This window comes from Dactylosporangium sp. McL0621 (assembly GCF_049995355.1).
Taxonomy (GTDB): Bacteria; Actinomycetota; Actinomycetes; order Mycobacteriales; family Micromonosporaceae; genus Dactylosporangium.
Genome location: NZ_CP188259.1, coordinates 1038089 through 1095198, shown reverse-complemented (window position 1 = coordinate 1095198; position 57110 = coordinate 1038089). Strand labels below are relative to the sequence as shown.

Here is a 57110-nt window from a genome sequence, read left to right as displayed (position 1 = left end):
TCTCCAGGTGGGCCATGCGGGCGGCGATCTGCTCCGCCCCGCGGGGCTCGCGCAGCTCGTCGACGATGCGCCCGTCGGCGAGGAAGAGCACCCGGTCGGCGTGCGCGGCCGCGAGCGGGTCGTGGGTGACCATCACGACGGTCTGCGCGTGCCGGTCGACGGCGGTGCGCAGCAGCCGCAGCACCTCGCGCGACGACGTGTTGTCCAGCGCGCCGGTCGGCTCGTCGGCGAAGAGCACGGCGGGCGCGGTGACCAGCGCGCGGGCGATCGCCACCCGCTGCTGCTGGCCGCCGGAGAGCTCGCCCGGGCGGTGCCGGGCCCGATCGGCCAGGCCGACCTCGGCGAGCACCGCGGCGACCTGTCCGGCGGCGGCCCGGCGGCCGGCCAGGCGCAGCGGGAGCTCCACGTTCTGCTCGGCGCTGAGCGCGGCGACGAGGTTGAACGCCTGGAACACGAAGCCGACCCGGTCGCGCCGGAGCCGGGTGAGCGCCTTCTCCGACAGCGGGCCGAGGTCCACGCCGTCGATGAGCACCCGGCCCGCGGTGGCCCGGTCGAGCCCGGCCGCGCAGTGCAGCAGCGTCGACTTGCCGGAGCCGGACGGGCCCATGACCGCGGTGAAGCTGGCCGGGGCGAACCCGGCGGACACGTCGTCGAGGGCGGTCACCGCGTGCTCCCCCGCGCCGTAGCGCCGGGTCACGGACCACAGCTCGACCGCCTGATGGGTCTGCAGTGTCGTCGTCACGCCATTGATCGAAGCCGTTCGAGGCCGCCGGCACAGTCGCGCGGCGGTGAGATCTCCCGGTAACGCCAGCACTACCGCGACGGGGGCGCGCCGCCGGTACGGTCGGCAGCATGCAGCCCCGATCGGTCATGGATGCGCTGCGGCTGCCCCCGATGCGGTTCATCACGTCCTGGTGGCCGTGGCGGTCGCTGCTGTACCTCACCACCGGCGGCGCCGTCGGCCTGGCCGCGGGCGCGGTGCTGCTCGGGCTGCTGCTGGCCGGCGCGGCGCTGAGCCTGCTGGTCATCGGGCTGGCCGGCTTCCTGGCCGCGGCCCTGTCCGGCATCGTGGTCGCCCGCGTCGAGCGCCGGCGCCTGCGCATGGTCGACGACATCCGCCTGACCGACCCGCACCGCCGCCCCGACCGGCCCGGCCTGCGCCGCTGGGTCGCGACGCGGCTCGCCGAGCCGGCGACGTGGCGGGAGCTCGGCTACACGATGCTCATGGTCACGGCACTGTGCTGGCTCGACGGGATGGTCGTGGCGCTGTGGTTCTGGATCGTGACCGCGCTCGTGGGCGGCCCGCTCTACATCCACGACGAGACCCCGCTGTCGCTGACCCTCGCCGGCGCCGTCTTCGGCGTCATTCTCGGGATCGTCCTGCTGTACCCGCTGAGCGCCTGGGCCGCCGCCCGCGCCGCGATCACGCAGGCCGTGCTCGGCCCCCGGATGGAGACCAGCGCCGAGCTCACCGAGGTGGCCCGCTCCCGGGCCCGGCTCGTCGACGCCTTCGAGGTCGAGCGCCGGCGCATCGAGCGCGACCTGCACGACGGGGCGCAGCAGCGGCTCCTCGCGCTGAGCATGCAGCTCGGCCTGGCCCGGCTCGAGCTGCCGCCGGGCGCGCCGGGCGCGGAGCCGGTGGCCCGCGCGCACGAGCTCGCCAAGGAGGCGCTGACCGAGCTGCGCGAGCTCATTCGCGGGGTACACCCGAAGATCCTTTCCGACCGGGGACTGCACGCGGCCCTGCTGGAGGTGGCCGACCGCGCGCCGCTGCCGGTCGACGTCGAGGTCGCGCTGCCGGAGCGGCTGCCGGGGGCGGTGGAGGCGTGCGCGTACTTCGTCGTCGTCGAGGCCCTCGCCAACGTGGCCAAGCACAGCGCGGCGACGCGGGCGCGGGTGGTCGCCTCGGTCTCCGGCGGCCGCCTCACGGTGCAGGTGCGCGACGACGGGCGGGGCGGGGCCGACCCGGCGCGCGGGAGCGGCCTGTCGGGGCTCGCCGACCGGGTCGCGGCCGGGGAGGGCACCGTGGCGCTGGCGAGTCCGGTGGGTGGGCCTACGGTGGTACACGTGGAGCTTCCTTGCGGTTCGTGACCGCCTCCGGAGGACCGTCTTGCGGGTCGTGATCGCCGAGGACGGCGTGCTCATCCGCGAGGGCATCGCCGGCCTGCTGCGCCGCTTCGGCCACGAGGTCGTCGCCGCCGTCGGTGACGCGGACGCGCTGGTCGAGGCCGTGCGCGAGCACAAGCCCGGCCTCGTCGTCACCGACGTGCGAATGCCGCCCGGGTTCGGCGACGAGGGCCTGCAGGCCGCGATCCGGCTGCGCGCCGAGGACCCCGGGCTGCCGGTGCTGGTCCTCAGCCAGTACATCGAGCAGACCTACGCCGCCGAGCTGCTCGAGTCGGGCCGCCGGGCGGGCGTCGGCTACCTGCTCAAGGACCGCATCGGTGACGTGGCCGAGTTCGCCGACGCCGTCGCCCGCGTCGCCGCCGGCCACACCGTCGTCGACCCGGAGGTGGTCGGGCAGCTGCTCGGCCGCCGCCGCGACCCGCTCGCCCGGCTCACCCCCCGCGAGCGCGAGGTGCTGGCGCTCATGGCCGAGGGCCGCTCGAACGCGGCGATCGCCCGGGCCCTGGTCGTGTCGGAGGCGGCCGTCGCCAAGCACATCAACGGCCTGCTCGCCAAGCTGGACCTGCCGCCCGACGACGACGTGCACCGCCGCGTCCGCGCGGTGCTGGCGTACCTGCGTGGTTAGGGTGTTGCGGTGACCGATGAGGCGTCGAGCAGTGAGAAGCCCTGGCCGGTCCGGGTCGTCAGCAACAAGATCGCGCAGTGGATCGGCCGGCTCGGCTGGATCTGGGTCGACGGGCAGGTCGCGCAGGTCACTCGGCGGCCCGGGACCAACACGGTCTTCCTCACGCTGCGCGACCCGTCGGCCGACCTCAGCCTGACCGTCACCACCAACCGCGACGTCGTCGACCTCGGCGCGCCCAACCTGACCGACGGCGCCCGGATCGTGGTCCACGCGAAGCCCGAGTTCTACGCCGCGCGCGGCTCGCTGAGCCTGCGCGCCGACGAGATCCGCCAGGTCGGCGTCGGTGAGCTGCTGGCCCGCCTGGAGCAGCTCAAGAAGCTGCTCGCCGCCGAGGGGCTCTTCGCCCGCGAGCGCAAGCGCCGGCTGCCGTTCCTGCCCCACCGCGTCGGCCTGATCACCGGCCGGGCCGGCGCGGCCGAGCGCGACGTGCTCACCAACGCACGGCGCCGCTGGCCGACCGTGGACTTCCGGGTGATAAACGTCGCGGTGCAGGGGCCGTCGGCGGTACCGCAGATCCTCGACGCCCTCGCCGTGCTGGACCGCGACGAGACGATCGACGTGATCGTGCTGGCCCGCGGCGGCGGCTCGATCGAGGACCTGCTGCCCTTCTCCGACGAGGCCCTGTGCCGCGCGGTGTTCGCCTGCCGCACGCCGGTCGTCTCGGCGATCGGCCACGAGACCGACGTGCCGCTGGTGGACTTCGTCGCCGACCTGCGCGCCTCGACCCCGACCGACGCGGCCAAGCGCATCGTGCCCGACCTCGCCGACGAGGTACGCCTCATCGGCCAGGCCAAGCAGCGCCTCGACCGCGCCCTGCGGGGCCGGCTGGACCGTGAGCAGCACCGCCTCGACGCGCTGCGCTCGCGGCCGTCGGTCGCGCGCCCGCTGACCATCGTCGAGACCCGCGCCGCCGACGTGTCCGCCCTGCGGGCCCGCGCGACCCGCAACCTCGTGCACCGCCTCGACCGGGCCGGCAGCGAGCTCGAGCACACCCTGGCCCGGCTGCGGACGCTGTCCCCGTCGGCGACGCTCCAGCGCGGGTACGCGATCGTCCAGCGCGCCGACGGCGCCGTCGTGCGCGCCCCGGCCGACGTGGCCGAGGGTGAGCGGCTGCGCATCCGGCTGGCCGAGGGCGAACTGGGCGCGAACGCCGCCTCTTGACGTTTGTCATTTATGCGGGATGATGTCGTTCCGGCCAGTTTAGGACCGATTTCTCCGGAAGGATCGCTGTGTCCCGACGACTCCAGGACTACATGCTGGCCAGCGCCAAGAGCGGCCGCGAGGTGGTGCAGGCCGGCCCGTTCACGGTGACGATCACCGAGCACGACCCGAACGTGTACCTCAACTACGCCGTCCCGGCCCCCGGCGCCGACCCGGCCCCGGCCGACGTGGAGGCGCTGATCTCCGCGTTCACGAGCCGCGGCCGCACGCCCCGCCTGGAGTACCTGCCCGGCCTGGCCCCGGCGGTCGAGCCGGTCCTGCTCGCCGCGGGCTTCACGGTCGCCGACCGCCTGCCGCTCATGGAGTGCGGGCCGGACACCGCCACCGAGCAGCCCGTACCGGCCGGCTTCGAGCTGGTGACCCCGACCACCGACGAGGAGATCGAGGCGATGCTCGCGGCCCAGCACGAGGCCTTCGGCGAGGCGCCCCCGACCGCGGCCCACGTCACCGCCACGCGCGCCAAGGCCGCGTCGGGCCAGATCCAGCTCCTGGCCCGCGAGACCGCGACGGGCGAGACGGCGGGCGGCGGGATCGCGGTGGCCGTGCGCGACGGGATCAGCGAGGTCGCCGGGATCGCGGTGCGGCCGCGGTACGAGCGCCGGGGCCTCGGCGCCACGCTCACCTCGCACCTGACCGGCGCCGCCTTCGCCGCGGGCGCGACCCTGGCCTTCCTCACGCCGGCCGGCGAGCCCCAGGAGCGCGTGTACGGGCGCGTCGGCTACCGGCGCGCGGGCGAGGTGCTGTTCCTGTCGTACTCCGCCGCGAGAGGCGTCGCACTCCGCCGCGAGAGGCGTCGTACTCCGCCGCGAGAGGCGTCGCACTCCGCCGCGTGAGGCGTCGTGCTCTGTCACGTGAGGCGTCGTACTCCGCCGCGTGAGGCGTCGTGCTCTGTCACGTGAGGCGTCGTACTCCGCCGCGTGAGGCGCGCGCTACCAGCTCAGCGCTCCTGACTCGTCGGTAAGGGTGCCGGTCGGACCGTCCGCGCCGAGGGTGGCCAGGCGCACGACGGTCCGGGCGCTCTCCGCCACCGGCCGCCCGACCCCGAAGGCGGCCGTCATGTCGGTGGCGGTGGTGCCGGGTTCGAGGGCGTTGAACTTGATGCCCGGGTGGGCCTTGGCGTACTGGACGGTGAGCATCGTGGCCGCCGCCTTGGACGCCGAGTAGAGCGCCAGCGGCATGCCGAACTCCGGCCGGTCGGGGTTGTTCACCGCCCAGAACGAGCCGAGGCTGCTCGAGAGCGTGACCACCGTCGGGTTCGCCGACCGCCGCAGCAGGGGCAGCGCCGCCTCGGTGACGCGCACGATCCCCACCGCGTTGGTGTCGAACACGCGCAGCGCCGTCGGCCCGTCGATGACCCCGGCCCCGAGGATGCCCGCGTTGTTCACCAGGACGTCGAGCCGGCCCTCGGCCGCGTCGACGACCGCCAGCGCGGCGCGCACCGAGTCGTCGTCGGTCACGTCGAGCGGCACGAAGCGCGCCCCGAGCTCCGCGGCGGCCTTCTCGCCCCGCTCGGCGTCGCGGGCGCCGATGTACACGTCGTGGCCCAGCTCGAGCAGCTGCCGGGCGGTCTCGAAGCCGATGCCCTTGTTCGCGCCGGTGATCAGTGTGACGGTCATGCGTCGCCTCCATTTTGTACCGATCGGTTAGAAACTCACCGTAGCAATTTTTGTACCGAACGGTTGGTGAGCCGGGTCACGATCTGTACCGAGCGGTAGGCTGGACTACATGAGCACCGAGACGCCCACCGTCGGACGACCGCGGGCCTTCGACGAGGAGACCGTCCTCGGCCGGGCCGCCGAGGTCTTCTGGCGCCACGGCTACGAGGGCGCGTCGCTGAGCGCCCTCACCGGCGCGATGGGCATCAACCGGCCGAGCCTGTACGCCGCGTTCGGCAGCAAGGAGCAGCTGTTCCAGCGCGCCTTCGCCCGCTACCACGAGGCCCAGGTGGCGACCGCCCGCGCCGCCCTCGACCGGCCCACCGCCTACGCCGCCGTCGAGGCCTTCCTGCGCTCCAGCGCCGACGGCCTCACCGCCGCCGACCACCCCGCGGGCTGCCTGTCCATCCAGGGCGGCCTCGCCTGCTCGCCGGAGAACACCCGCGTCTCCGAGATCCTGGCCGCCGGCCGGGCCGCCACCGAGTCCGCCCTCGAGGAACGGCTGTCCCGCGCGGCGCGGGAGGGCGACCTCCCGGACGGCGTCGACCCCCGGGCGCTGGCCCGGTTCGTGATGGCGCTCAGCGAGGGCCACGCGGTCCACGCCGCGGCCGGCGCGAGCCGCGAGGATCTCCAGGCCTCCGTCGACGTCGCCCTGCGCGCCGTCGCGCTCCGCCCCTGAGTGCCGTCGCGCTCCGTCGCGGAGCGTGTGCAAGGATCGACCGCGTGAGCGAGCGGAAGATGGCCGAGCCGGGCTCGACGCTGACCTACGAGCAGGCGCGCGCCGAGCTGGCGACCGTCGTCGAGCGACTGGAGTCGGGGGGCTCGACGCTGGAGGAGTCCCTGGCGCTGTGGGAGCGCGGCGAGGAGCTGGCGACGATCTGCCAGGGCTGGCTGGACACCGCCCGCGCGCGCCTGACCCCCACCGAGTCCTAGGCCGGAGCCTCCAGCCCGATGTACCGCGCGTGGGCGCGCATCTGGTGCTCGAAGAACTCGGCCGGGTGGTTGATCGTGTTGCTCAGCTGCCCGAAGATCTCGAAGCTCACCTGCCCGAAGAGCGCGACCCACGCCGAGAGCGCCCGCGCCAGGGTCGCCGCCGGCACGTCGGGCGCGATCGCCGCGCGGATGCGGTCCAGGTCGGCGACCGAGCCGGCCGGCGGGAGCCCGTCCTCGTTCGGCCGCAGGGCGCCGGCCGCGCTCGCCGCCTGCAGGATGCCGCCGAGCACTGTCACCGCCCGGGTCGCCGCGGCCACGGTGTCCGCCGGGGCGCGGTAGCCGGGGACCGGGCTGCCGTAGATGAGCGCGTACTCGTGCGGGTGCTCGAGTGCCCAGTCGCGTACGGCCCGGGCCAGGGCGAGCCAGCGCGCGGCGTGGGCTTCGGCCGGTACCGCCGCCACCGCTTTCTCCGCGCTGCCGCCAAGCGCGTTGTAGGCGTCCAGAATCAGGGCGGTCAGCAGGTCGTCGCGGCTCGGGAAGTAGCGGTAGATCGCCGAGCTCACCATGCCCAGGTCGCGGGCGACGGCGCGCAGTGACAGGTTGGCGCCGTCGGTGGCGAGGTGGCGGCGGGCGATCTCCTTGATCTCGTCCGTCATCTCGGCGCGGACGCGGGCCCTGATCGAGTTCGCCTTCATGCGCCCATCATGACACACGCTCCGGAACGAGAGCACTGCTCTTGCTTTTTGGGTGTACCCGTCCTATGCTCCATTTCGAGAGCACTGCTCTCCAAACGGAGCACTAGGAGGCTGTCATGCAGGTCATCGTCGGGTCGGGCTCGGTCGGCGGCGCGGTCGCGCTCGAGCTGGCCGGGGCCGGGGAGCGGGTCCGGATCGTCACGCGCAGCGGCAGCGGGCCCGAGCACCCGCTGATCGAGCGCGTCGCGGCGAACGCGAGCGACGCCGGCACGCTGGTGCGGATCTCGGAGGGCGCGAGCGTCGTGTACAACTGCGCGAACCCGCAGTACTTCGAGTGGCCGACCGCCTGGCCGCCGATGCACAACGCGATGCTCGAGGCGGCCCGGGCGCACGGGGCGGTGCTGGCGATCACGGCGCCGCTGTACGGGTACGGGCCCGTGGACCGCCCGATGACCGAGGACCTGCCGCTGGCCGCGCAGTTCGTCAAGGGCCGGGTGCGCGCGAAGATGTGGCTGGACACGCTCGCCTCGGGCGTCCGCGCGGTCGAGGTGCGCTCGTCGGACTGGATCGGGCCGAAGTACTCCCTGATCGACCAGGCCCTCCCCGCCCTGCGCGCCGGGAGGACCGCCTGGCTGCCGGCCTCGGTGGACACGCCGCACACGTACACGTACACCGGCGACGCCGCCCACACGCTCGTCACCCTGGCCCGCGACCCGCGCGCCTGGGGCCGGGCCTGGCACACCCCGTCGGTGCCGGCGATGACCGCACGGGAGCTGCTCACCCGGGTCGCGGCCCTGGACGGGCTGGGAACGCCGAAGCTGCGGCGGTACCCGCGGCCGGTCGTGCGCGCGGCCGGGCTGTGGGACAAGTTCGCGCGGGAGTTCGAGGAGGTGCGCTACCAGCACGACCGCCCGTTCGTCATGGACTCCTCGCGCGTGACCGCCGAGTTCGGCCTGCACGCCACCCCGCTGGACGAGGCCATCCGCGAGACCCTCAAGCACGTCTAGCCGCGTCCGCGCGGGACGCCACCCGGCGCCCCGCGCGGAACCCCGGAACCCTCAGGAGAAGTCGACGAGCGAGTAGGCCCGCAGCTTCTCCAGGCGGTGGAACGAGTCGATCCACCGGATGGTGCCGGAGCGCGAGCGCATCACGATCGACTGGGTGTACGCGCCGCCCGCGCGGTAGCGCACGCCCTTCAGCAGGTCGCCGCTCGTCACCCCGGTCGCGCAGAAGAACATGTTGTCGCCGCTGACGAGGTCGTCGGTGTGCAGCACGCGCGAAAGGTCGTGGCCCGCGGCCAGGGCCTTCTCGCGCTCGGCGTCGTCGCGCGGCCACAGCTTGGCCTGGATCGCCCCGCCCATGCACTTGAGCGCGACGGCCGCCACGATCCCCTCCGGCGTGCCCCCGACGCCCATGAGCACGTCGGTCTCCGAGTTCTCGCGGGCCGCGCTGATCGCCCCCGCGATGTCGCCGTCGGAGATGAAGCTGATGCGGGCGCCGGTCTGCCGCACCTGCTGCACCAGCTCCTGGTGGCGCGGGCGGTCCAGGATGCAGACCGTCAGCTCGGAGACGCTGGAGCGCTTCACCCGGGCGATCCGGCGCAGGTTCTCCTCGACCCCGGCGTCGATGTCCACGACGTCCGCGCAGTCGGGCCCCACCGCCAGCTTCTCCATGTAGAACACCGCGGACGGGTCGAACATCGCGCCCCGCTCGGCCACCGCCAGCACGGCCAGGGCGTTGGGCATGCCCTTGCTCATGAGCGTCGTGCCGTCGACGGGGTCGACCGCCACGTCGACCTCCGGGCCGGTGCCGTCGCCCACGCTCTCGCCGTTGTAGAGCATCGGCGCGTTGTCCTTCTCACCCTCGCCGATCACCACCGTGCCGCGCATGGGCAGCGAGTTGATCAGCAGGCGCATCGCGTCGACGGCCGCGCCGTCGCCGCCGTTCTTGTCGCCCCGGCCGACCCACCGGCCCGCGGCCATCGCCGCGGCCTCGGTGACCCGGACGAGGTCCAGGGCCAGGTTCCGGTCCATCTCACGACTCATACCGTGCACTCCTCGCGCCTCTTTGCGTGGGTGTGTCCATCACCACTGACCATCCTCGCAGCGATCCGGCCCGCAAGACCTGTCAAGATGGTCACGTGGCAAGTACGACCGAGCAGCCCAAGGCGCCCAAGGCCCGCCGGCCCCGCGACATGGCGCTGTCGATGCTGGTCCTGATCGTGCCGGTGTTCCTCATCGTGGCCTTCTACCGGTACCTGGGCCACGAGACCCCGCCCACCGTCGACACCACCGAGGTCTACGCCTCGGTGCAGCGGGCCGGGAAGTTCCAGCCGCTGCGGCCCGAAGGCCTGCCCGACGGGTGGCGGATCGCCTCGGCCACGTTCACCGGCGGCGTGCTGCGCATCGGGGTGACCGCGCCCGACAACGGCGCCGTGCAGGTGGTCGAGGGCGCCGATCCGGCAACGGTACTCGTCCCCGCCATCGTCGGCGCCCACCCCCACGACGACGGGGAGACGACCATCGCCGGCCTGCAGTGGCACCGCTACTCCGAGGGTCGCCCGGGCGAGCGCGCGATCGTGCAGGAGAGCGGCGGCCGGACGGTGATCATCGTGGGCCAGGCCAAGGAGAGCCAGCTCGCCGAGCTGGCGACCCGCCTCAGAGCGTAGGCAGCGGCAGCCCGAAGCCGACCGTCGTCCCGCCGCCCTCGATCGACTCGAGGGCGATCCATCCGCCGTGCGCCTCGACGATCGCCTTCGCGACGGCCAGCCCCAGCCCGCTGCCCTTGATCGCGCGTTTCTGCGCGTCGACGGTGCGGAAGCAGCGCTGGAAGGTCATCCCCTGCTCGTGCTCGGGGATGCCGCACCCGGTGTCGCGCACCCAGAGCACGACCTCGCCGTCGCGCTCGCGGCCGGTGACCGTCACGCTGCGGCCGGGTCGGAGAACTTCACGGCGTTGCCGAGCAGGTTGAGTACCACCCGCTCCAGCTGCTCCCCGTCGCCCTGCACGAGCGTGATGTGCTCGTCCACGTCCAGGGTGAGCCGCAGCCCGGCGGTCTCGATCGCCGGGCGGATCGCCTCGGCGGCCGCCTCGACGAGCCCGCGCACGCGCACCGGCCCCAGGTCGAGGGCGAGCGTGCCCGACTCGATAGCACCCGGCCGCTGAGGTCGCTGACGGCCATGCCGACCGGCGCGTTCTCGAACGCCGCGCGGAAGGTGATCTCGGCGCGGTGGCGGTCGGCGAGCAGGCGCCGCTGCGACAGGGCGTGCCCGACCGCCGGGCCGAGCCGGCTGAGGCGGTCCTTGAGCAGGTAGTCCACGGCGCCGTGGCGCAGCGCGCCGGCGCACGCCGCCTCGCTCATGGCGCCGCTGACGACGATGACCGGGATGTCGTACCCGCCCGCGTCCAGCATCTCCAGCGCCTCGAGCGCGTTGAACTGCGGCAGCGAGTAGTCGGCGAGGATGAAGTCGGGCGGGCCATCGGCGTCGGTGAGCGCGGCGCGGAACTCCTCGCGCCCGTCCACCCGGCGCCACGCGGGCGCGGCTCAGTTCCGCCGCCCCGCGCTCGCGCCAGGCCGCCTGGGCCGCATCGACACCGGCGTCGGGCACCACCACCACGTAGTCGACGCCGGTGGCGCCAGCCACAGCCGGCCCAGCGGCTCGGTGGCGGTGGTGAAGGCCGCGGGGTCCGGCTCGGCCAGCGCCTCGAGCCCGCCCGCGACGAGCTGGAGCGCGTCGACGTACCGCTGGGTCGCCGAGCCGACCGCGTCCTGCACGGCGGCGGTGCGCCGGCCGATGGCCTGGTCGGCGTTGTCCCGCTCGACGCGGTGCATGAGCAGCCCCGCGCCGCCGGACACCAGCAGGCCGAGGAGCACCACGCCGAGGACCTGCAAGCGGACGCCCACCACGCCCTGTCCCATCGGCGGTGCGCCGCGGGGCTTGAGAAGTTGCCGTTCGAGCGCGGTCCCGCCGCCGATGGGCCGACCGCCTCACCGCCGAACCGCCCGTCCGAGCGCGCCCCGCCCGCGAAATGCCGCTCCCTTGGCCGCCGAACCAGCCGACCTCGGCCGAACAAGCCGTTCGAGTGCGGCCCGCCCGCGAGATGCCGGCCGCGCGTGCCCCGCACCGCCGATATGTCGGCCGCTTCGCGGCCGAACCGACCGACATATCGGATTTTTCGCCCGACGGGGTGTTCGCGAGAATCAACCGTTGTCGGACGAGTGGCCGGGGAACAGGTGCGCGGCCGGATCGATGATCACGGCGGCGTTGTTCACCGCGGTCGCCGCCTCCCCGAAGCCCACCGCGATCAGGCGGACCTTCCCGCTGTACTCGCTGATGTCCCCGGCCGCGAAGACCCTCGGCAGGTTCGTCGCGGTCGTGCTGTCCACGCAGATGTGCCGCTTGGACAGCTCCAGCCCCCAGTCGGCGAGCGGCCCGAGGTCGGCGGTGAACCCGAGCGCGGCCACCACGGTGTCGGCCGGCAGCGTGCGCACCTCGGCGCCGCGCACCGCCACGTCGACCCCGCTCACCCGGGCGTCCCCGTGCAGCTTGGTCACCTCGGCGTTGACCACGATCTCGATCGGCAGCGCCCGCACCCGGGCGACGGTCGAGGCGTGCGCGCGGAACTTGTCCCGCCGGTGCACCAGGGTGATCGAGCGGGTGATCGGCTGCAGCGCGAGCGCCCAGTCGAAGGCCGAGTCGCCGCCGCCGACGATGACGACGTCCTGGCCGGCGAGGTCGGCCAGGTGCGGTACGAAGAACACCAGCCCCTCGCCGGTGAAGCCCTCGGCCGCCGGGAGCGGGCGCGCGGTGAAGCTGCCCAGGCCGCCGGTGATGAGCACCGCCCCGCAGCGCAGCGACTCGCCCGAGGACAGCCCGAGCACCGGGCGGTCGTCCACATAGGACAGCCCGTCGGCCCGGACGCCCAGCAGGTAATCCGGGTTGAACTGGGCCGCCTGCTCGACGAGGTTCGCCACGAGGTCGCGGCCGCGGATGCCCGGGAAGCCGGCCACGTCGAAGATCATCTTCTCCGGGTACAGGGCGGTGACCTGGCCGCCGGGCTCCGGCAGCGCGTCGATCACCGCCGTGGACAGCCCGCGGAATCCCGCGTAATAGGCGGCGAAGAGCCCCGCCGGTCCCGCACCAACGATGGCGAGGTCAACTTCGCGCATGCGCCGACGCTACGACAGCTCCGGCCCCAGGGATAGGGGCTCGCCGCGCTCGACGGCGCGGGGGCGGCGCCGCCGGAAGAGAATCGCCGCGACCAGCCCGGCGAGGAACCCGCACAGGTGACCCTGCCACGACACCTCCGGGTCGCCGGGGAGCACGCCGAAGAGCTGCCAGCCGTAGAGGAGCCCGACGAGGAGGCCGACGCCGATGTACCACAGCCGCCGGCCGACCACCCCGCGCATGAGGATCACGCCGAGGTACCCGAAGATCACCGCACTCGCCCCGACCACGACCGTGTCCGCGTCGCCGAGGAACCAGACCCCGACCCCGGCCACGATCGCGATGAAGGCGGTCGTGATCCAGAACCGGGCGCCCCCGTCGGCCAGCACGAAGGTGCCCAGGAGGATCAGCGGGATGCTGTTGCCGAGCACGTGGTCGAAGCTGGCGTGCAGGAACGGCGCGAAGACGATGCCGTCCAGCCCGTCGATGTGGTGCGGGCGGATGCCGCCCTCCTGGTCGAGCCGGTTGCCGCTGAGCTTGTCGAAGAACTCGATCAGGAACAGCACCGGCACGAACGCGCACATGGCCACGAAGGCCCGCCCGATGGAGGCGTAGAAGGCCTCGGTCCCGAAGCGCGTCGGGTCGGAGGCGCGGTCGTTGTCGGTGGCCACGCCCAAAGTGGTAGCAGAGACGCACCAGCGCCGCCACACGAGGAGCGTGCGACGGCGCCGGCGGCGGAAGGTTCTAGTAGCGGAAGGTTCTAGTACCAGCCGGAGGACTGGCTGTGCGACCAGGCGCCGCACGGAGTCTTGTACCGGCTCTTGATGTAGTTGAGGCCCCAGCGGATCTGCGTCTCGGGGTTGGTCTTCCAGTCGGCGCCGACGGAGGCCATCTTGCTGCCCGGGACCGCCTGCGGGATGCCGTACGCCCCGCTGCTGCTGTTGGAGGAACTGACGTTCCAGTGGCTCTCCCGGTCCCACAGCTTCTCCAGGCACGGCATCTGGTCGAGCCCGAAGCCGTAGCCGACGAGGACGGCGCAGCCGATCTTCTTGTTGCCCGAGTAGACGTCGCACGAGCTCGGCACGGGGTACTTCGGGGCCGAGTTGGTCGGCGGCGCGCTGGTGCGCGTCTTGTTCCGGCTCGCCTCTTCCTCGGCCTTCTTGCGGGCCGCGTCGTCGGCGGCCTTGGCCTCCGCGGAGGCCTCCTCGGCGGCGGCCTTGGCCTTGGCCAGGGCGTCGGCCTCGGCGGCACTGCCCGGCGAGCGCGACGCGGACGGCGTCGCGGAGGACGAGGAGACGGGGAACGCGGCGGTGTCGGCAGCCTTGACGGCGCTGGCCGAGTCGTCGTCGTGCTGGGTCAGGCCGGCGATCACGAGGCCGCCGACGAGACCCGCGAGGATCACGAGGGCGAATACGGCTCGGATGGTGCCGACCCGGTGCCACAGCCGGATCACAGGGTCATCCATTCGTCGGGGACAGGAACCGGCGCCGCCCCTCGCGGAGCGGGCCCGGACGGGGTGTTACCCACCGCCCGGACCCTTACGCACCGTGAGCGCCTGATGTCCACCTGCGTGGCGTCACGCGCTCGAGACCCACCATCGCCCAGCACGATCGCGGGTGAGAACCCGAACAGTACCTTCTGTGATCCTAATCACGCCGCAATTCGGACGGTTGTCGTCAAGTCCGGCTCGCGACCGCCGATGATCAGCGCTCGAACGGCAGGTCCTCCAGCAGATCGGTGACCACTTCGGCGATCGGAGAACGCTCCGAACGGGTGAGGGTGACGTGTGCGAAGAGCGGATGGCCCTTCAGCGCCTCGATGACCGCGGCGATGCCGTCGTGCCGGCCGACGCGCAGGTTGTCACGCTGAGCGACATCGTGGGTGAGAACCACCCGCGAGTTCATCCCGATGCGGGACAGCACCGTGAGCAGAACGCCTCGTTCGAGGGACTGGGCCTCGTCGACGATCACGAACGCGTCGTGCAGGCTCCGGCCCCGGATGTGGGTCAGCGGCAGCACCTCGAGCATGCCCCGCCCCGCGACCTCCTCCATCACGTTGTCGTGCACCAGCGCCCCGAGCGTGTCGAAGACGGCCTGCGCCCACGGCGACATCTTCTCGGCCTCGTTGCCGGGCAGGTAGCCCAGCTCCTGGCCGCCGACCGCGTACAGGGGCCGGAAGACGATGACCTTCTTGTGCTTGCGCCGCTCCATCACGGCGTCGAGCCCGGCGCACAGCGCCAGCGCCGACTTGCCGGTGCCGGCGCGCCCGCCCAGCGAGACGATCCCGATCGAGTCGTCGAGCAGCAGGTCCAGCGCCACGCGCTGCTCGGCCGAGCGCCCGCGCACGCCGAACGCCTCGCGGTCGCCCCGCACCAGCCGCACCGACTTGTCCGCCCCGACCCGGCCCAGCGCGGAGCCGTTCTGCGAGGTGAGCACGAGCCCGGTGTGCACCGGCAGGTCCCCGGCGCCGTCGAGGTCGAGGGCCTCCCCGGCGTACAGCTGCTTGACCTCGGCCTCGCTGACGCCCAGCTCGACCATGCCGGTCCAGCTGTGATCGGCGGCCGGGCCCGGCTGGTACTCGTCCGCGGCCAGGCCCACCGAGCCGGCCTTGACCCGCAGCGGCATGTCCTTCGTGACCAGCAGGACGTCCTTGCCCTCGGCCTGCAGCGCGAGCGCCACGGCGAGGATCCGGGCGTCGTCGGTGTCGGCCCGGAACCCGGCCGGCAGCACGTGCTGGTCGGCGTGGTTGAGCTCGACCCGCAGGGTGCCCCCGGCGTCGGTCAGCGGCAGCGGCTCGTCCAGGCGGCCGTGCTTGGCCCGCAGTTCGTCCAGGAAGCGCAGCGAGCGCCGCGCGAAGTAGCCCAGCTCGGGGTGGTGCCGCTTACCCTCCAACTCGGAGATGACGACCAGCGGCAGGACGACGTCGTGCTCGCCGAAGCGCAGGAAGGCGCCCGGGTCGGACAGCAGCACGGAGGTGTCGAGCACGAAGGTGCGCCGCGCGGGGACGGGAGTCTCCTCGGCCTTCTTCCGGGTTCGCCGGACGGCCTTGGCGGGCGGGGGCGCCACGGCTGGCGCCGGCTCCGCGGAGGTGGAGGAGGACGATGCTGAGGGACTACGGCGAACGGTCACGGGATCTCCGGGGGCGGGCACCTCGCCGCCCGCACTCGCGTCCTCCGACGCCCGCACGGGGTCGGGTGCTTGGCCCCGTGGCTTCACATGCGTTCGCTCGGTCCGGGCCTCGGATGCCGGGGAAAACCCCCGCCACAGCAATGACGCTAACGGGTACTGGCAAAATCCACTAGATCAGCCAGCCTTTTCCCAGCCGATGGGGTCCGAACACCCGACAACAAGAGCTGGTGCGGCCTGTGGAGGCCGCGCGCACAGCGCTCCCGGCCCCTTCGCTCCCGGACCGCCACCAACGTGTGGGAGGGGGTTCGGGTGGAGCGGAGCTCCCCCGATGGGGAGCGAAGCGCGAAACTCAGGCGCCGTAGCGGCGCTGGCGGTTGGCGTAGGAGCGCAGGGCGCGCAGGAAGTCGGTGCGGCGGAAGCTCGGCCAGTGCACGTCGCAGAAGTAGAACTCCGAGTGCGCGCTCTGCCAGAGCAGGAAGCCCGACAGCCGCTGCTCCCCCGACGTCCGGATGACCAGGTCGGGGTCGGGCAGGCCGCGCGTGTAGAGGTGGTCGGAGATGTGGTCGACGTCGAGGATCTCGGCGAGCTCCTCGATCGTCGTGCCGGCCTTCGCGTGCTCGTGCAGCAGGGAGCGCACCGCGTCGGCGATCTCGCGGCGGCCGCCGTAGCCCACGGCCAGGGAGACCTGGGCGCCGCCGGTGCGCTCGACGGTCCGCTCCTGGGCCGCCTTGAGGGCCTGGGCGCTGGCCGCGGGCAGCAGGTCGAGCGCGCCCACGATGCGCAGCTGCCAGGGGTTGCGGTCGTCGGCCAGGTCGGCCGCCAGGCTCTCGATGATCTGCAGCAGCGGGTCGAGCTCCTGGGCCGGCCGCGACAGGTTGTCGGTGGACAACAGCCACAGGGTGACGTGCTTCACCCCGGCGCCGTCGCACCAGCGGAGGAGCTCCTTGATCCGCTCCGCGCCGACCCGGTGGCCGTCGTTGGGGTCGACGTACCCCATCTCCCGCGCCCAGCGCCGGTTGCCGTCGACGATGACGCCGACGTGGTGCGGTTTCGGCTTGCCGAGCAGCCTCCGGGCGAGACGCTTCTCGTACAACGAATAAACCACGTCACGCAGGCCCACGGCAGAGAAGACTAGCGACCCGGCGGGCGAAGCAACACCGCCAGCCGGGCACCGGACAGTACCGGTTCAGTAAAGTCATGAGCGGCCGGTCACCCGACGAACCGGCCGCTCACCAGCGGCTACTCCTCGCCGAGGCGGGCCCGCAGCGCGTCGAGTTCGGCCCAGAGAACTCCTGGCAACTTCTCGCCGAACTGTTCGAACCACGCCTGGATCTGCGGCAGCTCCGCGCGCCACTCGGCGGCGTCGACGCGCAGCGCCGCGGCCACGTCGTCCTCGGTGAGGTCCAGGCCGGCCACGTCGAGCGCGCCGGGGGCCGGCACCGCGCCGATCGGCGTCTCGACCGCGGCCGCGGTGCCCTCGATGCGCTCGACCACCCACTTGAGCACCCGGGAGTTCTCGCCGAAGCCGGGCCAGAGGAACCGGCCGTCGTCGCCGCGGCGGAACCAGTTCACGTAGAAGATCCGGGGCAGCTTGGCGGCGTCGCCGTCCACGCCCTTGCCCATCTCGATCCAGTGGGCGAAGTAGTCGCCGGCGTGGTACCCGATGAAGGGCAGCATGGCCATCGGGTCGCGGCGCACCACGCCGACCTTGCCGACCGCCGCCGCCGTGGTCTCGCTCGACAGCGTGGCGCCGAGGTAGACGCCGTGCACCCAGTCGCGCGCCTCGGTGACGAGCGGCACGGTGGTCTTGCGCCGGCCGCCGAAGAGGATCGCGTCGATCGGCACGCCGCGTGGGTCGTCGTACTCGGGCGCCAGGATCGGGCACTGGGAGATCGGGGTGCAGAAGCGCGAGTTCGGGTGCGAGGAGAGCTCGCCGGAGTCCGGGGTCCAGTCCTGGCCGCGCCAGTCCGTCAGGTGCGCGGGCGGCTCGCCCATGCCCTCCCACCAGATGTCGCCGTCGTCGGTGAGCGCCACGTTGGTGAAGACCGAGTTGCCCCGCGCGAGGGTGCGCATCGCGTTCGGGTTGGTCTTCCAGTCGGTACCGGGGGCGACCCCGAACAGGCCGAACTCCGGGTTGACGGCGTAGAGGCGGCCGTCCTCGCCGAAGCGCATCCAGGCGATGTCGTCGCCGAGCGTCTCGACCTTCCAGCCCGGGATCGTCGGCTCCAGCATCGCCAGGTTGGTCTTGCCGCACGCGCTCGGGAAGGCCGCGGCGATGTACTTGACCACGCCGTCGGGGCTGGTCAGCTTGAGGATGAGCATGTGCTCGGCGAGCCAGCCCTCGTCGCGGCCGATGACGCTGGCGATGCGCAGCGAGTAGCACTTCTTGCCCAGCAGCGAGTTGCCGCCGTATCCGGAGCCGAAGCTCCAGATCTCCCGGGTCTCGGGGAAGTGGGAGATGTACTTCGTGTCGTTGCACGGCCAGGCGACGTCCGCCTGCCCCTCCTCCAGCGGGGCGCCCACGGAGTGCAGGCAGGGCACGAATGACGCGCCGGAGCCCATCTTCTCCAGCACCGCGGCGCCCATCCGGGTCATGATCCGCATGGAGGCGACGACGTACGGCGAGTCGGTCAGCTCGACCCCGAACATCGGATTGTCGGCGGTGAGCGGGCCCATGCAGAACGGGATGACGTACATCGTCCGCCCCTGCATGCACCCGTCGTACAGCTCGGTCATGCGCCGTTTCATCTCGTCCGGCGCCATCCAGTTGTTCGTCGGCCCCGCGTCGGCCTCGTCGGCCGAGCAGATGAACGTGCGCTCCTCGACCCGGGCCACGTCCGACGGGTCGGTGCGGGCCCAGAAGGAGTTCGGGCGGGCCTCGAGGCGGACCAGGGCCCCGCTTTCGACCAGCTCATCGGTCATGCGGCGCCACTCCGGCTCCGAACCGTCGCACCAGACGACGCGTTCGGGTCTCGTGAGCTCGGCGACCTCGCGGACCCAGGCGAGCAGCCGGGGGTGGTCGGACGGCGCCTGATCCAGGCCGGGCACGGTAACCGGGGCAGACATGCGGTGACTCCTTTGGTCGGCGTTGACCTCGACCCGGCCGGACGGAGCGCCAGAAAAACTGTGCGCAGCAGCGCGGCGCGCGATGGTGCAAGCGCGTCGTGAAAATCCGGCGGGTTTCTCCCAGCCTAGGCCCGCAGGCCGGGACCGGCATCGCGGGACCTTGTGAAAACCTGCACAAGAGCAGGAGACTTTCAACCCCGCTCGCAGAATTGCGCGCGAACTTTTCTTTCAGCGCGCATTACTGCGCAAAGCCTCCGGTGGCTTACCCTTTCCTGCGTGACCGACCTGCAGTCGACGACGCCGCCGCCCTCCCTCGTGCGCAAGCTCTACACACGGTTCGAGGGCCTGGTGCGCGAGGTCGGCAAGTTCGGCACGATCGGCCTGATCACCTTCGTGATCGACACCGCCGTGTTCAACCTGCTGTGGGGGCCGCTCAACACGCTGGTCGCCGGCGCCATCTCGATGACCGTGGCGGCCACCTGCGCGTTCATCGGCAACCGCTTCTGGACCTGGCGCGACCGGGCCCGCACCGACCTGCGCCGCGAGTACGCGCTGTACTTCCTGTTCAACCTCGTCGGCCTGCTGATCGCGCTGACCTGCCTCGGCGTGAGCCACTACGTGCTGGGCTTCACCAGCCAGCTCTCCGACAACATCGCCAAGAACGGGGTCGGGCTCGTCCTGGGCACCCTGTTCCGCTTCTGGTCGTACCGTCAGATCGTCTTCCGCAAGTCGCCGGACGACACCGCGAGCACCCCGGTCGTCACGGGGAGTGAGGCCTCGGGGTGACCTGTCCCGCACTCGGCCTCGGGCCCGCGCGCGAATTTGGTCGCTTACCGTAAGGTTGGCCGGTGCGATTCGCCAGCAGACTCCGCGACCGCTTCCTCCCCGAGCGTTACCACTCGCTCGCGACGGAGCTGTTCAAGTTCGGCGCGGTCGGCTGCGTCAACACGGCCGTCGACTTCATCCTGGTCAACGCCCTGCTGTTCATCGGGCCACTGAAGGCCAAGATCGTCGCGGTGGTCGTCGGCACCGTCGTGTCGTACCTGCTCAACCGCCAGTGGACCTACAAGGACCGCGACAGCGGGAGCGCGCGCCGGGAGTATGTGCTGTTCTTCGCGCTCAACGGCGTCGGCCTGCTCATCCAGGAGGCGGGCCTGGCCGTGGCGAAGTACGGCCTGCACTTCAGCGAGTCCAACCCCGGCGACCGGCTGGCGTTCAACATCGCCAACGCCGCGGGCATCCTGCTGGCGACGTCGTTCCGCTTCTGGGCGTACCGGACCTGGGTGTTCACCCCGGGCAGCACCGAGGACCGCGAGATCGAGGCGCTCGAGGTGGCGTTCTCGGACAGCGTCCCCATCGCCCCCGACGAGCGGCAGATGGAGGAGCTGGAGGCGGCCTTCGCGGACCCCGCGGCCGCCCCGCCGGCGCCCCGACCGGCCGCCGACGAGCTGGAGACCCCCGTCGCGAAGCGCTGACGGGGGCCGCCCGGCCGGGTCTCAGTCGTTCTTGATCTCGTTGACGAGGGCCTCGCGGTCGTCGTCGCCGAAGGTGTGCTTCTGCCGGTCGGCGTCGACCAGCTCGTAGAGCATGCTCTGGGTCTTCTCCACCTGCGGCAGGTCGGTGAGCTGCACCTGGCCCCGCTCGCCGGCCGACTCGATGGTCAGCGTGCCGCAGCCCAGCATCCGCTCGAAGAGCGAGTGCGAGAACGACACGTCGTTGATCCGGCCCATCGGGATGTCGCGGCCGCTGCGCGAGAAGACGCCGCTGCGCATGATCACCCGCTCGTTGGTGAACACGTAGTGCGTGGTCCGCCACCTGATCCACGGCCACACCGTGACCACCACGACGAGCACGAGGGCCACGCCGCCCACGATGAGCATCGGGATCAGGCCCCAGCCCGTGAAGATCGCCAGGACGACGACTGCCGCCACGGCCAGCACAAACCAGACCACCGGCAGGAACAACGCCTTCCAGTGGGGGTGCAGGTGCAGCACCACCTGCTCGTCCTTCGTCAGGACGCTTTCCGGGAACCCCACGCGAAACCCCTCCTCGTTCATGAATGTCGAGGTGAGGCTAGACCCTTACCGCCACCCGGCGGCATTGCCTACCCAGCCGGATCCTGCCGTTAGGTGAGGCACGCATGTACGACATCTCCGGCGGCGACCGAGTGCACAATCTGGTCGCGGCCCGTGACCTGCAGTCTTCCGTCGCCGTCCACGCCCGAGGCGAGCCCTTCGAGCGTCGCGCCCCCGGGCAGCTCCACGGTGACGCGGCGGCCGATGGTTCCGCAGTGGAAGACGTACGCCTCCCGCAGCCCCGACGCCTCCGGGTCGCCGCCGTGCTCGGCGTACCGGCCGTACCACTCCGCGACCGCCCGCAGCAGCGCCCGCAGCAGGGGGTCACGGTCCGTGGCGGCGGCCCCGCCCAGCGCGAGCGACGTGGCATCGGGACGGGGCAGCTCGTCCTCGCGCAGCGTGACGTTGAGGCCGATGCCGAGCACGACCGCGCCGTCGGCCGCCTCGGCGAGGATGCCGGCCGTCTTCCGGTCGCCCTTGAGCAGCAGATCGTTCGGCCATTTCAGGTACGCGTCGACGCGCGCCACCCGCCGCACGGCCTCCGCCAGCGCCACCCCGGCCAGCAGCGGCAGCCAGCCCAGCCGGGCCGGCGGCACGTCGGGGCGCAGCAGCACGCTCAGGGCGAGGCCGGCCCGCGGCGGCGACTGCCACTGCCGGCCCAGGCGCCCCCGGCCCGCGGTCTGCCGCTCGGCGACGATCACCAGGCCCTCGGCCGCGCCCTCCCGGGCGGCCGCGGCGGCGTCGGCGTTGGTCGAGCCCGTCTCCTCCACCACACGCAGCTCCCGCCACAGTGACCCCGGCCCCAGCAGGGCCCGGCGCAGGGCGACCGGCCGCAGCGGCGGCCGGTCGAGGTCGGACCAGGAGCCGGTGGAAATGTTCACAGCTCGACCCTATGTCGGCGCGATTAAGCTGCCGAGGGTGACCACGAAGCAGGCGGACATCCACTCGACGTCGGGCAAACTCGCGGATCTGCAGCGGCGCACCGACGAGGCCGTCCACGCCGGTTCCGCCCGCGCGGTGGAGAAGCAGCACTCCCGGGGCAAGAAGACCGCCCGCGAGCGCATCGACCTGCTGCTCGACCCCGGCTCGTTCGTCGAGCTCGACGAGCTGGCCCGGCACCGGTCCACCAACTTCGGGCTGGAGGGCACGCGGCCGTACGGCGACGGCGTGGTCACCGGCTACGGCACCGTCGACGGCCGCCAGGTGTGCGTGTTCGCCCAGGACTTCACCGTCTTCGGCGGCAGCCTCGGCGAGGTCTTCGGCGAGAAGATCGTCAAGGTCATGGACCTGGCGATGAAGATCGGCTGCCCGGTCGTGGGCATCAACGACTCCGGCGGCGCGCGCATCCAGGAGGGCGTGGTCTCCCTGGGGCTGTACGGCGAGATCTTCTTCCGCAACGTGCGCGCCTCGGGCGTCATCCCGCAGATCTCGCTGATCATGGGCCCGTGCGCGGGCGGCGCGGTGTACTCCCCCGCCGTCACCGACTTCACGGTCATGGTCGACCAGACCTCGCACATGTTCATCACCGGCCCCGACGTGATCAAGACGGTCACCGGCGAGGACATCGCCTTCGAGGAGCTCGGCGGGGCCCGCACGCACAACACGAAGTCGGGCAACGCGCACTACCTCGCGACCGACGAGGACGACGCGATCGACTACGTGCGGGCGCTGCTGTCCTACCTGCCGTCCAACAACATGGACGACGCGCCGGTGTCGGGCTCATCCTCAGGCGCGCCCGCGGTGCTCGAGGTGACCGACGACGACCGCGCGCTCGACTCGCTGATCCCCGACTCGGCCAACCAGCCGTACGACATCCACGCCGTCATCGAGGCCGTCGTCGAGGACTTCCTCGAGGTCCAGCCGCTGTTCGCGCAGAACATCGTGGTCGGCTTCGGCCGCGTCGAGGGCCACCCGGTCGGCGTGGTCGCCAACCAGCCGATGCACTTCGCCGGCTGCCTCGACATCGACGCGTCGGAGAAGGCCGCCCGGTTCGTGCGCACCTGCGACGCCTTCAACATCCCGATCCTCACGTTCGTCGACGTGCCCGGATTCCTGCCCGGGGCCAGCCAGGAGTGGGACGGCATCATCCGCCGCGGCGCGAAGCTGATCTACGCCTACGCCGAGGCGACGGTCCCGAAGGTCACGGTCATCACCCGCAAGGCCTACGGCGGCGCCTACGACGTGATGGGCTCCAAGCACCTCGGCGCCGACCTCAACTTCGCCTGGCCGACGGCGCAGATCGCGGTGATGGGGGCGCAGGGCGCGGTAAATATTCTGTACCGCCAGGAGCTGCGCGACGCCGAGGACCCGGCCGCGCTGCGGGCCGAGCTCGTGCAGGAGTACGAGGACACGCTGGCCAACCCCTACGTCGCGGCCGAGCGCGGCTACGTCGACGGGGTCATCCCGCCGTCCACCACCCGGGTCGAGATCGTGCGGGCGCTGCGGCTGCTGCGCACCAAGCGCGAGACGCTGCCGCCGAAGAAGCACGGCAACATTCCCCTGTAGGCCTACTCCGGCCGGGGCTGGAAGCTGCTCTTGATGAGGGCGTAGATGTTCTGGGCGGTGGCCTGGGTCCACATGTCGGTCGTGCACTCCCAGTAGATGGCCTGGCCGAGGTCGGGGCGGATCCGGCAGCCGAGGTTGGACACGTGCATGTGCCCCTGCGGGCTGTCGTACGTCCACTGCCAGTCGGCGCAGGCCTCGCCGAGGTACGTCACCGGCACGATCTTGAGTTTGTGGTAGTTCGGGTACATGTTGTCGGCCAGCCGCGCGGCCTCCTGCTGCTCCCAGTCCTTGACCGGATCGCCCTTGAACGGCTTGTCGGTGGTGTCGATGCCGACCCGCATGCCGGGCACGATGTTGGACTCGTAGTAGACCATCGTGTCCGACGTCGGGTGCGGCTTGCGGCTCCAGCCGACCGGCAGGGCCAGCTTCCAGCCGAACTCGGGATCGGTGATCCACTCGAAGCCGTCCGGCAGCTGGATCTCGTCGCCGCCGATGTTGCCCCGCACGATCGGCGACCTGGTCGTGACCGCCGTCGCCGACGTCGGCTCCGAGGCCGGGGCGGACGCGGCCGCGAGCGCGGTGCCCTGCGGGCCGCCGGCGCCGCGGTCCCCCCTGTCGCCGGAGTCGGCCAGCAGCAGCACCGCGGTGACCACGAGGGCCACGACGGCCGCGGCCGCGGCGACCCAGCGCCAGGGCGACGTCCGGGGCACGGTGCGGTCCAGGTCGTCGTCGGCGGAGTGCAGCGGGACGAGCTGGTAGCCGTCGCTGTTGCTGTTGCTCGTCGCCGCCGGTCGCGGGCCGGGCCCGAAGAACGAGATCAGGTCGGGCGAGACGTTCGCGGGGGCGCCGGGCTCCCGGCCGGCCGGCGCGGCCGCGGGGGCGGCGGCCGCGACGGGCCGCAGGCTCCCGCCGGAGGTCGAGCCGGAGTGGCCCTCGCGCGAGCGGCGCGGCCGGGGCAGGGCGGGCATGCTCCACCAGGCTCGGCCCTCGCCGGACAGGGCGCGCTGGAGCAGCCGCTCGGTCTCGGCCGTCCCGGCCCGGGCCCGCGGGTCCTTGCGCAGCAGGGCGGCCAGCACCGGCTTCAGCACGCCGGCCCGGGCGGGCGGGTCGGGCTCCTCGGTGGCCAGGGCGGTCAGGGTGGCGTACGTCGTCGAGCGCGCGTACGGCGAGCGGCCCTCGACCGCGGCGTACAGCGTGGCGCCGAGCGACCACATGTCGGCCTCGGGGCCCGAGGTGCCCTCGCGGGCGCGCTCGGGCGAGATGTACTGCGGCGAGCCCAGGATCAGCCCCGGCCGGGTCACGGCGCCGTCGCCGCCCTCGAACACGGCCAGGCCGAAGTCGGTAAGCACCACCCGGCCCGTGTCGGCCAGCAGCACGTTGCCGGGCTTGACGTCGCGGTGCAGGACCCCGGCGGCGTGCGCGGCCCGCAGCGCGCCCAGCACGGCGAGGCCGATCCCGGCGACCCGCTCGGCCGGCAGCGGGCCGTCCTCGGTGATCACCTGGTGCAGCGAGCGGGACGGGACGTACTCCATGACGATCCACGGCGCCTGCTCGGTGTGCACCACGTCGTAGATCCGCACCACGTTGGCGTCGTTGAGCCGCGCCGCCGCCCGCGCCTCGCGCAGGGTGCGCATCCGCAGCTCGTCGCGCTCCTCCGGGGTCAGCCCCGTGGGCGGGATGACCTCCTTGACGGCCACGTCGCGGCGCAGCATCTCATCGCGGGCCAGCCAGACCCGGCCCATGCCACCGGAGCCGAGCTGCTCGATCAAGCGGTAGCGCTCGGCGACCAACGCCCCGGGGTAGGTCATCACCAAGCAACGTACCCAACGCATGCACCTCCGAAAAACCCCGGTTCTGGTGAAGATCTCAAGGTCAGTCGGTGCGGGAGCGCAGCACCATGATGAGCAGGATCAGCAGACCGAGCCCGACGAGCCCGGCCCCGATGAGCGCGACCGGCAGAACCCGGACCGTGTCGAGGACCTTCTGCTGGGTCGGGCCCGCCTTGCCCATGTCGAACGTGACGGTGACGACGACGGTGTACTCCTCCGTGTCCTGCGCGTTGTCCGCGCCGACCTGGACCACCCCGGGGATCGCCAGCGGCCCGCTGCCCGGGTTCGGGTCGACCGAGCCGGCGAACGAGACCTGCGCGTTCTTGGCCGCCGGGGCCTGCAGCGGCTGCACCGTGCACTTCGTCGGGCTCAGGAAGCCCAGCGGCGCCGGCAGCGAGGCCTCGCCGTTGTCGTCGCCGCCGAGCACGGCCCGGCCGCTCGAGCCGTCCTCGCAGTCGATGTCCACGACGAGCGCCCCGGCGCGTCCGGCCGCGCTGCCGGCGAAGCGCACGGTGAGCTGGAGCTGCCGGGCCGGCTCGAAGGTGTACGTGGCCGTGCACTTCGCGGCCGCGTCGGCCTTGCTCAGCGGTACCGCCGCCGCCGCACCCTCGTCGGTGCCGGACGACTCGCCGGGGTCGCAGGCGAACGAGCTCAGCCGCCAGCCGCCGTCCACCGTCGAGAGCGGCGCGATGGGCGTGACCAGGTATTCGGCGAACGTCAGCGACCCGGGCACGTCGCCCTGGGCCACCGCCGGCTCGCCCACCGCCGCCGTGGTCGCCACGCCGGACCAGCCGGCCAGACCCTGCTTGCGCGGCGTGACCGCGAACGCGGCGGCCGCGGTGCCGCCGATGGTGACCGCGCGCAGCTCGATCGCGCCGGCCTTGCGGGTGACCCGTAGCGCGCAGTCGGTCGGGGTGGTCGACAGCGTGACGGTGACCGTCATCGCGTCGGGCTTGAGCTCCTGGTCGCCGCAGCCGACGCCGGCCAGGCTCCACGCGGCGGCGGCGTCGCCGGCCGGGGCGGTGAGCGTGACCGCGTAGGCGCCGGGCAGCAGCGTGCCGAGGTCGGCGCCGGTCGCGACGGACGCGGAGCCGTCGCCGGTGGCGGTGGCGCTCAGGTGCCGGGGCGGGCCGCCGGCCGGGTCGGCGACCGCGAGGTCGAAGGCGCCGCCGGCGGTGTCGGAGTACAGCCGCAGCGTCAGCCCGGGCGCGGCGGGCGGCGGCGTGAAGGTGAACGTGCACGTGACGACCTCGCCCGCGGCGAGCGTGACGGTCGCCGCGGCGGTCGGCACGTCGGTCGTGGTCAGGCTCCGCCCGGCGCCGGTCTTCGTGCAGTCGACGCCGGCGACGGTCCAGCCGGCCGGCGGGTGCGCCACGACGGTGCCCGGCGCGCCGCCCGCGCTGCGCACGAAGGTGGCGTCGGTCTTGGCGTCGATGTCGACCCGCCGCTGCGGGTTGTAGCTCGGGCTCGCGTCGAACGTGAAGCGCTGCGGGTAGCCGGGGCCGGTCGTGGTGCGGGCCCGCACGATGAGGGTGCCGGTCGGCTGGGCGCCCTTGACGTAGTACGCGTAGCAGAAGACGTGCCGCGCGCCCGCCGGGAAGCCGACCCACTGCACGTTGGCGCCGGCGTGGCCGTCGATGCCGCAGCGCAGGACGCCGAAGCCGTAGCCGCCCGCGCCGGCCAGCAGCGGGTCGCCGGGGCTGCCGCCCTGCGCCCAGAGCTGGTGGCGGGCGGCCGCCTTGGCCTGCTCGTCGGTGAGCGTGACGGTGACCGCGCCGTCGATCGTCTGGCCGGACTTCTGCCCGGTGCGGCCGAGCAGCGGGGCGGCGGCCGCGGTCGGCCCCGAGCCGGTGGCCGGGGTCGTGACGGTCGACAGGGCGCTCTTCTTCTCGTGCCCGGCGCCGAGCGAGAACTGCCACCCGTTCAGCGGCGTGCAGCCGCCGGAGCTGGCCGCCTCGACGCCCGGGTCGACCTCGTCGCCGTCGTGGTACGCGCTGTCGCGCCCGGCCGGCGCCGCGCTCTCGGCGTTGTCGTCGCGCACCCGGTTGCCCATGACGCTCTGGTAGCTGTCGCAGGCCCGGGCCACGAAGGTGACCTGGTAGTGCAGGGACGCGGAGATCGAGGCGGGCGCCTCGCCCTCCCGCGCCGACGCCGGAGCGGCCGCGGTGACCAGCACAACAGCGACAATTATCGATATGGTCGCACAGACTCGGCGACCCAGGACGTTTGTCAATGCGTCCCCCAATTCGCCATCGACACGCGCTCCGTTGGGAACGAGTATGCGCCGATGAGGTGTGCGAATGCTCGCAGGACGGCAACGTTTCGCGAACGTATGCTGTCGGGACGCGATGTGTTCGGGAGGCTTACGTGGCCGAGGAGCCGCTGTTCAGGGTGGTACGCGGGACGCCGACGGCCGAGGAGGTGGCCGCGATCGTGGGCGCGCTGTTCAGTCTCGCTCCCGCGCCGGCGGCCCCGGCTCGTCCGCGGTCACGGTGGGCGCTGAGCGCTCGTCCGGGTCAGCCTCGTCGCTGGCGCTGACCCCGCCGTTGGTGCCGCGCCGCCGCGGGATGGCGATCGGCGGCAGGGCCGGCCACCGGCGCGCCTCCCGCTCCAGCTGCAACCGCTCCGCCGCCTGCGGGTCGGGCAGCTCGGTGACCAGCTGCTGGCCGCACGAGCGGCAGGTGAGCGCGGCCGTCGGGATGCGGTCGAGGCAGTACGGGCAGTTGCGCAGCTCCAGCGAGCGGCCGCGGTCGACCCCGATGAGCGTCATGAACTTGATGACGACGAAGAGACCGACGGCGAGCAGCAGGAACTGGAGCAGGTCGTTGAGGAACGTGCCGTACCGGATCGGCGTGTGATGCACCGTGATCGCCAGGTTCTTGAAGTCCGGCTCGCCGGCCACGGCCGCGATGGCCTGCAGGAACAGGTTGGTCACGAACGACTGGACCAGGGTCGCGAACGCCGTGCCGATGATGAACCCCAGCGCCAGGTCGAGGACCGTGCCCCCGATGGCGATCGCCTTGAACTCCGCCCACAGCTTCCGCACGGACATAGATCGTAGTTCGCTAACGTTGCGGCCGTGAGAACGTTCATCCTCGCCTCGGCGAGCCCCGCGCGGCGGAAGCTGCTCGCCCAGGCCGGCATCGCGGCCACGACTGTCGTGAGCGGCGTCGACGAGTCCGTGGTCCAGGCCGGCGACGCCGGCACCCTGGCCGGCACGCTGGCCGGGATGAAGGCCCGCGCCGTGCTGCCCTCGGTCGCCGGCACCGACGCCCTCGTGCTCGGCTGCGACTCGGTGCTCGGCTTCGACGGCGAGATCCTGGGCAAGCCGGAGTCGGCCGCGGCGGCGGCGGCCCGCTGGCGGGCGATGCGGGGGCGCTCGGGCGTGCTGTACACCGGGCACTGCCTGCTCGACGCGGCCACCGGCGCCGCGGCCGAGGAGGTCGTGGCCACGACTGTGCACTTCGCCGACCCGGACGACGACGAGATCGCCGCCTACGTGGCCACGGGCGAGCCGCTGGAGGTGGCGGGCTCCTTCACGATCGACGGCCGCGGCGGCGCGTTCGTCGCCGGCATCGAGGGCGACCACACGAACGTGGTGGGCCTGTCGGTGCCGACCCTGCGCCTCCTGCTGGCCCGGCTGGGCGTCCCGATCGTCTCCCTCTGGGGCGCGTGACACTCTTTGGTCATGACCAAAGAGACGCTCGCGCTGACCCCGGCCCTCCACGACTACGTGGTGGCCAACGGCAGCACCCCCGACGAGATCGTCCACGACCTGATCGAGGAGACGGCGCGGGTCCTGCCGGCCGAGCAGGGCATGCAGATCGCCGCGGAGCAGGCCGGCTTCATGACCCTGCTGACCCGCACCGTGGGCGCCCGCAACGCGGTCGAGATCGGGACGTTCACGGGGCTGTCGTCGATCGCGATCGCCCGCGGCCTGGCCGAGGGCGGCCGCCTGACGTGCTTCGACGTGTCGGACGAGTACACGAAGATCGCCCGCCGCTACTGGGACCGCGCGGGCCTGGCCGACCGGATCGAGCTGCGCATCGGCCCGGCGTCGCAGACCCTGTCGACGCTGCCGGCCGAGCCGCACCTGGACCTGGTCTTCATCGACGCCGACAAGACCGGCTACCTGGACTACTGGGAGCAGCTCGTGCCCCGCATGCGCCCGGGCGGCCTGATCCTCGTGGACAACGTCCTGCGCCACGGCCACATCGTCGACCCGGACCCGCGCGACGAGGGCACCGTGGCCATGGTCGAGTTCAACCGCCACGTCCTGGCCGACGCCCGGGTGGAGTCGGTACTGCTGCCGATCGCGGACGGCCTAACGATCGCCCGCCGGGTCTAGGCCCTGCCCTGCCGATCATGCCGGCCTGCGCCGGGCCCAGATTCCCCCTGCGCGCACCCCGCGAAGGCCGGGTTACAACACCGGTAGCCAGGCCTCCGCGGGGCACACGCAGGCGAAATCTGGACCTCGTCTCGGCTCGACATGATCGGCAGGGCAGGACCTAGGCCGGGCTCGTCAGCGGCCGGGTGATCCGGTCCAGCCGCAGGACCGCCGCGGCCGAGAGGGCCACGAACACCGGCACCAGCAGGAACGCCGGGTGCGGGCCCACCCGGTCGGCCAGGGCGCCCAGCGCGAACGGGGCCAGGCCGAAGGAGACGCCGACGGCGGCGGACGCGCGGGCCGCGGCCAGGTCCGGCTGGCCGTCCGAGTGGGCCAGGGCCAGGCCGATGCCCAGGGGGTAGTGCAGGCCCATGCCCGCGCCGCACACGCACAGGCCGGCCATGGCCAGCCACGGGGTGCTCGTCACCCAGAAGATCGCGAAGCCGGCCAGGCTCACGCCCAGCGCGGCCAGCAGCATGCGCGACGGGCGGAAACGGAGCAGGAGACGGCCGCCGGCCAGGCGGCCCGCCACCATCCCGGCGATCAGGGCCGACACCGCCGCCGTGGCCACACCCGCCGAGACGTGGGCGTGCTCGCGCAGGACGTCGCTGCCCCACAGCGTCAGGCAGATCTCGACCGAGCCGGTCGCGAAGAGACTTATCAGCGCCAGCCAGAACGCGACCGGCAGCCGGCGGTGGGCGACCCGCGGGGCGCCGAAGCCGGCGGGCTCCGGCGGGCGGACGCCGTGGGCCCGCGCGTACCAGGCGATGCCCAGCACCGGCACCACGACCACCGCGAGGCCGAGCCGCCAGCCCCAGCCGGCCGCGAAGGTCGCGCCCACCACGAGCGGCGCCACGAGGCCGAGCGCCGCCGCGGCCGCGTTCGCCTCGCTGATCGCGGCCGGGGCGGCGGTGCCGTGGTGGTCGGTCAGGCCGGCGTTGATGGCGTTGACCTCGAGCGCGGAGCCGGTGCTGGCCAGCGTGGCGAACGCGAGGGTCAGGGCGAGGTGGTGCGCGGTGTACATGCCGACGGCGGCGGCACTGATGCACGCGAGCCCGATCCAGACGAGCCGCCCGCGGCCGAGCCGGCGGGTCAGGCCCGGCAGCATCAGGCCGCCGACCACACCGCCGACCGCGAACGCGGTGCCGTGCAGCCCGGCGAGGGTGCGGCTGATGTGCAGCTCGTCCCGCAGGATCGGCGCGACCGGGCCGAAGCCGTAGAGGAAGTAGACCCACAGGGCGAGCTGGACGTACATGACCCAGGTGAGCCGATCACGAACGAGACGAGGCACGGCGCAAACGCTGTCATGCGCCTCACCGCCGCGGAAGGGTCCGCGACGGTGAGGCTCATTACCGGTACAGCCGAATCCCGGGCGACCTCAGCGAACGCCCTTGGCGAAGGCCCGCGACGCCCACACCACCGTGATCAGGGCCAGGCCGCCGATGACGACCGCGGCCTGCCAGACCGAGTCGGCGCCCGGGTGGCCGTCGAAGAGCGCGCGCACGCCGTCCACGGCCCAGGAGAACGGGTTCCAGTCGGCCACCGTCTTGAGCCACTTCGGGGCCCAGGTCAGCGGCAGGAGGATGCCCGCGGTGAGCAGCAGGGGCTGGGTGATGGTGTTCAGCAGCGGGGCCAGGGCGTCCTCGCTGCGCAGCTTGAGCGAGATCGCGTAGGAGAAGGCCGAGAGCATCAGCGAGATGACCGCCATCAGCGCGAACGCGCCGACCACGTCCAGGGCGTTCACGCGCAGGCCCACCGCGACCCCGATGAGCACGATCAGCAGGCCCTGGAACAGCAGCGACACCACGTCGCGCAGGGACCGGCCGATCAGCAGGGCGAAGCGGCTGACCGGGGTCACGCGGCTGCGCTCGATGACGCCGGCGCGCAGCTCGGCGATGAGGCCGAAGCCGGTGAACAGCGAGCCGAACATGGCCAGCAGGACCAGCAGGCCGGGGACGAACACCTGGTACGCCTCGGCGTTGGTCTGCACGCCCAGCGCCGGCTTGAGCAGCGGGGCGAAGAGCAGCAGGTAGAACAGGGGCTGGATGACGCCGACGATCAGCCAGACCGGGTTGCGCAGCATGAGCTGCATCTGGCGCTGGAAGACGAGCCACGTGTCGCGGAGGAACTTCATCGGTCAGCTCTCCCTCAGGGAACGGCCGGTCTTGGTGAGGAACACGTCGTCGAGGCTCGGGCGGTGCAGCTCCATCTCGCCGAGCGTCACGCCGGCGTGGTCGAGCAGGCGCAGGATGTGCGGGATGGCGGTGGCGCCGTCGGTGACGTACAGCCGCAACCGCCCGTCCACGCGGTCGACGTTGCGCACGTAGTCCTGGTTGGCGAGCAGGCCCATCGCGGTCTCCGAGCTGCCGTTGACGCCGACCGTGACCACGTCGCCCGCCACCTCGCGCTTGAGGGCGTCGACGGTGCCCTCGGCGACGATCTCGCCGTTGTCCATGATCGCGATGCGGTCGCACAGGGCGTCGGCCTCGTCGAGGTAGTGCGTGGTGATGAAGACGGTCATGCCCTCGTCGCGCAGGCGGCGCACCTCGTCCCACATGTGGGCGCGGCTCTGCGGGTCGAGGCCGGTGGTCGGCTCGTCGAGGAAGACGATCCGCGGCTCGTGGATGATGCCGAGCGCGATGTCGACGCGGCGGCGCTGGCCGCCGGAGTAGGTCTTGCAGCGGCGGTCGGCGTACTCGCTCAGCTGGAACGCCGCCAGCGCCTGGGTCACGCGCCGGTGCGCCTCGGCCTTGCCGATGCCGTAGAAGCGCGCCTGGAGCACGAGCTCCTCGCGCGCGGTGCTCTCGTCCCACGTGCTGCCGCCCTGGGCGACGTAGCCGATGCGCCGGCGCACCTCGCCCGGGTCCTTGAGCAGGTCGGTCCCCGCGATGGTGGCCTCGCCCCCGTCGGGCGTGATGAGCGTGGCCAGCATGCGCAGCGTGGTGGTCTTGCCCGCGCCGTTGGGCCCGAGGAAGCCGAAGATCTCCCCCTCCTTGACGGAGAGGTCGACGCCGCGGACGGCCTCGACGACCTTCTTCTCCCGACCGGCGCGGGAGCGGAACGACTTGCGCAGGCCCCTCGTCTCGATCATGGTCCGTCCCCCTGTCTGAGTGTTCGCAGGGAGACTGTAACGCGATATAGTTTTGTGGGTCAAGCTTGAGTATGTCGCGTACTACTCGTCCTCGTCGTCGACCGGCTCGCCGTACTCGGCCCGGATCGCCCGGCGCCACTCCTCGGCGCCGTGGCCCTCGGGGTGTTCGCTGTGGTGATCGCCCTCGCCGGCCTCGATGCGGGCGGCGATGTCGTGGCACCAGCGGGCCTCGGCCTCGCAGCGCGCCATGGTGAGCTCGAACTGCCAGCCCACGTGCGGCGGCTTGTGCTCCATCCACTTGTCGGCATTGTCGCGATAGGACGTGACCCAGCCCTCGAGCAGCCGGGCCCGGGCCCGCAGCGCGCCGACCGCCTCCGCGCGGGGCAGGCTGGGCAGGAACGCGAAGGCGGCCAGGAACGGGTCCTGCGGCTCCTGGTACTCCCACCAGTACCGCCGCAGCAGCGCCTGATACTCGGCCGTGCCCGGCGTGGTGAGCCGGTAGAGGGTGCGCGCCGGCCGGTTGTTCACCTGCTCGGTCGCGACCTCCTCGAGCAGGCCCTCCTCGGTCATCTTCCGCAACGCGTGGTAGATCGAGCCCGGCTGGACGTTGGCCCAGCTCTCGACGTTCCAGCTGGTCAGCTCCTTGCGGATGTCGTAGCCGTGGACCGGCTGGAGGTACGACACGAGGCCCAGGATCATCAGGCGCGTAGTGGACACGACATAAGCGTAATAGGAAAAGTTGACTAGTGCCGGGAGTGATTTTCTTGGCAACGGAAAGTGTCGGACCCTGGGCATAGACTGCCTGCGTGCGCAAGGTACTGATCGCCAACCGGGGCGAAATCGCCGTTCGGGTCATCCGGGCCTGCCGCGACGCGGGCCTGGCCAGCGTCGCCGTCTACGCCGACTCCGACCGCGACGCGCTGCACGCCCGGCTGGCCGACGAGGCCTATGCGCTCGGCGGCGACTCGGCCGCCGAGACCTACCTGCGCATCGACAAGCTCGTCGACGTGGCCGCGCGGGCGGGCGCCGACGCGGTGCACCCCGGCTACGGGTTCCTGTCCGAGAACGCGGACTTCGCCCAGGCCGTCATCGACGCCGGGCTCACCTGGATCGGGCCGAGCCCGCAGTCCATCCGCGACCTCGGCGACAAGGTCACCGCCCGGCACATCGCCCAGCGCGCCGGCGCCCCGCTCGTGCCGGGCACCCCCGAGCCGGTCGCCGACGCCGACGAGATCGTCGCGTTCGCGCGGGAGCACGGCCTGCCGGTGGCCATTAAGGCGGCCTTCGGCGGCGGCGGGCGCGGGCTCAAGGTGGCCCGCACGCTGGAGGAGATCCCGTCGCTGTTCGAGTCGGCCGTCCGCGAGGCGGTCGCCGCGTTCGGGCGCGGGGAGTGCTTCGCCGAGCGCTATCTCGACCGGCCCCGCCACGTCGAGGCGCAGGTGCTCGCCGACCAGCACGGCAACGTGATCGTGGTCGGCACCCGCGACTGCTCGCTGCAGCGGCGGCACCAGAAGCTCGTCGAGGAGGCGCCGGCGCCCTTCCTCACCGACGGCCAGCGCGCGCAGATCCACGAGTCGGCCAAGGCGATCTGCAAGGAGGCCGGATACCACGGGGCCGGGACGGTGGAGTACCTCGTCGGCAACGACGGCACCATCTCCTTCCTCGAGGTCAACACCCGGCTGCAGGTCGAGCACCCGGTCAGCGAGGAGACCACCGGCATCGACCTGGTGCGCGAGCAGTTCCGCGTCGCCGACGGCGAGAAGCTGCGCTTCGACGCCGACCCCGCCCCCCGCGGGCACGCGATCGAGTTCCGCATCAACGGCGAGGACCCCGGCCGCAACTTCCTGCCCGCCCCCGGCACCGTCACCGCGCTCGTCCTGCCGACCGGCCCGGGCGTGCGCGTCGACACCGGCATCGAGTCGGGCAGCGTCATCGGCGGCAACTTCGACTCGCTGCTGGCCAAGGTCGTCATCGTCGGCGAGACCCGCGCGCAGGCGGTCGAGCGGGCCCGCCGGGCCCTCGACGAGATGGTCGTCGACGGCATGGCGACCGCGCTGACGTTCCACCGCAAGGTGCTGCGCGACCCGGCCTTCACCGATGAGCCGTTCCGTGTGCACACCCGCTGGATCGAGACCGAGTGGGTAAACGACGTGCCGGCCTTCGCCGCGCCGGCCGAGGCCGCCGCCGAGCCCGCCGCGCGCTCGACCGTAGTCGTCGAGGTCGGCGGCAAGCGGCTCGAGGTCTCGCTGCCCGGTGGGTTCGGGTCCGTCGGCGCGACCGCGCCCGCCGCGGCCCCGCGCAAGCGCGCCGGCGCCAAGAAGGCCGGCGCGACGGCGAGCGGCGACGCGCTGACCAGCCCGATGCAGGGAACGATCGTGAAGATCGCGGTGGCCGAGGGGGACACCGTCGCCGAGGGCGACCCGATCGTGGTGCTCGAGGCGATGAAGATGGAGCAGCCGCTCAACGCGCACAAGGCCGGCGTGGTGACCGGGCTGGCGGCGGCGGTGGGCGAGGTCGTGTCGGCGGGCGCGGTCATCGCGGAGATCAAGTCGTAGGTCCCGCCCTCAGGCGGCGTGCGCTCCGTTGCGGATGTGGGCCGGGACGGCGACCACCGCGGTGCCGTAGGCGCACAGCTCCACCCACGTGTTCGTAACGTCCCGGTGGTCGAAGCGCATGCCGACGATGGCGTTGGCGCCCCGGTTCTCGGCCGCCTGCACCATCTGCCCCACCGCCCGGGCGCGGGTCTGCACCAGAAACTGCGACATGTCCCCCCCGGGCCCGCCCTCGGTCGAGCGCAGCCCGACCGCGAACGGGTTACGGGACGTGGCGACCACGCCGATCACCTCGCCGAGCACGGCGGTGATGTCGTAACCGGCAAGCCCTTCGGTCGTTACTACCAGCACGAAATCGATGGTATGCAGGTATATACCCCCTACGGGGCGATCTGGGCGAATCATCCGATATCTGACCCGATTCGGCCGCCGGGTGGAGGGCTCCCCATCCGACGGCCGGTCGTAACCCCGTCACCCCGGAAATCAGCCCTGGCTCACCTGCGCGGACGGGCGCACCTCGATGCCGGCCGCGAAGCGCAGCAGCACGTCCGTCGGCAGCGCGGCCCGCGGGCCGATCTGCAGCAGCAGCGAGCGGCCGCCCTCGACCGGGACCTGGAGGAACTGCCCCTCCGACGTCGTGGTGAGCCACCCCCGGCGGTCGCCAACGGTCACCGCGACGGTCTCCGGGCCGGCCAGCTTCGGCTCCGCCCCCGCCGCCTCGTCCAGCTGTACGGCGATCTTGTCCACGAACGACTCGTCGGCCGCGACCCCGGGCGGGGCGAACGTCACCACCGCGTAGCTGATGTTGTCGACGGTCCAGCCGCCCGGCATCACCTTGAACGAGAACGGCGCCTCGGCCTTGACCCCTCCGGGCGTGAATGCGCCGGCGTACGCGCTCAGCAGCGGCAACGCCACCGCCGGGTCGGCGTCGACGCGGAGCCAGGTGCGCGCCGCCGGGTGCCAGACGAGCGAGAGGCGCCGGCCCGTGTCCGGGCTCGCCGGGTCGTCGTCGGACCACGACCACTCGTACACCGTCGCCGCCTGCCCTCCGACCTTCGCCGGGCTCGCCTGCGCCTTCGAGGTCGGCCTCGCGGGCTCGGACTCGTAGGCCTTCACCGTCATCGGCGCGCCGGTCGGCAGGCTCTGCAGCAGCGTCGGGCGGCCGCCGGCCAGCATGACCACCGGGGTGCCGTACCCGTCGCCGGTCGGGGCCGAGAACGGGAACACCACGGACCCCGGCACCGTCGCCGGCACGAGCGTGGCGGGCGCCGGGGCGCCGGCGGGCGTGGCGGAGCCGGCGGGCCACGGTACCGACGCGACGGGCGACGGCGGGGCCGCGACCGGCTCGGGCGCCGGGGCGCCGCGCAGGGCGAAGGGCACCGCGGCGCCGATCGCGACCAGGGCGGCCGCGCCCGAGGCGAGGGTGGCCAGCCGGGCCCGGCGGCCGCGGCGGGCCGACTCGGTGGTGACGGTGGTGAGCATCGACACGCCGGGCGGGGCGTCCCCGGCGAACTGGTGCAGGGCGTTGCGAAGCCGGTCCGCGACCTCGTCGTCGTTCATGATCTGCCTCCCGGCGTGGGGGCGGCGTCCCGGTCGTTCGCCAGGGCCGCCCGAAGCTTTTTCAGTGCGTGGAACGCGTGTACTCGAACGGTGGACTCGGCGCACCCGAGGAGCCGGGCGATCTCGGCGTCCGGCAGGTCCTCGTAGTAGCGCAGGACGACGACGGCGCGCGGCGAACGGGGCAGCGTACGCAGCAGGGCCCACATCGCGTCGGTCTCGGCCACCCGGGCCGCCGCGTCGGCCGTCGCGAGCTCGGGGATGTCGGCGACGGGTCGTTCGGCGAACGAACGGCGGCGGCGCCAGGAGAGGTACTGCCGCAGCATCGTCTTGCGCACGTAGGGCTCGGGCCCCTCCGCCCCCACGATGCCGGACCAGCGGCGATGGGCCCGCACGAGCGCCTCCTGCACGAGGTCCTCGGCGAGGTGCCGGTCCCCGGTGAGCAGGTAGGCGAAGCGCAGCAGGGCCTGCGACCGCCCGAGCACGAACTCGGTGAACTCGACCTGCACGGACACCCTCCCCCGCCACGGCTCCACCCACGTAGACGAGGGATCACGGCCGTGGCGTTTACGGGTCCCGCGGAGTCGGGTCGTCGTACTGCCCGGAACGCCCCGAGTACTCCCGCCCGTCCGCGATCGGCCAGGCGTTGGCGACGCAGCCGTGCAGGCCGAGCGTCTGCTGCTGCATGACCGGCGCGGGCCGGCCGGGGCCGGGGCACAGCTCGTGGCCGTGGTACAGCCGGTGCCCGGTCTCGTGGTTGATCACGTACTGCCGGTAGGTCACCAGGTCGGAGCCGTAGTCCGGCACCCCGCGCACCCAGCGCGCCACGTTGATCACGACGCTGTTGCCGTTGCGGCAGCTGGTGTACCGGTCGTAGGAGCTGCCGCACAGCCGGTCCCGCGTCGCCGGGGTGGCGAGGTAGATCGTGAAGTCGTAGCGATCCCCGGCCGCGGCCCGGCCCAGCCGCCACTTGCCGGTGCCGGGCCAGCTGCGCGGGTCGGCGAAGACGGCCTCGACCGCCTCGGCGAACCCGGCGGCGGAGATGCCGGTGATGTCGCGTTCGACGGCGATGCGGTACGTCAGCAGCTGTCCCGCGGTACCGATGACGGGACCTCCGGCCGCGGCGATCTCATAGGCGCCACCGCCCTGCGCGGGATAGCCGATCTCGGGCACCCGGGCGGCGTGCCCCGCCACGGGCGGCGGCGAGGCCGGCGACGGCGCGGAGGCGGCCGGGGCGGGGGGCGGGGCGGAGTAGGACGGGGGTGCGGAGCACGCGGCCAGCGCGAACACCGCACCCACGAGGCGAAGAACCTTCACACGGAGACAGACGGGGCCGGCACCCCCTCCTGTTTAGGCGCACGGCACTCGTGTTCCAGGCGGGCCAGGGCCGCCGGCACCGGCAGCACCTCGACCGCGCCGCCCCGGGAGCGCAGCGAGACGGTGCCCGCCGCCACCTCGTTCGCCCCGAGCACGGCCACGAAGGGCACCTTGCGCCGGGCGGCGTCGCGGATGCGGGCCGAGAGGCTGCCGGCGTACGACTCCTCGATGCGCAGCCCGAGCGCCCGCGCGCGATCGGCGAACCCGCGCACGTCGGCGTCGCCGACCGCCAGCACCTCCAGCTGTACCGGCGCGAACCACGCCGGAAAGGCGCCGTCGTGGACCTCGATCAGCTGCGCGAAGAGCCGCTCCATGCTGCCGGCGGCGCTGCGGTGCACCATCACCGGCCGCTTCCGGGCCCCGTCCGCGTCCACATAGGACAGCTCGAAGCGGCGCGGCATGTAGTAGTCGACCTGGACGGTGGCGAGGGTGCTCTCCCGGCCGGCGTGGTCGAGCAGCTGGATGTCGATCTTCGGCCCGTAGAAGGCGGCCTCGCCCGGCCCGTCGACGTAGTCCACGCCCGCGGCCGCCAGCGCCCGGCGCAGCACCTCGGTCCCGCGCCGCCACATCTCGGGGTCGTCGACGTACTTCGGCCCGTCGCCGCGCAGCGACAGCCGCCACGACGACGGCGCGAAGCCGAGCGCCGCGTGCGCCTCCCGCATCACCCGCAGCGCCGCGACCACCTCGGCCTCGACCTGGTCCTCGGCGCAGAAGACGTGCCCGTCGTTGAGCGATATCGCGCGTACCCGCGACAGCCCGCCCAGCACCCCGGAGCGCTCGGCGCGGTACTGCCCGCCGATCTCGCCGATGCGCAGCGGCAGCTCGCGGTAGGAGCGCCCGCGCGCGGCGAACACCGCGATGTGGTGCGGGCACAGGCTCGGCCGCAGCACGAGGGCGTTGCCGGCGTCGAGCTCCATCGGCGGGAACATGTCGTCGGCGTAGTGCGGCAGGTGCCCGGACCGGTAATACATCTCGGCCTTGGCCAGCAGCGGGGAGTACACGTGCTGGTAGCCGTGCCGGCGTTCCAGGTCGAGCAGGTAGTCCTCGACGGCGCGGCGGGCCGCGGCGCCCCGGGGCAGCCAGAGCGGCAGCCCGGCGCCGACGAGCGGGTCGGAGTGGAACAGCTCGAGCTCGCGGCCGAGCTTGCGGTGGTCCTGCATGACGAACTCCTCAAGTGTTCGGAGCGTCGCCTCGGGCCCATGAAAAAGCTCCGGAGCGCATCGCTCCGGAGCCGGCTGAAATGGTCGATCAGCGCCGCCGGGCGATTCCCGGCGTCGTCGTGAACAGTGCGCTGCGACTCATGGCACCGAGAATAGCGCGGCGCGCGGCGAACGGGCCGGGTATAAATGCCCGGTGCCCGAAGGTCACACCATCCACCGACTGGCCGAGCGGCACCGCAAGCTGTTCGCGGGCCGCCCGGTCGCCGTCGCCAGCCCGCAGGGCCGCTTCGCCGCGGACGCCGGGCGCGTCGACGGCCACGTGCTGCAGGACACGTCCGCGCACGGCAAGCACCTGTTCCACCACTACGCGAACGGCGAGACGGTGCACGTGCACCTCGGGCTGTACGGCAAGTTCACCGACGGTTCCGGCCCGCCGCCCGCTCCCGTCGGCGAGGTGCGCATGCGCCTGGTGAACGGCGAGCACTGGCTCGACCTGCGCGGCCCGGCCGCCTGCGAACGGCTCGATCCGGCCCGCCTGGACGCCCTGCACGCCCGCCTCGGCCCCGACCCGCTCGACGACGAGAGCGACGGCGGCCCGGCGTACGACATCATCCGCACCTCCGGCCGGCCGCTCATGGCGCTGCTCATGGACCAGTCGGTGGTGGCCGGCGCCGGGCTCATCTACGTGACCGAGTCGCTGTTCCGGGCCGGCCTGCCGCCGACGACCCCGGGCACGAAGCTGAGCCGCCGAAAATGGAACGCCATCTGGCAGGACCTGCGAACCCTGATGCGCGCGGGCGTGGCCGAGGGCCGCATCGACACCGTCCACAGTGCCCACACGCCGTCGGCGATGGGCCGCGCGCCGAGGGTGGACCGCCACGGCGGCGAGGTGTACGTGTACCGCCGTACCGGCCGGCCGTGCCTGGTGTGCGGCTCCCCCGTGCGCACCGCCGTGCTCAACGCGCGCAACGCGTACTGGTGCCCACGCTGCCAGCGGGCCCGCTGATGGTCGCTTCGGTCGAGATGTACCTGGACGAACGCGCGTCCCGGCGGGTCCGTGTGCTCTGGGACCAGCTGGAGGAGATGGGCGTGCAGTCGCTGCGCACCCCGCACGACGGCCGCCACCGCCCGCACGTGACCCTCGCGGTGGCGCGGCAGCTCGACCCGGACGCGGTGGCTTCGGCGCTGGCGGGCACCCGGGTCGCCGAGCCGCTGCGGCTGAACTTCCAGTACGCGGGCGTGTTCGTGGGTCGCGTGGTCTTCCTCGGGCCGGCCCCGACCCCTGAGCTGGTCGCGCACCAGGCGCGCATTCACGGGTTGCTGAGCGCGGCGGGGATGGCGTCACTGCCGCTGTACGAACCGGGCGCATGGGTACCCCACTCAACGGTCTCGATGCGCGTGCCGCGCCCCCTGCTCACGGATGCGCTGCGCCGCTGCCTGGAGTCCTTGCCGATCGAGGCCACGGTGACCCGCGCGGCGGTGGCCGACTACGCGCGGGACATCTTCCACGAGATTCCGTGAGTCCCGACTCCCTTGAACAGCAGCCACCCGCCCGCGATCACCTCGAAGAAGAAGGCCGGCAGGTACTGGATCATCACGCCCCCGGCGGCGTCCCCGGCCCCGGCCCCGGTCCCGGAAAGAACGATCGTGGCGAGGTTGCCGGCCGCCATCACGGCATAGGCCAGAACCCCCCAGGCGGACAGGGCGCGGGGAATGTAGTTCGACCGGAACAACAGATAGGCGAACACGCCGTTTCCCAGCGCGAGAAAGACCAGCCCGAGGTTGAAACCCGCGGCATGCGCGCCGACGTACGTGTTCGCCAACGCCTGGAGCTGGTCCGGGCCGAGCGCTCCGGCATTGCCGGCCCCATTGAGAACCGACGATGCCGCGAGGAAACTGAGCCCGTTCACGGCCATGATCGTCGACTGCGCCGTTCGCCACAGCAGGGCGAGCAGGGCAAGGCCCGGATTCACCTTCTTGAGCAGCACGTAGAAGGCCACGGCCATCACGATGTCGGCGGCGAAAATGAGAACATCGGCGGCGATGGCGATGCGGAACAAACGCTCCGACGCCACGATGTTGCGGGCCGTCGCGGCGGCATCGCCGGCCACGATGATCCGGCCGGGCACATAGGCCTGCGAGAAGAATCCGGCCGCCATCAGGAGCAGTAGCACGAATCCGGCCACTCGGGCCGCGGTGCGCTGAGAACTGTCGATCGTCATGGCACGATCCTGCGGCGGGGGCGGCGGTGGCGTATCCGGCCACGGGCCGGAGCCGCGCCAACCAATAGTCGGGGACGATGCCGTACTTTGGTCGGGAGAAACGACGGCGGCCGCCCGTGATGGGCACGGGCGGCCGCCGTCTCACGTGGTTACACCTTGGTGCAGGTCGTTCCGTTCAGGGTGAACTGGGCCGGCACCGCGTTGGTCCCGCTGTACGCCCCCTGGAACCCGAACTGCGCATTGCCGCCCCCCGCAATGGTGGCGTTGTACGACATGTTGACCGCGGTCACCGCCGAGCCCGACTGCGTGACCGTCGCGTTCCAGGCGTTGCTCACCGTCTGGTTCCCCCCGAACGTCCACTTCAGGGTCCAGCCGGTGATCGGGGCCGTACCGGCGTTCGTCACCGTCACGTTCGCCGTGAAGCCGCTGCCCCAGTCGTTGAGGCTGTACCCGACCCGGCAGCCGGGGCCCGAAGAGGGTGAGGACGAAGCGGACGGGGAGGCCGACCGCGAGGCCGATGCCGACGGGGAGGCCGACCGGGAGGCCGACGCCGACGGGCTGGTCGAGATCGGGGGGTTGCCGCCGCTCTTCGACACCATGAACGCCGAGTGCGCCTTGAACACCGACATCTCCGGTGCGCCGTGCTTGACGCTGTAGTTGTCGCCGCCCGCCTGGGCGTCCGGGTTCCACCAGAAGGCGCTGCCGTCCGCGTCCTGGGTCTGCAGGTCGTTGAAGATGGACGTCCACCAGGTACTGCGGTCCACGCCCATGGTGTTGAACTCGCCCAGGAAGAACGGCTTGCCGACCACCGCGTGCGAGTCGGACAGCCAGGCGTTGATGAGCGTGATCGTCTGGGCCAGGGTGAGGTTGGCCCAGCCCTCGTTCGGGTACGGGTGCGCCGAGGTGAAGTCGATGTACGGCGACTGCTGGATGGCGACGAACGGGTTGCCCTCGTCGCCGCCGAAGCCGTACTTCGTGCCGTGGCCCTCCAGGCCGGCGTCGACCATGTGGTTGCCGTCGATGCCCTTGATGTAGGAGGCCATGGTGTCGACCCACTTGCGCAGCGTCGTGCCGTTGACGTTCTCCGCGGCGCCCTGGCCCTCGTACCGCGGCTCGTTCATCAGTTCCCACGCGAACACCGCCGGATCGTCCTTGTACTTGACGCCCGTGTAGTGGTTGGTGCGGTTGAGCGCGTACGACACATAGTTCTTGTACTGCGTGAAGCAGCCCGGGCACGCGGTCTCGTTGAAGAACCGCCAGCGGTTGGCCTGGCCGGTCGGCAGGCCCTCCCACGACAGGCGCGTGTCGATGCCGCCGTAGGCCTCCCAGTAGTTCTCGAAGACCGGGATCACCCGGATGTTGTGCTGGGCGGCCGAGTAGAGGATGTAGTCGAACTCGGCGAACTGCTGGTCGCTGTAGACGCCCTTGCTGGGCTCGAAGCCGTGCCACGTCTCGTGGTCGAACATCCACGTGCGCAGGACCGTGACCCCGTCGGCGGCCATCTCGGCCATGTGGTTGTCGATGCGGGCCTTGTCCATCCACTGGGTCTCGGTGTCGCCGTAGCTGCCGCCGTAGGTGAAGGTGTCGTAGACGTTGGTGCCGGCGAAGTAGTACGTGTGGCCGCCCAGGCAGAAGTGGATGCCGCAGCGGCTGACGAAGCCGGCGGTGGCGGCGGACGCCTGGACAAGAGGCAACGCGACCGCCGCGGCGAGCACGGCGGCACAGGCCGCGACGACGAGCGCGTACCGGCGCCGGCCGGCCCGCGCGAAACGGGACTGAAGCATGGGGGTGCGCCTCCTGGCGTGGGCCTACTGAACCGCTTCAGTAGGCCCCGCCGGGCGACCGGCGTCAACGCGCGGCCGAAACAAGGCGCGCCGCCCGGCGCTGGAGCTGAAAGTTACGTCAGTCCTCGTCGTGCTGCATGAGCTGGCGGGCGGCCTCGGAGATCGAGCCCGAGATCGACGGGTAGATCGTGATCGTGTGGGCGAGCTGGTCGACGCTCAGGTGGTTCTCCACCGCCATCGCGATCGGCATGATCAGCTCGCTCGCCTTCGGGGCGACCACGACGCCGCCGACCACGAGGCCCGAGGCCGGGCGGCAGAAGATCTTCACGAAGCCGTCGTCGAGGCCGTCCATCTTGGCCCGGGCGTTGCCGGCCAGGGGCAGCATCACCGCGCGGGCCGGCACCTTGCCGCTGTCGATGTCGGACTGGGTGATGCCCACCGACGCCAGCTCCGGGTCGGTGAACACGTTCGCGGCGACCGTGCGCAGCTTCAGCGGGGCCACCGCCTCGCCCAGCGCGTGCCACATCGCGATGCGGCCCTGCATCGCCGCGACGCTGGCCAGCGGGAGCAGGCCGGTGCAATCGCCGGCCGCGTAGATGCCGGGCACATTGGTGCGCGAGACCCGGTCCACCGTCACGTACCCGCCCGCGGCGACCTCCACGCCGTACTCGGGCAGGCCGAGGGCGGCCGTCTGCGGTACCGAACCCACGCACATCAGCACGTGGGAGCCCGCGACGACCCGGCCGTCGGCGAGCTCGACCTCGACCCCGTCGGCGGTGCGGCGCGCGGCCGACGCGCGGGAGTTGTTGAGGATCGTCATGCCGCGGGTGCGGAAGACCCGCTCGATCGCCATGGCGGCGTCGGGGTCCTCGTGCGGCATGACGCGGTCGCGGCTGGAGACGAGGGTGACGTCGACGCCCATGGCCAGGTACGCCGAGGCGAATTCGGCCCCGGTCACACCCGAGCCGACCACGATGAGCTTCTCGGGGAGCGCCGGCAGGTCGTACACCTGCCGCCAGTCGAGGATCCGCTCGCCGTCCGGCGCCGCGGACGCGAGCACCCGCGGGGTCGCGCCGGTGGCGATCAGCACCGTGGAGGCGGCGATCACATACGGAGCGTCACCGTCGGCCGGCGTCACCCGGACCGCGTGAGTGTGACCCAGCGTGTCCTCACCGAGGCTCGCTGTGCCCGTGACGAACTCCACACCGGCCTTGACCAGCTTGGCGTGGATGTCGCCGGACTGCGCGTGGGCAAGGCGCTTGACCCGCTGGTGTACCGCGGGCCCGTCCACCCGCACGTCCGGCCCGGCAGGGCCGATCACCCCGAACGCCTCGGTGTCCAGATGCGCGGTGACCACGGAGGAGCTGGCGATGAAGGTCTTGCTGGGCACGCAGTCGTGCAGCACGCAGGCGCCGCCGGCCCCCTCGGCCTCGACGATCGTCACCTGCGCGTCCAGCTGCGCGGCGACCAGGGCCGCCTCGTAGCCCGCCGGGCCCCCTCCGATGATCACGATCCGGCCCACGCCAGCCACCCCTCCTCGGCTTTCCTGCTCGTATTCTCCCTCGCCGCACCGGCCGGCCCGCGGCGGGCCACCCGGTCGGCCCATGCCGCGCCGACGAGTGGATCCGAATCCGACACGCTCTGCAGTATTCACTCGTACGCCCGGTCGGGTTTATCGTCATCGCCGTGCGTCATTACGCCGCGTATGGCTCGAACCTGGACCCTGCCCGCATGCGGGCCTACTGTCCGTATTCACCGATGATCGGGACCGGCTGGCTCGAGGGCTGGCGCCTGACCTTCGCCGGGGAGGACGTCCTCGGCTGGGAGGGCTCGGTCACCACGATCGTCGAGGCGTCGCCGGGCGACCGGGTCTTCGTCGCGCTGTACGACGTGCACCCCAACGACGAGAAGCAGCTCGACGAGGTCGAGGGGGCGCTGGCGGGCACGTACCGCAAGCTCCACCTGCGCGTGGCCACCCTGGACGGCGAGGAGACCGCCTGGGTCTACGTGTTCAACGGCTACGAGGGCGGGCTGCCCACCGCGTGGTACCTCGCCGAGATCGCCAACGCCGCGGCCAAGGCCGGCGCGCCGGCCGACTACCTCGAGTCCCTGCGCGCGCACCCGACCAAGACGGCGATGCCCTAGGGGTTGTATCGAAGTGGATGGCCGGGCTGCGGCGGACTCAGGCGTCGCCTCGCTCCGACCCCCACTTCGACACAGCCCCTAGCCCGTCCGCTCGTACATGTCCGCGGCGAACGCCACAGTCATGCCCGCGCTCATGTACAGGTGGTACGCCCCGGTCGGGTTGGTGAGGTCGACGCCCAGCCCGGCCGTCGTGCGGCCCTTCGCCGCGTAGATGGCGAAGGCCGCCCGCAGCAGCGCGCCGCCGATCCCGGCCCCGCGGTGCCCGCGCAGCACGGCGAGGTTCTTCACCCAGCCCTCGCCCCGCTCGACGCCCTGGTCCGCGGACTGCAGCACGCCCACGATCGCCCCGTCCGCCTCGGCCACGAGCCACTCGTCCCGGCTCACCGACGGCAGGGCGGCCAGCGCGGCCAGCCAGTCCGGGTAGGACGTCGCCACGAAGTCGGGCGCGTCGGCAAAAGCCGTCTGCAGTACCTCGTGAAAGCGCGGCAGCTCCTCCTCGCGCACGGCCCGCACGCCGAAGCCGGGCTCGGGCGGCCGCTCGTCGCCCGTCAGCACCCGGGTCATGCGGGCGTGACGCTTGCGGAAGACGAACCCGCGGGCGGTCAGCGCCTCGACGTAGGCGGTCTCGCTCGGCACGACCCCGGCGCGCACGATCCGCGGGCCGCGCTCGGCGATCCGGGCCAGGGCCAGGTCGAGCAGCGGCCCGAACGCGGGCCGGCCCGCCGTCGGCACCGCGTAGACCTCGACGTTGTCGCGCTCGCCGCGTTCGGGGTTGTCGACGTACGCCCAGGCCAGCGCGGTCCCGTCCGGCCCGAACGCCAGCCAGGCGTCGACGGCCGGGTCCAGATGCGGGGCCGTGAGGGTCGCGACCACCTCGTCCTCGGTCCAGTCGGGTTCGCCGACGGACGCGAGGTCGCTCGCCGTGGTGATGGACAGGACCGTCGCCACGTCGCGCAGCGAGCAGCCGCGCACCGTCCACCCGGAAAGCCCCGGAAGCTCCATGGGACAGACGCTAACCGGGCAACGCCTCTTTGACCGACTGCACCGCCGCCTCCAGCAGGTTCACCAGTTCGATGCGCTCGGCCGGGGACAGGGACTTGAACGCCTCCCCCGCGATCCGGTCCGTCAGCGCCTCGGCCCAGCTGCGCCGGCGGACCAGGGGCTCGAACGGCGGGAACGGCGGCTGCCAGCCGAACGCGGTCGCCTCGGCCTCTCCGTCCGGGCCGGAGACGATCGCCTCCAGCGGGGTGAGGCCGCTGGCCCGGATCGCCAGCAGGTGGGCGGCGCCGCGGTGCTCGCGCAGCAGGTGGGCCAGGACGGCGGCGCGGGCGCCCGGCGAGTCGTCCGGCAGCGGCATGGCGCGCCAGGCGGCGAAGAGCGGCATGCCCGCGGTCTCGGCGCTGACCACCACCCGCTCGGCCAGCTCGACGAGCTTGGGCAGCGCATAGAAGCTCTCGAGGTGCTCGCGGCCCCAGCGGCAGCACTCGTCGAGGTTGTCGGCGGCGATCTGCTCCGGCGGGGCGACCTTGCGGGCCGCGTCCCAGCCGTCCTGCACCGCCTCCGGGGCGATGAAGCCCAGGGCCGCGGCGACCGTGTCGGCGCGCACGTCACCCAGGGCGCCGCCGCGGCCGGCCACGTAGAAGGCCCAGCCGGTGAGGCCGATCTGACGCGCGCGGCGCATGGTCTTGGGGTCGTCGCTGAAGGCGCCGCCCAGCACCAGCACCGCCTGCTTCGCCGCGGCGGCCGCCTGCTCGGGAGTCACCCGGGTCATTCTGCCCTCCCGCACGGATCACGGTGAAGGCACTCGTTCGAGGACTACCCATGTGCGCGAACGGACGAACGGTTCGTCTCGATGGATTACCCCAGGTCGGTGAGGGCGTCCTGGGCGATCCGCACCCGCTTCTCGGCCTGTTTGACGGCCTTCTCGGCGGCGGCGACGGCCCGTTCGGCCTCGGCCTTGGCGTTCTCGGCGTCGGCGACCTGCTGCAGGGCGGTCATGAGCTCCTTTCGCGCCTGCTTGACCAGCCGGGCGTGCTCCTCCTCGGCCCGGCGCCGCTCCTCCTCGCGCCGCCGCGCCTCGGCCCGCCGCTCCTTCTCGCTCTCGTCCGGGGCCGAGCGGATCGGCGTGACCGCGGCCGCGGGCGGGGCGCCGCCGCCCTGCACCAGGCGCAGGTTGGGGCGGGGGGTCTCACCGAAGCCGGTGTACTCCAGCGCCTTGGTGAGCCGCCCCGCGCGCACCTCGGCCGCCGCGTCGGTGTCGGCGAGCGCGGCGGCGAACGTCGCCTCCACCTCGGTCACGGGGAGGTTCCCGCCCGGGCCGCGCCCGGCCAGTCGTACCGCCTCCCGGGCCAGGGCCGCGACCGTGCTGCGGCGGCGCACCGAGAGCTCCCGCAGGTCGGCGCCGCGCAGCTCGCGCTGGGCGGCGCGCAGCTGCTCGGCCAGCTCCAGCAGCTCCGCGACGAGGTCGGGCCGCTCGTGGGCGAGCCGGTTGACGAGCCAGGCCGCGACGGTGGGCTTGCGCAGCTTGCCGATCGCCCCGGCCAGCGCGGTGTCGCGGGCCGAGCGGGCCTTGGCGACCGCCTCGCCGCGCAGCGCGATGAAGTCCTCCGGCGGTGCGGAGTACAGCCGGGCCACCACTGCGGCGAGGGCATCTGCCATAGGGCGAGGTTAGATGGTCTGGCCGGGTTCCAGGCGCGTGTAGTGCGTGCCGGACAGGCGCGTCATGTGGCCGGTGACCATCTGCTGGCCGGCGTCCACCAGCAGGCTGTCGTGCAGGGCGAAGGCGCGCTCCGGCTTGACCGCCCGCGCGAAGTCGATCGACTCGGCCAGCTTCAGCCACGGCGCCGAGACGGGCACGAAGAGCGTCGCGATCTCCTCGTCGGGCACGTGGAACGAGTCGCCCGGGTGGTAGATCGGGCCGCTGGGCGCGTCGATGACGAAGCCGACGTTGACGATCTGCGGGATGTCGGGGTGGATGACCGCGTGTCGCCCGCCGTGCGCGCGCACGGTCATCCCGGCCGCGACGAAGATGTCACCCGGGTTGACCGCGAAGACGTCGGCGTCGAGGTCGGTCAGCTGCGCCTCGACGTCGGGGTGGGTGTGCACGGTCAGCTCGGGCTGGGCCGCCGCCGCGGCGCGCAGCTTGTCGAGGTCCACGTGGTCCATGTGCTCGTGGGTGATGAGCACGGCGTCGGCGCCCTCGAGGGCCTCCGACTCGCTGAAGACCCCGGGGTCGATCACCAGCACCCCGCCGCTGTGCTCGAGACGAAGACAGGCGTGCGTGTACTTCGTGATGCGCATCCGGTGACCTCCTCGTGGCGGAACTGTGACCCGGGCGGGCGGAACGGCGGCGGCCCGGCCCGCGTCGGACCGGCACTACCTTCACCGGACCCTACCCAGGAGGCGTCATGTCAGTCAGGCGCACGACCGCGTTCCTCGCGGCCGCCGGCGCGTTGGTCCTCGCGCTGAGCGGGTGCGGCTCCGATTCGGGCGACGCACCGAGCAGCAGCAGCAACAAGGAGGCCGCCGGGCCCGCCGTGGCGCCGGGGCAGGAGAACGCCGCGGGGGCCGCCGCCGACTCCGCCAAGGACCAGGGCCAGGGCCAGGGCCAGGGCCAGGGCCAGGGCCAGCAGAAGATCCCCGACAACCTCGACGCCACCAACCGGTCGATCATCTACTCGGGCACCATGACGGTGCAGGTCAAGGACGTCAACGCCGCGGCCACGCAGGCGATCGCGTTCGCCACGGGGGCGGGCGGGTTCGTCGGCGGCGACAACCGGCACATCGACGGGCAGAGCTCGACCGCGACCATCACGCTGCGGGTGCCGGCCGCCAAGTTCCAGGACACCCTCGACCAGCTCAAGGGCATCGGCGACGAGAAGAACCGGCAGGTCTCCGCGCAGGACGTCACCGACCAGGTCGTCGACGTCGAGTCGCGGATCATCACGGCGCAGGCCAGCGTCGACCGCATCCGGGCGCTGCTGGCCAAGGCGCAGACGATCGGCGAGATCACGTCGGTGGAGGCGGAGCTGTCCCGGCGCGAGGCCGACCTCGAGTCGCTGCAGGCCCGCAAGCGCAAGCTGGACGGGCTGACCGCGCTGTCCACCATCACGCTGGTGCTGCAGGGCCCCGAGGCGCCCGCGGTGTCCGAAGAGGACACCGGGATCCTGGTCGGTCTGCGGCACGGCTGGGACGCGTTCGTCGCGTCGCTGCGGGTGGCGCTGACCGTCGTCGGCTGGCTGCTGCCGTGGCTGGTCTTCATCGGCCTGCCGATCTGGCTGGTGGTGTGGCTCCTCAAGCGGTACCGCCGAAGCCACCCGCTGCCCGTCCGGCCGCCGCTCGCCGTCCCGGCCGGCGCGGGCCCTATGTATCCGCCGCCGATGCCGCCGCACCCTCGGCCGATGCCGCCGATGCCGGCCCCGGTCCAGCGTCCCCCCGCGGCGGCGGAGGCGCCGCAGCGGGAGGCGCCGCAGCAGGAGGCGCCGCAGCGGGAGGCGCCGCAGCGGGAGGCGCCGAAGCAGGCGGCACCGGAGATGGCGACGAAGGCGTCGAAGGACGGCGAGGAGCCAGATCCGCCACGAGAGCCCTGACCACCGCACCGAACTCCGGCCGCAGCTGGTAGCCGGAGTGGCCGTCGACCTTGGGGTACACCGTGTCGCCGGGCGGGATCGCGAAGCCCGGCGGATCGACGAGGCGCACGTCGCGCGCAGCCGGCGACTGCACGGGCCCGCCGATCGGATCGGTGTCCCGCCAGAGGTTGACCCAACGGGGGGTGTGCTGACCCGGCTCCGGCTCTGGCTCCACCGGAGCTCCGGGCCGGGTCAGCACCGCGCCCACCTCGGCGAGCACGTCGTCGCCGAGGTACGCGGGGAAGAACCGGGCGTACAACCGGCGCAACGGTGAGCCGTAGGTCAGCAGGGCCGTGCGCGCCTGCGCCTCCGGCGGCATCTGCAGCACCGTCGCGGCCACGAGCACGCTGCCCTGGCTGTGCCCGGAGAGGATCACGCCGCCCTGCTCGGCGGCGAGCCAGGAGCCGCGCCGGGCCAGCTCCGGCACCACGCGCTCGGCGTAGCAGGGCGGGGCGAGCGGGTGCGCGGCGCGGGGCCAGAACGTGCCCAGGTCCCACAGCACGCCGACGATCCGCCGGAAGCGCTGGTACCGGTAGGCCAGCACGCCGATGAGCACGAGCGCGAACGCGGAGAAGCCGATGAGGTACGTCCCGAGGTTGACCGCGAACGAGATGACCTCGGCGCCGGTCGAGCCGGACGGGAACAGGCTGATCGGGCGGCGCGCGGCGATCGCGAAGCCGGTCGCGGCCACGGCGGCCAGCGCCGCGGGGATGAACACCCACACGAGCATCCGTCCGATGTGGTCGGTGACGAGCGCGTCGGCGACGGCGCGGTCGACGTGCCCGGCCCGGGCCGCGTCCCGCTCGCGCCCGCCGCGGAAGTCGGCGTCGGTGACGACGCGGGCGTACCGCCGCAGCCGCCGCACCAGCGGGAGCCCGCCGGCCACCGCGACGATCACGGTGAGCAGGAGCAGCAGCACGAACCCGGCCGCGGCCCACTCGTAGGCCGGCGGCGGCTGCAGCGGCTGCCAGGCGGCGTAGTCGGCCGAGGAGGGGCGCGCACGGCGGTCGAGGAAGTCGGCGGCCCGGTAGGCCAGGCCGGCGGAGAACGCGACCGCGACGCCGAGCCCGGCGCTGGCGATGAGGGGCCCGGCCAGGCCCTGCAGGAACGTGCCGTGCGGGCGGCTGGCCAGCACCACGGCGCCGAGCACGAGCAGGAGCACGACCTGCGCCGCGAACAGCCCGGTGATGGTGCCGCCGAGCACCGGCAGCCGGCCGCCGGCCGTCCACGGGTCGCGGGGCAGCAGCGCGTAGCCCAGCACGAGCACGGTCAGGCCGACGGCGGCGTGGCTCAGCAGCCGGGTGCCCGGCCGGGCCCAGCGCGCCGGGTTGTCGCGGTCGACGACGGCGCGCACGGCCACCGCGACGAAACACAGCACGAGGATGAGCGCGGTCAGCGCGGCGAGCACCAGGCCGGGCCCGCGCCAGCCGTGCGGGAGCAGGTTGCTCAGCAGGATCGCGTCCAGCGTCGCGAACGCGAAGGCGATGTGCAGGGAGCGGAGCCGGCCGACGAGCGGCTTGCCGTTCCAGAAGCACGGGTGGGCCAGCCCGTCGCCGTCGCCCTCGGTCTGGGCGGGGAAGGCCTCGTACCGCGCCCAGGTCCGCCGCCCCAGGAACCACAGGAACGCGATGGCCAGCACCGGCCCGAGCGCGGCGAGCGCCATCCGCCGGCCGGTGGTGGCGAAGAACCCGTCGGCGAAGAGCGCGAGGTAGCCGCGCCCCTCGAGACAGCGGGGCAGGCTCGCGCACTGCCAGCCGACCAGGTCGACCGCGACCTCGGTGAACGACAGCACGAAGGAGCCGGTCATCGACAGGGCGTAGACGCGCACCAGGGCGCGGATCGCGGCCCGCGGGCCCGGCCGGGTGGCCGGGCGCAGCCACAGCGCGACGTTGGCGAACATGAACGGCAGCAGCAACAGCCACAGCGCCCGGGCGGCGGCCCCGGCGGTGAGGTTGCCCCAGCGGTACGCCTCCAGCGTGGCGCCGCCGGGGCCGGTGATCGCGCCGTACTCGGCGCGCGGGCGGAAGAAGCCCGCATCGGTGTCCCCGGCGACCCGGCGCAGCAGCGGCCGGTCCAGCACGTCCTCGGCCGGGGAGCCGGTGACGCCGTGCACGCGCAGCTCAGTGACCACGCCTCGGTTTACCAGACATGGACAGTCTTAGAAAGGACGCTCAGAACGCGCCGGCGCTCAGCGCGGCCAATGCCGTGTGGACCATGATCCGCACGCCGTGGCCGATCGCCCGCTCGTCGACGTCGAAGGCCGACTGGTGGATGTCGAACTTCGTCTCCGATCCGGGGATGCCGGTGCCGAGCCGGATCATCGAGCCGGGCACGTTCTCCAGGTAGAAGGCGAAGTCCTCGCCGCCCATGCTGATCTCGGCCTCGACCACGCGGTCGGGGCCCAGGGCGGCGCCGGCCGCGCCCGCGATGATCGCGGTGGCGAGCCGGTCGTTGACCACGGGCGGAACGCCGCGGGTGTACGTCACCTCGACGTCGGCCCCGGTGGGCGCGATGACGTCGTGGACGAGCTTGGTGACCAGCTCCGGCAGGTCGCGCCAGGCCTCGCGGCTGAGCACGCGGATCGTGCCGCGGGCCATGCCCTCGATCGGGATGGCGTTGGCGGCCTCGCCGGCCCGCACCGCGCCCCACACCATCGACACCCCGGCCCGCGCGTCGAGCTTGCGGTCCAGCAGCGACGGCACGTCGACCAGGATGCGGCCGAGCGCGTGCACGAGGTCGGCGGTCAGGTGCGGGCGGGCGGTGTGCCCGCCGCGGCCGCTGAGCCGGACCTCGATCTTGTCGGCGGCCGCGGTGAACGGCCCGGAGCGCACGCCGACCAGGCCGACGGGCAGCTGGGGCGCGCAGTGCAGGGCGAAGATCGCGGCGACCTCGTCGAGCGCGCCGGCCGCGATGACCTCGGGCGCGCCGCCCGGCATGGTCTCCTCGGCCGGCTGGAACAGCAGCCGGACCCGGCCGGGCAGCTCGCCGCGCTCGGCCAGCTGGGCCAGCGCGAGGCCGACGCCGAGCAGGATCGTGGTGTGCACGTCGTGGCCGCAGGCGTGGCAGACGTTGTCGACGGTCGAGCGGTACGGCACGTCCTTGGTGTCCGGCAGCGGCAGCGCGTCGAGGTCGGCGCGCAGCGCGATGACGCTGTCGCCGCGGCCGATGTCGCACATCAGGCCGTTGCCCTTGGGCAGCAGGCGGGGCGAGAGCCCGGCGCGGGTGAGCTCGCGGGCGATCAGTGCCGCGGTCTCGAACTCCTGGCCGGACAGCTCCGGGTGGGCGTGGATGTGACGACGGATCGCTACGAGCTCGGCACCGCGGGACGCAAGCCAGCGGTCGAGCTGTCCGGGCAGCGGATCGGCTCCGGGTGGGGTCTCGGGCCAGCCCTCGGACAGCCGCTCGGCCCTCGACGACGTCAACCTGCCAACCGGGCGCGCCGCCGTGGCGGCGGTCTCGGTCAGCGTCAGCGCTCTCGTCACGGTGAGTTCTCTATTTCGGTCTAAAGGAGCGGCCCGCCCCATGCGTGCCATGGACAGACTAACCGGGTCAAGGTGACGGAGCGCAACATCATTCTCGTGATGCCGGAATAGCTGAGCGTCACTTAACCGCTGCTAAAGGCGCCGAACAGCAGGCGCCACCTCACCCCCTCTAACGCGTGACCGGCGCCACGGTCACGCGGCGTCGCGAGAAGTTTTTCGCGACGATGCCGTGAGTTGCGTCGCCACTGTTCAACACACAGTGACGGAAGACGTCGCAGGGTGGCATGACCCCGGAACCCGGCGACGCACCCCTCGTCCGACTATCGGCCGGCGGAGTTCAGAATCCAGGAAAGCCGAGTCGCCGACGTTCCCGAATGGTTTCCGTCACCTGCTAGACGCTTCATCCGTCTGTTCAGGTTCCCCGGATGAACGAATTCAATCCTGCAACCGTCCGCAGGGCTACATGGCCAGTACGGTCCGTTGTCTTCGGGTCACGGTACGGTGAAGGACCGGACCCCACCTTTCGTCGGCGGCCAAGAACACGCAAGATAGTGGGGCGAGAAGTCAACCTCCCCTCTCCCCATGACGGTTAACTGCCTGTGACTCAGCTTCCGACGTGGCATGGCGAGCCCCTGCCACCCACCGGTGCTCTGGCCTCGGCCGGAGCCGGGCGCGAACCTGCGCGCGGCTCCGACTCCACCTCCAACGGACCCGCCTCGCCACGCGAGCCCGGCTCGACCGCTCCCCCGGTTCCGGGGCAGCGCGCCGCGCCCGGTGTGGTGATCGGCGGGCGCTACGCCCTGCGCACCGCCATCGGTCACGGCGGCATGGGCACCGTCTGGCGCGCCAGCGACACGCTGCTGCGCCGCGACGTGGCGGTCAAGGAGGTGATCCTCCCGCCCGGCCTCGCCCCGAGCGACCGCGACTCGATGTACCAGCGGACCCTGCGCGAGGCCCGTGCGGCCGCCGCGCTCTCCCACCCCGCGGTGGTACAGGTGTACGACGTCGTGACCGAGGCCGGACGCCCCTGGATCGTCATGGAGCTGCTCCAGGCGCGCAGCCTCGCCGAGATGATCGTCGAGGACGGCCCGCTCGCGGCCCGGGCGGTCGCCAAGATCGGCATCGCGCTGCTCGGCGCGCTCGAGGTGGCCCACGCCGCCGGGGTGCTGCACCGCGACGTCAAGCCGGCCAACGTGCTCATCTGCGGCGACGGCCGGTGCGTGCTCACCGACTTCGGCGTGGCCCGCATGCCCACCGACAGCGAGCTCACGACGCCCGGCATGGTGCTGGGCTCGCCGCACTTCATCTCGCCCGAGCGCGCCATCGGGGCCAAGTTCGGGCCCCCGAGCGACCTGTTCTCGCTCGGCGTCACGCTGTACACCGCCGTCGAGGGCCGGCCGCCGTTCGACAAGCGCGACCCGTTCGAGACCATGCGGGCCGTCGTCGAGGAGCCGCCGGCGCAGTCGATGCGCGCCGGGCCGCTGGCCGGGGTGCTCTACGGGCTGCTGGAGAAGGACCCGGCCCGCCGCTGGAACGTCGAGACGGCCCGGGCCGTCCTGCGCGACCTGCTCGCGGGCCCGCTGGCCAGCAACGCGCCGGCGCACATGACCGACCCCTACGCGGTGGTCCGCCCGGCCCACCAGCCGACGATGGTCCACCCGCAGCAGCCGAGCGGCCAGATCGGCGGGCGGGCCATGATGGCGCCCGGCGAGACGGTCAGCGGGGCGCTGCGGCGGATGAGCTCGGGCGCGCCCGCCCAGGCCGGCCCGCACGAGGTCGAGCTGGAGCGCACCGGCGCCGAGACGTACAACGCCTACGGGCCCGAGTACGCCCAGGACGACTGGGCCCAGGGCCCGACCACGTCCACCCCGCCCGGCTCCGGCCGGACCTTCGGCGGTGGCGCGAGCGGGCTCACCGCGCGGGTCAAGGCCGCCCCGAGCTGGATGAAGGCGGGGGTCGCGGCCGCGGTCGTGCTCGTGCTGTTCCTCGGCATCGGCGCCGCGGCTGGGCTGTTCTCCGGCGACGGCGGCGACAAGGGCGGGGCGCCCAGCGCCCGCGGCTCCAGCGCCCCGGCCGGCCCGTCGTTCGAGGTGGAGCCGTTCATCCATCCGGGCGGCATCACGGTCAGCGTGCCGAAGGGCTGGACGAAGAAGCAGCAGGGCACCGCCGCCGCGCCGTACTTCGACATCACCGACCCGACCGACGCCAACCGCCGCATCCGGGTCAACATCGAGAAGGCCTCGGCCAGCCCGCAGGCGTTCCTGGAGTCGGCCGAGAAGCGGCTGCAGACCACGCCCAGCAGCTGCGAGACGCCGTACAGCCGGGTCGGCCTCAACGCCGGCAAGCTCGACGGGCAGACGTCGGCGGTCCTGGAGTACACCTGCGGCTCCGGCGAGCACCTGCGCCACGCGCTGTGGGACGCGGTCGTGGTCAACGGCAAGGCCTACCACTTCTTCGTGACGGTGCCCGACGCCCGGTTCGCCGAGAGCAAGGCGATCTTCGAGCAGATGGTCGCCAGCTTCAAGCTCACTACGGCGACGACCGGGGGCTGAGCCGTGTTATGAAAGGCAGATGACCTCCCCCCTACGCTCGGTCGCCGAGGCCTGGCTCGCCGATGATCCCGACCCGGCGAGCCGGGACGAGCTGCAGGCCGTCCTCGACGACGACACCGAGCTGGCGGACCGGTTCGCGGGCCCGCTGCGCTTCGGCACCGCGGGCCTGCGCGGGCCGCTGCGGGCGGGTCCGAACGGGATGAACCTCGCGGTCGTGCGCGGCGCCGCGGCCGGCCTGGTGCGCTGGCTCGCCGCGCAGGGCCCTGCCTCCAGCGGGGGGCCCCATGCGCCCGACGAGCGTCCCCTGGTCATCGGGTACGACGCTCGGCACGGCTCGCACGCCTTCGCCGTCGAGACCGCCCGGGTCGCCACCGGCGCCGGCCGCCGCGCGCTGCTCATGCCCCGGCCCCTGCCGACCCCGGTGCTCGCCTTCGCCGTGCGCCACCTCGGGGCGGCCGCGGGGGTCATGGTCACCGCCAGCCACAACCCGCCGCAGGACAACGGCTACAAGGTGTACCTCGCCGACGGCGCCCAGCTCGTCCCGCCCGCCGACGCCGGGATCGAGCACGCGATCCGCGCGGTGGGCCCGCTCGCCGACGTGCCGCTCGGCCCGCCGGGCGAGGTCCTCGACGAGCGGATCGTGCGCGAGTACGTCGACGCCGCGCTCGGCGTCATCGACCCCGAGGTGCCGCGGGACCTGGCGGTCGCGTACACCCCGATGCACGGCGTCGGCCGGGAGGTCTTCGCGGCCACGCTCGCCGCGGCCGGCTACCCGGAGCCGTTCGTCGTCGCCGAGCAGGCCGAGCCCGACCCCGAGTTCCCGACCGTGGCCTTCCCCAACCCGGAGGAGCCCGGCGCCACCGACCTGCTGCTGGCGCTGGCCGCGCGGGAGGGCGCCGACATCGCCATCGCCAACGACCCCGACGCCGACCGGTGCGCGGTCGCCTACGCCGCCGGCGGGGTCTGGCGGCAGCTGCGGGGTGACGAGGTCGGGGTGCTGCTGGCCGACCACCTCATGCGCCGCGGGGTCCGGGGCCGCTACGCGACCACCATCGTCTCCTCCAGCCTCCTGTCCCGCCTGTGCGCG

Annotated in this window: 54 protein-coding genes and 4 pseudogenes (2 of these 58 running past the window's edge); 21 read left to right on the top strand and 37 right to left on the bottom strand. The window is 72.8% G+C overall.

Features of this window, described 5'->3' with window-relative positions; genetic code table 11:
• A protein-coding gene (locus ACPPVO_RS05125) for an ABC transporter ATP-binding protein (protein WP_426510110.1) crosses the window boundary here: on the bottom strand, positions 1–742 show its 5' portion. 17 nt of this gene lie to the left of the window's left edge; 742 of the gene's 759 nt are visible here — the first part of the coding sequence; the start codon lies at positions 740–742; its stop codon lies off the left edge, out of view.
• A gap of 110 nt (positions 743–852) precedes the next feature.
• Between ACPPVO_RS05125 and ACPPVO_RS05120 the strand changes: the two genes are divergently transcribed.
• From ACPPVO_RS05120 to ACPPVO_RS05105, 4 genes are all read left to right on the top strand, one after another.
• The gene (locus ACPPVO_RS05120) at positions 853–2091 is read left to right on the top strand and encodes a sensor histidine kinase (RefSeq protein WP_426510109.1); all 1239 of its coding nucleotides are present in this window, start codon (positions 853–855) and stop codon (positions 2089–2091) included.
• Positions 2092–2110: 19 nt separating this feature from the next.
• The gene (locus ACPPVO_RS05115; RefSeq protein WP_426510108.1) at positions 2111–2752 is read left to right on the top strand and encodes a response regulator; all 642 of its coding nucleotides are present in this window, start codon (positions 2111–2113) and stop codon (positions 2750–2752) included.
• 9 nt (positions 2753–2761) lie between these two features.
• The gene (xseA, locus tag ACPPVO_RS05110; RefSeq protein ID WP_426510107.1) at positions 2762–3973 is read left to right on the top strand and encodes an exodeoxyribonuclease VII large subunit; all 1212 of its coding nucleotides are present in this window, start codon (positions 2762–2764) and stop codon (positions 3971–3973) included.
• 68 nt (positions 3974–4041) lie between these two features.
• Positions 4042–4866: a GNAT family N-acetyltransferase gene (locus ACPPVO_RS05105; RefSeq protein WP_426510106.1), complete on the top strand. Its 825-nt coding sequence runs from the start codon at positions 4042–4044 to the stop codon at positions 4864–4866.
• A gap of 96 nt (positions 4867–4962) precedes the next feature.
• Here ACPPVO_RS05105 and ACPPVO_RS05100 read toward each other — a convergent pair whose 3' ends face one another.
• Positions 4963–5649: an SDR family NAD(P)-dependent oxidoreductase gene (locus ACPPVO_RS05100; RefSeq protein ID WP_360379938.1), complete on the bottom strand. Its 687-nt coding sequence runs from the start codon at positions 5647–5649 to the stop codon at positions 4963–4965.
• Between the two features lie 109 nt (positions 5650–5758).
• Here ACPPVO_RS05100 and ACPPVO_RS05095 point away from each other — a divergent pair, with 109 nt between their 5' ends.
• Both ACPPVO_RS05095 and ACPPVO_RS05090 read left to right on the top strand, forming a co-directional pair.
• A complete protein-coding gene (locus tag ACPPVO_RS05095) occupies positions 5759–6367 on the top strand; it encodes a TetR/AcrR family transcriptional regulator (protein ID WP_360379940.1) in 609 nt (202 codons plus the stop codon).
• Between the two features lie 59 nt (positions 6368–6426).
• A complete protein-coding gene (locus ACPPVO_RS05090; RefSeq protein WP_360380124.1) occupies positions 6427–6621 on the top strand; it encodes an exodeoxyribonuclease VII small subunit in 195 nt (64 codons plus the stop codon).
• Here the strand turns inward: ACPPVO_RS05090 and ACPPVO_RS05085 are convergent.
• Positions 6618–7316, bottom strand: a complete 699-nt coding sequence (locus tag ACPPVO_RS05085; protein ID WP_426510105.1) for a TetR/AcrR family transcriptional regulator — start codon at positions 7314–7316, stop codon at positions 6618–6620. The genes ACPPVO_RS05090 and ACPPVO_RS05085 overlap by 4 nt on opposite strands.
• Before the next feature lie 116 nt (positions 7317–7432).
• Here ACPPVO_RS05085 and ACPPVO_RS05080 point away from each other — a divergent pair, with 116 nt between their 5' ends.
• Positions 7433–8323: an NAD-dependent epimerase gene (locus ACPPVO_RS05080; RefSeq protein ID WP_426510104.1), complete on the top strand. Its 891-nt coding sequence runs from the start codon at positions 7433–7435 to the stop codon at positions 8321–8323.
• Positions 8324–8374: 51 nt separating this feature from the next.
• On the opposite strand, the gene glpX is transcribed toward ACPPVO_RS05080, so the two are convergent.
• Complete coding sequence (gene glpX, locus ACPPVO_RS05075) at positions 8375–9361, bottom strand: class II fructose-bisphosphatase (RefSeq protein WP_360379949.1); 987 nt, start codon at positions 9359–9361, stop codon at positions 8375–8377.
• Between the two features lie 95 nt (positions 9362–9456).
• Here glpX and ACPPVO_RS05070 point away from each other — a divergent pair, with 95 nt between their 5' ends.
• The gene (locus tag ACPPVO_RS05070; RefSeq protein ID WP_426510103.1) at positions 9457–9984 is read left to right on the top strand and encodes a DUF4245 domain-containing protein; all 528 of its coding nucleotides are present in this window, start codon (positions 9457–9459) and stop codon (positions 9982–9984) included.
• Here ACPPVO_RS05070 and ACPPVO_RS05065 read toward each other — a convergent pair.
• The 10 genes and pseudogenes from ACPPVO_RS05065 to ACPPVO_RS05020 form a co-directional block, all read right to left on the bottom strand.
• Positions 9974–10240 (bottom strand): ATP-binding protein, encoded by a 267-nt coding sequence (locus tag ACPPVO_RS05065; protein ID WP_426510102.1) that lies wholly within the window; start codon positions 10238–10240, stop codon positions 9974–9976. The two genes, ACPPVO_RS05070 and ACPPVO_RS05065, sit on opposite strands and share 11 nt — an antisense overlap.
• The gene (locus tag ACPPVO_RS05060) at positions 10237–10428 is read right to left on the bottom strand and encodes a hypothetical protein (protein ID WP_426514960.1); all 192 of its coding nucleotides are present in this window, start codon (positions 10426–10428) and stop codon (positions 10237–10239) included. Before ACPPVO_RS05060 ends, ACPPVO_RS05065 begins: the two co-directional genes overlap by 4 nt.
• A 245-nt stretch (positions 10429–10673) precedes the next feature.
• Positions 10674–10838 (bottom strand): annotated as a pseudogene (locus tag ACPPVO_RS05055) (hypothetical protein); the annotation flags it as partial.
• A gap of 21 nt (positions 10839–10859) precedes the next feature.
• Positions 10860–11222 (bottom strand): hypothetical protein, encoded by a 363-nt coding sequence (locus ACPPVO_RS05050; protein ID WP_426510101.1) that lies wholly within the window; start codon positions 11220–11222, stop codon positions 10860–10862.
• Positions 11223–11516: 294 nt separating this feature from the next.
• Positions 11517–12485 carry an NAD(P)/FAD-dependent oxidoreductase gene (locus tag ACPPVO_RS05045; protein ID WP_426510100.1) on the bottom strand — a complete coding sequence of 323 codons (969 nt, stop codon included), beginning with the start codon at positions 12483–12485 and terminating at the stop codon, positions 11517–11519.
• 9 nt (positions 12486–12494) lie between these two features.
• A complete protein-coding gene (locus ACPPVO_RS05040) occupies positions 12495–13154 on the bottom strand; it encodes a rhomboid family intramembrane serine protease (RefSeq protein WP_426510099.1) in 660 nt (219 codons plus the stop codon).
• A gap of 89 nt (positions 13155–13243) precedes the next feature.
• On the bottom strand, positions 13244–13936 hold the full coding sequence (locus tag ACPPVO_RS05035; protein WP_426510098.1) for a lytic transglycosylase domain-containing protein: 693 nt from the start codon (positions 13934–13936) through the stop codon (positions 13244–13246).
• A 250-nt stretch (positions 13937–14186) separates the two neighbouring features.
• Positions 14187–15548: a PhoH family protein gene (locus ACPPVO_RS05030; RefSeq protein ID WP_426510097.1), complete on the bottom strand. Its 1362-nt coding sequence runs from the start codon at positions 15546–15548 to the stop codon at positions 14187–14189.
• A gap of 412 nt (positions 15549–15960) precedes the next feature.
• Positions 15961–16731: an isoprenyl transferase gene (locus ACPPVO_RS05025; RefSeq protein WP_360379969.1), complete on the bottom strand. Its 771-nt coding sequence runs from the start codon at positions 16729–16731 to the stop codon at positions 15961–15963.
• A gap of 119 nt (positions 16732–16850) precedes the next feature.
• Entirely contained in the window at positions 16851–18677 is a 1827-nt protein-coding gene (locus tag ACPPVO_RS05020) for a phosphoenolpyruvate carboxykinase (GTP) (RefSeq protein ID WP_426510096.1), read from the bottom strand.
• Between the two features lie 276 nt (positions 18678–18953).
• Between ACPPVO_RS05020 and ACPPVO_RS05015 the strand changes: the two genes are divergently transcribed.
• Together ACPPVO_RS05015 and ACPPVO_RS05010 are read left to right on the top strand one after the other, a co-directional pair.
• Complete coding sequence (locus ACPPVO_RS05015; protein ID WP_426510095.1) at positions 18954–19463, top strand: GtrA family protein; 510 nt, start codon at positions 18954–18956, stop codon at positions 19461–19463.
• Between the two features lie 62 nt (positions 19464–19525).
• Positions 19526–20152 carry a GtrA family protein gene (locus ACPPVO_RS05010; protein ID WP_426510094.1) on the top strand — a complete coding sequence of 209 codons (627 nt, stop codon included), beginning with the start codon at positions 19526–19528 and terminating at the stop codon, positions 20150–20152.
• A 21-nt stretch (positions 20153–20173) separates the two neighbouring features.
• Here the strand turns inward: ACPPVO_RS05010 and ACPPVO_RS05005 are convergent, their stop codons facing one another.
• Positions 20174–20713, bottom strand: coding sequence for a PH domain-containing protein (locus ACPPVO_RS05005; RefSeq protein WP_360379979.1), 540 nt, complete (start codon positions 20711–20713; stop codon positions 20174–20176).
• Between the two features lie 89 nt (positions 20714–20802).
• Positions 20803–21627 (bottom strand): biotin--[acetyl-CoA-carboxylase] ligase, encoded by an 825-nt coding sequence (locus ACPPVO_RS05000; protein WP_426514540.1) that lies wholly within the window; start codon positions 21625–21627, stop codon positions 20803–20805.
• Here ACPPVO_RS05000 and ACPPVO_RS04995 point away from each other — a divergent pair.
• Positions 21626–23257 (top strand): acyl-CoA carboxylase subunit beta, encoded by a 1632-nt coding sequence (locus ACPPVO_RS04995; protein ID WP_426514539.1) that lies wholly within the window; start codon positions 21626–21628, stop codon positions 23255–23257. The genes ACPPVO_RS05000 and ACPPVO_RS04995 overlap by 2 nt on opposite strands.
• Before the next feature lie 2 nt (positions 23258–23259).
• On the opposite strand, the gene ACPPVO_RS04990 is transcribed toward ACPPVO_RS04995, so the two are convergent.
• On the bottom strand, positions 23260–25065 hold the full coding sequence (locus ACPPVO_RS04990; RefSeq protein WP_426510093.1) for a serine/threonine-protein kinase: 1806 nt from the start codon (positions 25063–25065) through the stop codon (positions 23260–23262).
• 64 nt (positions 25066–25129) lie between these two features.
• Positions 25130–27262 carry a prealbumin-like fold domain-containing protein gene (locus ACPPVO_RS04985; protein ID WP_426510092.1) on the bottom strand — a complete coding sequence of 711 codons (2133 nt, stop codon included), beginning with the start codon at positions 27260–27262 and terminating at the stop codon, positions 25130–25132.
• 191 nt (positions 27263–27453) lie between these two features.
• Between ACPPVO_RS04985 and ACPPVO_RS04980 the strand changes: the two genes are divergently transcribed.
• Entirely contained in the window at positions 27454–27624 is a 171-nt protein-coding gene (locus ACPPVO_RS04980; protein ID WP_426510091.1) for an acyl-CoA carboxylase subunit epsilon, read from the top strand.
• Positions 27625–27910: 286 nt separating this feature from the next.
• Here ACPPVO_RS04980 and ACPPVO_RS04975 read toward each other — a convergent pair.
• Positions 27911–28138 (bottom strand): annotated as a pseudogene (locus tag ACPPVO_RS04975) (MscL family protein); the annotation flags it as partial.
• A 27-nt stretch (positions 28139–28165) separates the two neighbouring features.
• On the opposite strand from ACPPVO_RS04975, the gene ACPPVO_RS04970 reads away from it, so the two are divergent.
• Both ACPPVO_RS04970 and ACPPVO_RS04965 read left to right on the top strand, forming a co-directional pair.
• Positions 28166–28762, top strand: a complete 597-nt coding sequence (locus tag ACPPVO_RS04970) for a Maf family protein (protein WP_426510090.1) — start codon at positions 28166–28168, stop codon at positions 28760–28762.
• Positions 28763–28774: 12 nt separating this feature from the next.
• The gene (locus tag ACPPVO_RS04965; RefSeq protein WP_426510089.1) at positions 28775–29434 is read left to right on the top strand and encodes an O-methyltransferase; all 660 of its coding nucleotides are present in this window, start codon (positions 28775–28777) and stop codon (positions 29432–29434) included.
• 160 nt (positions 29435–29594) lie between these two features.
• On the opposite strand, the gene ACPPVO_RS04960 is transcribed toward ACPPVO_RS04965, so the two are convergent.
• From ACPPVO_RS04960 to ACPPVO_RS04945, 4 genes are all read right to left on the bottom strand, one after another.
• Positions 29595–30764, bottom strand: a complete 1170-nt coding sequence (locus ACPPVO_RS04960; protein WP_426510088.1) for an MFS transporter — start codon at positions 30762–30764, stop codon at positions 29595–29597.
• A gap of 87 nt (positions 30765–30851) precedes the next feature.
• The gene (locus ACPPVO_RS04955) at positions 30852–31607 is read right to left on the bottom strand and encodes an ABC transporter permease (RefSeq protein ID WP_426510087.1); all 756 of its coding nucleotides are present in this window, start codon (positions 31605–31607) and stop codon (positions 30852–30854) included.
• 3 nt (positions 31608–31610) lie between these two features.
• A complete protein-coding gene (locus ACPPVO_RS04950; RefSeq protein WP_426510086.1) occupies positions 31611–32564 on the bottom strand; it encodes an ATP-binding cassette domain-containing protein in 954 nt (317 codons plus the stop codon).
• A gap of 81 nt (positions 32565–32645) precedes the next feature.
• Positions 32646–33281 carry a PadR family transcriptional regulator gene (locus ACPPVO_RS04945; protein ID WP_426510085.1) on the bottom strand — a complete coding sequence of 212 codons (636 nt, stop codon included), beginning with the start codon at positions 33279–33281 and terminating at the stop codon, positions 32646–32648.
• Between the two features lie 89 nt (positions 33282–33370).
• On the opposite strand from ACPPVO_RS04945, the gene ACPPVO_RS04940 reads away from it, so the two are divergent.
• Positions 33371–35119: an acetyl/propionyl/methylcrotonyl-CoA carboxylase subunit alpha gene (locus ACPPVO_RS04940; RefSeq protein WP_426510084.1), complete on the top strand. Its 1749-nt coding sequence runs from the start codon at positions 33371–33373 to the stop codon at positions 35117–35119.
• A 9-nt stretch (positions 35120–35128) separates the two neighbouring features.
• Here the strand turns inward: ACPPVO_RS04940 and ACPPVO_RS04935 are convergent, their stop codons facing one another.
• The 5 genes and pseudogenes from ACPPVO_RS04935 to thrS form a co-directional block, all read right to left on the bottom strand.
• Positions 35129–35467 carry a YbjQ family protein gene (locus tag ACPPVO_RS04935; RefSeq protein WP_426510083.1) on the bottom strand — a complete coding sequence of 113 codons (339 nt, stop codon included), beginning with the start codon at positions 35465–35467 and terminating at the stop codon, positions 35129–35131.
• Between the two features lie 132 nt (positions 35468–35599).
• A complete protein-coding gene (locus tag ACPPVO_RS04930) occupies positions 35600–36676 on the bottom strand; it encodes a hypothetical protein (protein WP_426510082.1) in 1077 nt (358 codons plus the stop codon).
• Entirely contained in the window at positions 36673–37182 is a 510-nt protein-coding gene (locus ACPPVO_RS04925) for a SigE family RNA polymerase sigma factor (protein WP_426510081.1), read from the bottom strand. The genes ACPPVO_RS04930 and ACPPVO_RS04925 overlap by 4 nt, the downstream gene beginning before the upstream one ends.
• Before the next feature lie 58 nt (positions 37183–37240).
• Positions 37241–37972: a DUF3152 domain-containing protein gene (locus ACPPVO_RS04920; RefSeq protein WP_426510080.1), complete on the bottom strand. Its 732-nt coding sequence runs from the start codon at positions 37970–37972 to the stop codon at positions 37241–37243.
• Positions 37973–37986: 14 nt separating this feature from the next.
• Positions 37987–39222 (bottom strand): annotated as a pseudogene (gene thrS, locus ACPPVO_RS04915) (threonine--tRNA ligase); the annotation flags it as partial.
• Between the two features lie 181 nt (positions 39223–39403).
• On the opposite strand from thrS, the gene ACPPVO_RS04910 reads away from it, so the two are divergent.
• Together ACPPVO_RS04910 and ACPPVO_RS04905 are read left to right on the top strand one after the other, a co-directional pair.
• Positions 39404–40216 (top strand): Fpg/Nei family DNA glycosylase, encoded by an 813-nt coding sequence (locus ACPPVO_RS04910; protein ID WP_426510079.1) that lies wholly within the window; start codon positions 39404–39406, stop codon positions 40214–40216.
• Entirely contained in the window at positions 40189–40731 is a 543-nt protein-coding gene (locus ACPPVO_RS04905) for a 2'-5' RNA ligase family protein (RefSeq protein WP_426510078.1), read from the top strand. Before ACPPVO_RS04910 ends, ACPPVO_RS04905 begins: the two co-directional genes overlap by 28 nt.
• On the opposite strand, the gene ACPPVO_RS04900 is transcribed toward ACPPVO_RS04905, so the two are convergent.
• The 3 genes from ACPPVO_RS04900 to ACPPVO_RS04890 form a co-directional block, all read right to left on the bottom strand.
• Positions 40698–41432 carry a DUF4386 domain-containing protein gene (locus ACPPVO_RS04900; protein ID WP_426510077.1) on the bottom strand — a complete coding sequence of 245 codons (735 nt, stop codon included), beginning with the start codon at positions 41430–41432 and terminating at the stop codon, positions 40698–40700. The two genes, ACPPVO_RS04905 and ACPPVO_RS04900, sit on opposite strands and share 34 nt — an antisense overlap.
• A gap of 149 nt (positions 41433–41581) precedes the next feature.
• On the bottom strand, positions 41582–43216 hold the full coding sequence (locus ACPPVO_RS04895; RefSeq protein WP_426510076.1) for a cellulose binding domain-containing protein: 1635 nt from the start codon (positions 43214–43216) through the stop codon (positions 41582–41584).
• A 118-nt stretch (positions 43217–43334) separates the two neighbouring features.
• Entirely contained in the window at positions 43335–44738 is a 1404-nt protein-coding gene (locus ACPPVO_RS04890; protein WP_426510075.1) for an NAD(P)H-quinone dehydrogenase, read from the bottom strand.
• 164 nt (positions 44739–44902) lie between these two features.
• Between ACPPVO_RS04890 and ACPPVO_RS04885 the strand changes: the two genes are divergently transcribed.
• Positions 44903–45361, top strand: coding sequence for a gamma-glutamylcyclotransferase family protein (locus ACPPVO_RS04885; protein WP_426510074.1), 459 nt, complete (start codon positions 44903–44905; stop codon positions 45359–45361).
• A gap of 78 nt (positions 45362–45439) precedes the next feature.
• Here ACPPVO_RS04885 and ACPPVO_RS04880 read toward each other — a convergent pair whose 3' ends face one another.
• From ACPPVO_RS04880 to ACPPVO_RS04865, 4 genes are all read right to left on the bottom strand, one after another.
• Positions 45440–46363 (bottom strand): GNAT family N-acetyltransferase, encoded by a 924-nt coding sequence (locus ACPPVO_RS04880; protein ID WP_426510073.1) that lies wholly within the window; start codon positions 46361–46363, stop codon positions 45440–45442.
• Between the two features lie 10 nt (positions 46364–46373).
• The gene (locus tag ACPPVO_RS04875; protein WP_426510072.1) at positions 46374–47123 is read right to left on the bottom strand and encodes an SCO6745 family protein; all 750 of its coding nucleotides are present in this window, start codon (positions 47121–47123) and stop codon (positions 46374–46376) included.
• Between the two features lie 95 nt (positions 47124–47218).
• Positions 47219–48019, bottom strand: coding sequence for a hypothetical protein (locus tag ACPPVO_RS04870; RefSeq protein WP_426510071.1), 801 nt, complete (start codon positions 48017–48019; stop codon positions 47219–47221).
• A 9-nt stretch (positions 48020–48028) separates the two neighbouring features.
• Entirely contained in the window at positions 48029–48661 is a 633-nt protein-coding gene (locus ACPPVO_RS04865; protein WP_426510070.1) for an MBL fold metallo-hydrolase, read from the bottom strand.
• 107 nt (positions 48662–48768) lie between these two features.
• Between ACPPVO_RS04865 and ACPPVO_RS04860 the strand changes: the two are divergent.
• Positions 48769–49590 (top strand): annotated as a pseudogene (locus tag ACPPVO_RS04860) (DUF4349 domain-containing protein); the annotation flags it as partial.
• A 133-nt stretch (positions 49591–49723) separates the two neighbouring features.
• On the opposite strand, the gene ACPPVO_RS04855 reads toward ACPPVO_RS04860, so the two are convergent.
• Positions 49724–52120, bottom strand: a complete 2397-nt coding sequence (locus ACPPVO_RS04855; protein WP_426510069.1) for a hypothetical protein — start codon at positions 52118–52120, stop codon at positions 49724–49726.
• 40 nt (positions 52121–52160) lie between these two features.
• Entirely contained in the window at positions 52161–53471 is a 1311-nt protein-coding gene (locus tag ACPPVO_RS04850) for an amidohydrolase (protein WP_426510068.1), read from the bottom strand.
• A gap of 599 nt (positions 53472–54070) precedes the next feature.
• Between ACPPVO_RS04850 and ACPPVO_RS04845 the strand changes: the two genes are divergently transcribed.
• On the top strand, positions 54071–56023 hold the full coding sequence (locus ACPPVO_RS04845) for a serine/threonine-protein kinase (protein WP_426510067.1): 1953 nt from the start codon (positions 54071–54073) through the stop codon (positions 56021–56023).
• 19 nt (positions 56024–56042) lie between these two features.
• On the top strand, positions 56043–57110 hold the 5' portion of the coding sequence (locus ACPPVO_RS04840) for a phospho-sugar mutase (protein WP_426510066.1). Its footprint extends 564 nt past the window's final position; 1068 of the gene's 1632 nt are visible here — the first part of the coding sequence; it begins with the start codon at positions 56043–56045; the stop codon falls past the right edge of the window.

Bases quoted from the DNA above. Each gene is read 5' to 3' on its own strand.
- ACPPVO_RS05120 (WP_426510109.1), top strand. From the start codon at position 853: ATGCAGCCCCGATCGGTCATGGATGCGCTGCGGCTGCCCCCGATGCGG.
- ACPPVO_RS05100 (WP_360379938.1), bottom strand. From the start codon at position 5,649: ATGACCGTCACACTGATCACCGGCGCGAACAAGGGCATCGGCTTCGAG.
- ACPPVO_RS05095 (WP_360379940.1), top strand. From the start codon at position 5,759: ATGAGCACCGAGACGCCCACCGTCGGACGACCGCGGGCCTTCGACGAG.
- ACPPVO_RS05090 (WP_360380124.1), top strand. From the start codon at position 6,427: ATGGCCGAGCCGGGCTCGACGCTGACCTACGAGCAGGCGCGCGCCGAG.
- ACPPVO_RS05085 (WP_426510105.1), bottom strand. From the start codon at position 7,316: ATGAAGGCGAACTCGATCAGGGCCCGCGTCCGCGCCGAGATGACGGAC.
- ACPPVO_RS05080 (WP_426510104.1), top strand. From the start codon at position 7,433: ATGCAGGTCATCGTCGGGTCGGGCTCGGTCGGCGGCGCGGTCGCGCTC.
- glpX (WP_360379949.1), bottom strand. From the start codon at position 9,361: ATGAGTCGTGAGATGGACCGGAACCTGGCCCTGGACCTCGTCCGGGTC.
- ACPPVO_RS05045 (WP_426510100.1), bottom strand. From the start codon at position 12,485: ATGCGCGAAGTTGACCTCGCCATCGTTGGTGCGGGACCGGCGGGGCTC.
- ACPPVO_RS05020 (WP_426510096.1), bottom strand. From the start codon at position 18,677: ATGTCTGCCCCGGTTACCGTGCCCGGCCTGGATCAGGCGCCGTCCGAC.
- ACPPVO_RS04995 (WP_426514539.1), top strand. From the start codon at position 21,626: ATGTTCACAGCTCGACCCTATGTCGGCGCGATTAAGCTGCCGAGGGTG.
- ACPPVO_RS04990 (WP_426510093.1), bottom strand. From the start codon at position 25,065: ATGACCTACCCCGGGGCGTTGGTCGCCGAGCGCTACCGCTTGATCGAG.
- ACPPVO_RS04965 (WP_426510089.1), top strand. From the start codon at position 28,775: ATGACCAAAGAGACGCTCGCGCTGACCCCGGCCCTCCACGACTACGTG.
- ACPPVO_RS04955 (WP_426510087.1), bottom strand. From the start codon at position 31,607: ATGAAGTTCCTCCGCGACACGTGGCTCGTCTTCCAGCGCCAGATGCAG.
- ACPPVO_RS04950 (WP_426510086.1), bottom strand. From the start codon at position 32,564: ATGATCGAGACGAGGGGCCTGCGCAAGTCGTTCCGCTCCCGCGCCGGT.
- ACPPVO_RS04930 (WP_426510082.1), bottom strand. From the start codon at position 36,676: ATGAACGACGACGAGGTCGCGGACCGGCTTCGCAACGCCCTGCACCAG.
- ACPPVO_RS04900 (WP_426510077.1), bottom strand. From the start codon at position 41,432: ATGACGATCGACAGTTCTCAGCGCACCGCGGCCCGAGTGGCCGGATTC.
- ACPPVO_RS04895 (WP_426510076.1), bottom strand. From the start codon at position 43,216: ATGCTTCAGTCCCGTTTCGCGCGGGCCGGCCGGCGCCGGTACGCGCTC.
- ACPPVO_RS04880 (WP_426510073.1), bottom strand. From the start codon at position 46,363: ATGGAGCTTCCGGGGCTTTCCGGGTGGACGGTGCGCGGCTGCTCGCTG.
- ACPPVO_RS04870 (WP_426510071.1), bottom strand. From the start codon at position 48,019: ATGGCAGATGCCCTCGCCGCAGTGGTGGCCCGGCTGTACTCCGCACCG.
- ACPPVO_RS04865 (WP_426510070.1), bottom strand. From the start codon at position 48,661: ATGCGCATCACGAAGTACACGCACGCCTGTCTTCGTCTCGAGCACAGC.